Genomic DNA, 57,671 nt, shown 5'->3' with positions numbered 1-57,671 from the left:
TTTTTTTTAAGCTTCCGGTTTGTTACAACTGGGGGTGGTTCTGGTTGAGAAATTTCTCTCGACTCTACGATTTGTGGAATTTGGATATTTTCGACAATCGGTTCTGGTTGAGAAGGTTGTCTCGACTCTATGATTTGTGGAATTTCGAGATTTTCGACAATCGGTTCTGGTTGAGAAGGTTGTCTCGACTCTATGATTTGTGGAATTTCGAGATTTTCGACAATCGCTTCTGGTTGAGAAATGTCTCTAGATTCTACGATTTGTGGAATTTCGAGATTTTCAACAATCGGTTCGGGCTGAGAAGGTTGTCTAGATTCTACGATTTGTGGAATTTCGAGATTTTCGACAATCGGTTCGGGCTGAGAAGGTTGTCTAGATTCTACGATTTGTGGAATTTCGAGATTTTCGACAATCGGTTCTGGTTGAGAAATTTCTCTCGACTCTACTGTTTCAACAATCAGCAGATTTTCGACAATCGGTTCTGGTTGAGAAATTTCTCTCGACTCTACTGTTTCAACAATGAGTAGATTTTCGACAACCGGTTCTGGTTGAGGATACTCGATCGACTCTACTGTTTCAACAATCAGCAGATTTTCAACAATCGGTTCTGGTTGAAAAATTTCTCTAGATTCTACGATTTGTGGAATTTCGAGATTTTCGACAATCGGTTCTGGTTGAAAAATTTCTCTAGATTCTACGATTTGTGGAATTTCGAGATTTTCGACAATCGGTTCTGGTTGAGAAGGTTGTCTCGACTCTATGATTTGTGGAATTTCGAGATTTTCGACAATCGGTTCTGGCTGAGAAGGTTGTCTAGATTCTACGATTTGTGGAATTTCGAGATTTTCGACAATCGGTTCTGGTTGAAAATTTGCTCTAGATTCTTGTCTTTCTACAAGTTCCAGAAAATGTGCTACTGATTGCACTTCAGGTTCTAAATCGTTGATTATCTCTATTGTTTCAACAATCTGTTCTGGTTGAGAAAATGCGATCGACTCTGTTGTTTCGACAATTGGTTCTGGTTGAGAAAGTGCTATTGACTCGACAATCTGTTCTGGTTGAGAAAGTGCGATCGACTCGACAATTGCGACAATCGGTTCTGGTTGAGAAAGCTCGATCGACTCGACAACCGGTTCTGGTTGAGAAATTTCTCTAGACTCTACGATTTCGACAATTGCCAGATTTTCGACAATCGGTTCTGGTTGAGAAAGCTCGATCGACTCGACAACCGGTTCTGGTTGAGAAATTTCTCTAGACTCTACGATTTCGACAATTGCCAGATTTTCGACAATCGGTTCTGGTTGAGAAATTTCTCTAGACTCGACAACCGGTTCTGGTTCGGGATGTGCGATCGACTCTACGATTTCGACAATTGCCAGATTTTCGACCATCGGTTCTGGTTGAGAAAGCTCGATCGACTCGACCATCGGTTCTGGTTCGGGATGTGCGATCGACTCGACCATCGGTTCTGGTTCGGGATGTGCGATCGACTCGACCATCGGTTCTGGTTCGGGATGTGCGATCGACTCTTCTGTTTCTACAACTTCTAGATTTTCGCCAACTGGTGCTGGTGGAGAAGGTTCTATCGGGAGTCTCTCACTTTTGTGAAAAATATTTTTTACAAAAGTGAGCATCCTGCTTGCTAGTTTAGATATCTGTGGCGAGTCAGATGCTGGGGTTCCTGTGACACCCAAACTGAGATGATTCCCTTTTATCGACTCTGTTGTTTCGACAATGGATTCTGGTTCGGGATGTTCTCTAGACTCTGTTGTTTCGACAATCGGTTCTGGTTGAGAAAGCTCGATCGACTCTGTTGTTTCGACAATCGGTTCTGGTTGAGAAAGCTCGATCGACTCTACTGTTTCGACAATTGGCTGGGATTCAGGCTGAGGATGTGCGATCGACTCTACTGTTTCGACAATTGGCTGGGATTCAGGCTGAGGATGTGCGATCGACTCTACTGTTTCTACAGGTTCGGATGCTGAATGAGAATCATAGAGCGACTCTAGCCTATCTGAAACTGGCAGATTTTCCACAATCGGTTGCGATTCCGATTGATGAACATCGGCGATCGAGTCTTGAATTTCTGTCGCTTGCAGATTTCTATCGACCTCCGGTTCGCTGTGAACAAGAGTTTCTTCGGGTTTATTTTGGGCTGCTGTCAGCCTTAAAAACACATCTTCGAGAGTAGCCTGATTGCGGCGCATTTCGCAGAGTCCGAATCCAGAGGCGATAATAGCTGCGGCAATTTCTCGTCCGGGTTCTATGTCCGATTCGCACAAGGCCCGCAGGTGGTAACGACCTGCTACAAATTGCTGCTTGGGGATTAATTCGACCGATCGAACTCCCTGCACATTTTCCAAAGAAGGCAACAGCAGACTGTTCAACAAATCCGCCTCACCTTCAACTTCCACTTCGTAACCTTCTCCGGTGGCCAACTCTCCCATCAAATTTTCGGGAGTACCCGCAGCGACGATTTTACCGCGATTGATGATGGTGACGCGGTTGCAAGTCATGCTGACTTCCGGCAGAATGTGGGTGGAAAGGATGATTGTGTGCTCGCCGCCGAGGCTTTTGATGAGATTGCGGACTTCAATGATTTGGCGGGGGTCTAGGCCGACGGTTGGTTCGTCTAAGATAATCACTGGCGGGTCGTGGACGATCGCCTGGGCGATACCGACACGTTGCCGAAATCCTTTAGAAAGTTTGCGGATTAAAACTTTGCGCTTATCAACCAGGCCGCAGCGCTCGATCGCGGATGTGACTCGTTGCGCGCGATCGCCCGCCGGTACTTGCTTAATCCTGGCCACAAAAAACAGAAACCCTTCCACAGTCATTTCTGGATAAAGCGGCGGGTTTTCCGGCAGATAGCCGATGCGCTGTCTGACTTCCATAGAGTTTTCGTGTACGTCGAGGCCGGCGATGCGGGCAGTACCGCTGGAGGCGGGCAAATATCCCGACAAAATCCGCATGGTTGTGGTTTTTCCTGCGCCGTTGGGCCCCAAAAAACCGAGAATTTCTCCTGATTCGACCGAGAAGGACACGTCCGCGATCGCTGCGGTCGAACCGTAATCCTTGCTTAAGTGTTCTACTTCTATCATTTTTCCGAAGCCAGTCGATTTTAGATTTTAGATTTTAGATGTGACTCAACCGCTTGTGCGCTGTGCGTCTTAGCACGCGAACAGTGGGGGTCGATCGAATTTATGGCGCAAATTTTAATTTGATTTTGTCTTTTAGTGTAGTCCGGCCGTAACCAAATCTATCATAAGTGGCGATCGTACCAGAGAAACGCACGACCAGTTTAGGGCTGCCGTTGTCTCGCTTCGGCTAAGGCTGAGATTGCTTTTGCAAATTTATGGTTGCTGAAATTGAGTTAACAGCCAATTTCCTACTTGTGCTTGATCTTGAGTGCGACTCCGCCGCAAAGCCTCTTCCAACAAAGCAATAGTTAATCCCGGCAAAACTTCCGATCGCACAATCCGCCGACTGCCATTATCAGCAATAATAGCAAAGGCAATAATTTCGGATTTTTGCACGTCTAGTACCCAATATTCAGCGACTTTTAGCTCTTCGTAAAGCAACCGTTTTTCACCAATATCATCAGCCAAAGTAGAATCAGCAACTTCTATGACTAAATCTGGCGGTGGGGTAACGTCAAGACTTGCGATCGAAGTTCCCCTCGGTGCTAATTGCGCTCTTTCTCCGATATAGTATGATACGTCTGGCTGACACTCTCGCACTCCTGTTTTCCTGTAACTACAGTTATCCAATCCGTTAAGAGAGATACCTTTGATAGTACAAAATAGGTTGATTGCGAAAAGTGCGATCGCATTATCTCGTGAATGATCTGGCCCTACAGACATAGTTTCAATCCTCATTTGTCCGTTGCGGTAGTAGCATTTGGCTTTATTGTAAGCTGGGTCATCTGCCATTGCGATGAATTCTTCCCATGTTGCTACCACCCAGGTGTCTGTAGGTAATTTAGTTGTTGTACTCATTTTTCACCTTTTGATTAGACAGTTTGGGTGACTATTTGTGTTATTCAATGACGCTCTCATTTAATCGTAGCACATTCGATCGCCCGCTCAATTTCCCCTTTTCCAAATCTTAATTTCCCCCAACCAACCCGCACTCACAATAGTCTTAGCATCTGCACTAATTCCCACAGCCGTAACATAGCCCGAATGTCCGCTCAAATTACCTTTCAATTCGCCCGATCGCACATCCCACAATTTCACGCTCTTATCCCAACTCCCGCTAACCAGTATACTTCCATCCCGACTGATTGCCAGCGACCAAACCCCATCAGTATGCCCGCTTAAGCGCCGAATTAACTGCCCGTTTCCGACATTCCACAACCCAATTGTCCCGTTACTGTTTCCCGCAGCCAAAGTTTTCCCATCAGGAGTAAAAACTAGGGACAAAACAGATAAATTTTTGCCAGCAATCGTGCGAATTAGTTGACCTGTTGCTAAATTCCACAACCTAATTGAACCGTCTTTACCGCCGCTAGCTAAAATTTTGCTGTCCGGGCTAATCGCTACAGCATTCACCAGTCCAGAATGGCCGGTTAAAGTCCGCAGCAATTCCCCAGTTTTGGCATTCCAAATCTTCACAGTTTTATCCCAACTGCCACTCGCGACAAACAAGCCGTCGGGACTGATGGCAACGCTGGAAACAGCACCGGAATGCCCGCTCAAAGTGCGTACAACCGCGCCTGTTTCTAAATTCCAAATTTTTACTGTTTTGTCGTCGCTGCCGCTAGCTAACACTTTTCCGTCCGCACTAGCTGCGAGTGAATTTACGGCTTCTGTGTGTCCTTGCAGGGTAGTTTTTAATTGCCCGTCGGAAAAATTCCAAACTGAGATTGTGCCGTTGCTATTTCCTGTAGTAAAATAAGCTGAAGCTAGGGCAAGGGAACTCACAACTTCTGAAGATCCTTTGAGGCTATTTGTGGCGACAAAGGATCTCGCGCTTCCCGGCTTCCGAGGCGCATTATTAACAGGAGTTTTCGGGTTTCCGGCTGTGGGAGATTGGGGAACTACCGGCAGGGAAACAGCCGATCGCCATTTCATGAAAGTATTGATTTCTATCCCCGCCGCCACGATTTTATCCGAATTTTCTTCTAGCCTGACAATGCCGTTAATTGCCACAACTCGCCCCGCATCGTCGAGTACGGGCCCGCCGCTCATCCCCGCTCTCACTAAGTTATTGTATACCAAAGTATAACCGTTCCAGGGAGTCTGGCGGCCGGTAAGCTGACCTTCGGTGGCGATGAAAATCGGCTGTCTCAGGGAACCGCCGGATGCAGGCCAGCCGGCTACATAGGCTTTGTTTCCCTTGGTTGCTGCGGAATTGGCTAATTGAGCGAGGCGGTAGGTTTGAGGGCTGCTGAAGGGCACTACGGCTAAGTCCATCCCCGGCACTCGCCGCACGAGGCTGTAGTATACAGAGTGAGCTACACCGTCGGGTGTTACAACTTCGTAATCCCCTGCTTTATCGACAACGTGCCAGTTTGTGAGGATATAGTATGTGCTACCTTGTTTCTCTAAAATTACTCCTGAACCGCCTTTTGGCCCTTGGATGCGGACGGTAATTTGTTTGGCGACGGTTTTTACTGCGTCGGCGGTTAAGGCTAGGGCGATTTGAGGTGATGTGAGTGGAATTAGGGCGATCCTCTTCGAGGGCTCCGCTAACGAGCTTAGGGCGATCGTAGCACTCAAAATAGCCGGAATTGTTCTGCTGTAGTTCATGATTGTGTCAATTTAACATACCCACCTATCAACGGACGGATAACTTTTCCGGTTTGTGGCGCGTTGACGGTTGAGGATGGAAGAGTGTTTTGGGCGATCGAACTTTCAACATCCGCACCCGCCTCACAATATTTGACACAGCCCTCTCGCTAGCAGAAAAATTTAGAATCGGGAACCGCAAATAGACTCAACAATAGCAACTGGCTTATCTCTATTCTTTTCTCGGCAAATCAAAATTTGAGCCAAACGCTGCTCAGTATAATAGCCATTAGCTATCCAGCCGAGGGCTGCGCCCGCGATCGCGCCGACTGCTATACCGGTGATCGGGCTCAAAACAAGGTGCTTGCGGGCTATCGGTTTTTGTTGCATAAAAATTTATCCTCAGCAATTACTCTTAGAAGAAATAGCACAAATAAAAGTTATTTTCTTCCTCCTATTTACTTATTTCCTAAGTAGTAACCCATACTAAGTAGTGTGGGCATTGCGTACCTTATACCATTTTTTTAAAGATGTGGCATGGATGAAGTTTTAGCCCCCCCGAACTCGCGGGGGGGGTTGGGGGGGTAATATCTAGCACTACTTTATTAAATTGGTATTACCTATCACTATTCATAACTAAGTAAGGTATGTATTGCGTACCTTACTTAGTATGTACAGTATGCAATATCATGCCAAATCAAACAGCAAAAATTCCGCATCTTCCGCCGCTTCAATCACCAACTCAGCCTCATCGCTAACCGCCGCACCGTCACCTTTTCCTAAACTCAAACCGTTGAGCAAAACAGCGCCGCGAGCAACTTGCACCCAAGCATGGCGATTTGGCTGCAAAGTATGAGAAACCCGCGAATTTTTATCCAAAACCGCCGCATACAAATCGACATCTTGATGCACTTTCACCGCACCATCTCTCGCATCGCGCGCCGCCACAAGCCGCAGTTGTCCGCGCCTTTCGGCTAGGGGAAATTCCCGTTGTTCGTAACTCGGTTGCAAGTCATTTGTATCTGGTAACAGCCAAATTTGTAGCAAATGAACAGGCTCTGTTTGCGAGTGATTGAACTCGCTGTGCTGGATACCAGTACCTGCACTCATCCGCTGCACTTCACCGGGTTTGATTGCTGCACCGGTTCCCAAACTGTCTTTGTGTTCTAATGCTCCTTCCAGTACATAGGTGATAATTTCCATGTCCTTATGTCCGTGAGTTCCGAAACCTTTACCGGGGCTAACGACATCCTCGTTAATTACCCGCAACGAGCGAAAATTCATATAATTGCGATCGTAATAGCTGGCAAAAGAAAATGTGTGGTAACTGTCCAGCCAACCGTGATTTGCGTGTCCTCTTGCTTCACTTTTTCTGACGGTAATCATTTTCTGAATCCTCCTGCGATTTTAGATTTTAGATTTTAGATTTTAGATTGAAGAATTGGGAATGACTGAGGTCGCTCGTGGTTCCGAGTACGGGCCTGCATTTCCATTCTTTTACGAAACTGGTATCAGTGAACTTTATCAGTGTTTCTGAGATACTTCTACTTTAAACCTAGTCAAGCTATTATGGAAAGTACGCACTTAAAAGTGCGGTACTTACCAAAAAGATACTATGCAAGTCACAGAAGTAAAGGTCGATCGGGCAAATTGCCCTGTAGAACGCACTCTAGAGGTGATTGGCGGGCGCTGGAAAGTCTTGATTCTGCGGGAGTTGTTTCAAAGAGTCAAGCGCTTTAACGAGCTGCAGCGAGCTGTCAACGGCATTACTCAGAAGATGCTGACGCAGCAACTGCGGGAAATGGAATCAGACGGAATTGTGCACCGGGAAATTTACCTGCAAGTGCCGCCAAAAGTTGAATATTCGCTAACGCCTTTGGGCGAAAGTCTCAAACCGATTATTAATGCCATGCACGAATGGGGAATTCAGCATATTAGCGAAGATGGAAGATGAGCGGTTTCTTGATGTTTTTTTTCCGTCTTGCGACTGATTGCAAATTTTAAAACTAATTCAACAATACTAATATGAACAAAATAGAGCGTCTCGCTACCCTCAACCGCATCCGCAAACTCAGCCGCCTGATGGATACCGCCATTGGCATCCCCGGCACTAAATTTCGCATTGGTTTAGACCCCCTTATCGGTTTAGTTCCGGGTGCTGGGGATCTCGTAGATACCGCGTTTTCCGCATACCTAATTTATTTAGCCACTCAATTCAAAATCCCGCCCAAAACCCTCGGAAAAATGATTTACAATATCAGTTTAGAGGCCGTCGTGGGTTCAGTACCTTTAATCGGAGATATATTCGATGCTTTTTATAAATCCAACATGAGAAATTTGGCGCTTTTAGAAGCACATATCGAAGTAGAGGAACCGGAATTAGTTGCGGTTGCAGAACCTCTTCCTAAATCGATTAAATTGTAGGGGCGAGTTCACGAATCATCTCTAACTCTCACCAACAATATCAAAAATCTGCCTCCCACCAAACGATAAATTTCAACCTAAAATTTTTCCGTCAAACCGTAGTTCAAGATATTAGTTGTAGGGTGCGTCAGTAGAAGTCGAGAGGCTTGTTTTAAATTGCAGGAACTGACGCACTCCCTAGCTTTCAGATGCGTGATATCGTTTCCGGTTGCATCGGAATGATTTAACCACAGAGAACACAGAGAACACAGAGAGGTCAGAGAGAAATGAATAATTTCGATGCTAACGGAATTGATATGATATAGCCTTTCAAGCTCTCATATGAGGTACTATCCGGGATAGGGCATAGGCCGCCGTGGGCATGAGGCTCTCCTCACTTTTGTGAGAACCGCTATATCAAATCCTCTCTATTCACTGTTAACATCATAAAGAGTGCAACCGGAATTGGTATCAGTTCTTGAACTCTCAATTATCTCTTAAAAACTAACTCTAGCTGACAGACCCTACTAACTACTAATCTATTTGTACGGTTTGAGATTATTGGTTAATCCACCTCTTACCGAATTATAAAAATCTGTTAGAGCGGATTTACCGAAATATTTATTATTATAAAAAAACTCAATTCATCCGCTATTACCCAACTATACTTTATGCAGAATGGCGTTTAATAGCTTCCACTAAAGCAATAATATCTTCTTCTTTAGTATTAAAAGCTGTTACCAGTCTAACAGTACATTTATCCCAGCGATAAAACAGAAAACCCTCAGCTAAAACTGCTGTAATTACAGATTCTGGAATCTGCATAAAAATTTCGTTGGCTTCCACAGGATGGCAAAACTTGACTTTCTCAACTCCCGCCAAATCTGCGGCTAATTTAGCAGCCATTGTATTAGCATGAGCCGCATTTTTTAGCCACAGATTATCGGTAATGTATGCTTCTAACTGCGCGGACAAAAATCGCATTTTGGAGAACAGATGCCCGCTGCGCTTGCGGTAAAAAGGAAAAGTTTTTGCCAGTTTGTGATTGAAAAAGACTACTGCTTCGGCAGCCATTGCTCCGTTTTTGGTCGCTCCAAATGATAGGACATCCACGCCGGCGCGCCAAGTGATATCTGCAGGAGAACAGCCCAAACTGGCAACAGCGTTGGCAAAGCGAGCACCATCCATGTGCAGGTGCAAATTGTGGCTGCGAACAATCTCGGAAATGCGGGCAATTTCCGCTGGATGGTAGACTGTGCCGGCTTCTGTGGCTTGTGTGATACTGACGGCTGCGGGCTGTACGTGGTGGACGACACCTGCACCAGCGCGATCGACTATTTCACCTAAAGTCTCTGCCTCTATTTTAGCATGATTTCCTGTTAGTGTTACTAACTTTGCACCGCCCGTAAAAAACTCCGGCGCGCCACATTCATCCAGATTAATATGAGATTGGGCGTGACAGTAAACAGCGCCGTAGGTCGGAGTCATCACCGCCAGGGCTAGAGCATTAGCAGCGGAACCGGTTGCTACGGGAAAAACTGTCACGGATGTCTCGAACAAATCGGAAAATTTAACTTGCAAACGTTCTGTATATTCATCATCTCCGTAAGACATCACTGCACCGCAATTCGCCGCTGCAATCGCGGTCATAATTTCCTGCGAAACCCCAGTGGCATTGTCGCTACAAAAATTCATTTGAATAATTGGTAAACAGCATCTATAATATAACTCAACAGTCAAAATTTAAGTATCAAAGCAAGAGAACTATGGCAGAGTACCGCCAAATAGAATACCGCATCGGCAAAGACGGTAAAATTACCGAAACCGTCCTCAACGCCACTGGTGCAAGCTGTACTGAAACCACCGCCGGAATTGAAAAAGCTCTGGGAAAAGTAGAATCTCAAGAGTTGCTACCAGAATACTATCAAGGCGAAGAAAATTCTATCGCCGAACAAACGCAGACGTTAAAACAAGTTTAGAAAAATTAACTATGTTTTATTTCCTGGGCGTAACAATAGAGACAACAACAGTCCCGGCCTTTAGTATGGCGCTAGCTGTGGGGGGCATTTTTCTAATTTTAGTTTACCTTTATGCTGCATCGGAGGCGGGAGATGCGATCGAGTTTAAGTACGATACAATTCTGCGGGAACGCATGAATCAGCTAGAGATTCTCGATTGGCAAGACTTGGGCGAGAAAGCTGGCTTAAGTCGTTTCGGGGTGCGCTTAGTGCGACAGGGAGACGTGGGAAAACTCACGCTAGACCAACTGAGGCGGCTGGCAACAGTGCTGAATTTGAATTTCCCAGAATTCGATCGCACTCTTAGCGCACTGCCCGTATCGGCGACAATCACCACTAATCCCAACGAAATTGAAGAATTGAGACAGCAGTGTTTCCGGCTGCGAGAAGAATTGCAGCAGCAAAAAACTCAACTAACTGCCGATTTTCGCCGCGCCACCTTTGAACAGTTGCAAACTTTGTTAATTACCTATCCCGCCGCCCGCAAAATGGCAGAAGCCAAGCCGAATATGCGCGCAAAAAATCTCTCCGCTTTGTTTACGCCCTTAGAAAATCTCTTGTCGAGTTGGGATTTTGAAACCATTGGTTCAGCTTGGGAACAAGTGACTTACAATCCGCAGTTGCACCAGCCGGATGTCAAAGATATAACAGAAGGAGAATTAGTATATATTCGGTTTGTCGGCTATCGGAATGGAGAGCAAATTCTTACTCCTGCCAAAGTTAGCCGTACCCTGCCAGCGGCTATACAAACTTAAATTTAAAATCTAAAATTTACATGGTTGCAATCGCAATTGACTTCGGGACTAGCAACACGGTTGTTTGCATTCTCAACCCGGACACCCAAACACCGGAAACTTTGAGATTAGGCGAAATGTCCCGCATCTTCAAAACGAAGCATTCGAGCGGAGATATCCGAGAAATACCTGTAATTCCGACTTTGGTGTTTGTGAAAAATGCCGGAGAGTTGGTAGTGGGAGAAAAAGTGCGGTCTCAGCGTTTGGAAAAATCGCAACCAGAGCGTTTTTTCAAAGCTTTTAAACGCGATTTGGTCGCCGATTTTCAGCCGCCATCCCGCAATATCGACGGTGTAACCTACACGCCTGAATCAGTAGCAAAACAATTTGTAATAAGTATCTGGAAACAATTATTTGAGCAAAATATACATCCATATAAAATAATTTTTACAGTCCCAGTCGGAGCATTTGAGCGATATCTAGATTGGTTTCGCGACTTGGCAGAATTTCTCGGAGTTGCGGAAGTTCAGCTAATCGATGAATCTACAGCCGCCGCCCTGGGATATGCAGTTAAACGTCCCGGTTCTCTAGTTTTAGTAATCGATTTTGGCGGCGGAACTTTAGACTTAAGTTTGGTTCGGACTGCTGTAACATCCCCTTTACCAACCCTTAGCAATAAAGTAGAAAATCTCGCTCCCACCCTTAGCAAGGGGGGGCTGGGGGGGGTGCGGGCCGAAGTCGTAGCAAAATCAGATGCTTATGTTGGCGGCGAAGATATTGATATCTGGATTGTCGAAGATTATTTGCAGCAAATTGGTTCGTCGCGGGCCGAAGTTGGCGGGGTTGGTTGGCAAAATTTATTAGAAATAGCAGAAAAGTTAAAGATTCAACTTTCTCAAGTTAATGAAGCGAAGGAAAGTTGGTTTGATGATGAAAATTTTATATCTTACGACTTGGTGCTAAACCGAGAAAAGCTTGCAGAGATTTTGGAATTTCGGCAGTTGTTAGAACAGTTTCGAGAAGCTTTAGATGAAGTGCTGAGTATTGCCCAGGGAAAAGGTATCGGCAAAGCAGATATCGAACAGGTTTTGCTCGTAGGAGGAACTTCTCTAATTCCGGCTGTGTCTAACTTAGTTATTTCCTATTTTGGGCGACAAAAAGTTAAAATCGATCGACCTTTTGAAGCTGTGGCGCACGGTGCTTTAGCGCTCACACAGTTAGTGAGTGTTGACGATTATTTGCGCCACAGCTATGCCATTCGTCTCTGGGAACCTTATGCTAAAGTTTATAGTTATTGGTCGATTTTTAGCAAGGAAATGAAGTATCCTTGTCAAAGTTCTGAAGAGTTGACGCTGCAAGTGGCGATTGAAGGACAAAGGGAGATTCGGTTAGATATTGGGGAAGTTGCGGAGGTGTCGCAAGCGGAGGTTATTTTTAATGAAAAAGGGCAAATGACTAGCAGTTTGCTCAACAAACACACGGATTTTCGCTCTTTGGAAAGCCACCATCAGGAGGTTTGTGTGGCGCATTTGAATCCGCCTGGGGTGTTGGGAATTGATAGGGTTTCGGTGAGTTTTGAGGTGGATGAAAGGCGGGTTTTGTTGGCGACGGTGCGGGATTTGGTGACTGGTGAGGTGTTGGTGGCTAAAGGGGCGATCGCCAAACTGCAATAATGATACAATTTTTAGATAGGATTTGACGATTGAAATCGCTTCTTGTCAAACTTTCGTCCCCCGGCGCGGACTGAATAATATCGATTTAAATCAAATTTATTTCGCGATGAAAAAGCAACAAAATAAATTCAGCCACCTGACGGCAATCGAAAGAATTTACCTGTCATTTCCGGCAAAAGTTTTATTGGATCAAAACTTGCTGCAAGGGAAAGTCTTAGACTTTGGGTGCGGCTTCGGCAGCGATGTTAAATTGTTGCAGCAAAAAGGCTTTGATATTGCGGGTTATGACCCTTATTATTTCCCAGATTTTCCAAAACACAAATTCGATATTATCTTTTGCTTTTATGTTTTGAATGTTTTATTTCCCGAAGACCAAGCTAATGTGTTGATGGAAGTGTCGCATTTGTTGAAACCGGGAGGCAAAGCTTATTTCGCAGTGAGAAGGGATCTCAAAAAAGAAGGCTTTCGAGAACATTACGTGCACAAAAAACCTACCTATCAGTGTATTGTCAAACTTCCGTTTAAGTCAATTCACCTAGATGAGTCTTGCGAAATTTACGAATACGTCCATTACAACCATCAAAGAAACTCAACTAATCACTGCGTATTCTGCAATCCCTACAAAAACCTAACTTTACTAACTGAATCTGCAACAGCTTATGCGATGTTTGACGGTTATCCTGCCAGCCAAGGTCATGTTTTAATTATCCCCAAGCGCCATATTGCTAATTATTTTGACTTGCCTTTTCGAGAACAATCTGCTTGCTGGTTTATGGCAAATAAGGTGCAAGAGATGTTAATAAAAGAGTTTCAGCCTGACGGTTTTAATGTGGGTATAAATATTAATAAAGATGCGGGGCAAAGTCGCAGTCACGCTGCTATTCATGTGATTCCGCGCTACAGGGGCGATGCTGGGAAGAAAGGCGGGATTAGGTATGTAATTCCCAAGAGTGAAAAATAAAAGTTAGCCAATTGTGAAATGGATTTTTTTTACCGCAGAGGCGCAGAGAACACAGAGGAATAGAGAGGATAGCAATTCATAATTTTTGTAAGGATTGTTAAAATTGAGCAAAGGGCGAGCAAAATAGGGTTAAAATGTGTTTGCCAAGTCTCAAACTACAGATTAGCAGTAATTTGGTGTTCTGTTTATGTCTAAACGCAAAAAGCAAGAATGGCTCAAGGAAACTCTAGAGCTTAAAGAAAACCACAATTGGACGTCAAAGCCGGGAACTCGCATTTTTGTAGCAGGAAGAGGTGCTGTTCGGTTTGATGTCCCCGAAGATTGGCATTTTGAACCTGATACTAAGTCGTTCCGATTTACGGATAAGAAACCGCCGGATGATGATTGTCGTTTGGAGGTTTCATTTAATTTGTTACCTCCTGGCAATTGGGGAGAATTTCCTCTTGTGCCGCTATTACAGAAGATTGTTGAAGATGATACCAGAAATCCGATCGCTTTTGGGGAAATTATTCAATTGAAGCGGCAAACTGCCCGCATTGTGTGGACTGAATTTAAGTTTATCGACCCTCCCGAACAGCGGGAAGCTTATTCGCGAATCTGTATTGGATTGGGTTCTAATGTTCAGTGTTTGATTACTTTTGATTACTGGGTTGATGATGCGGAACGTTTGACTCCTGTCTGGGATACGGTGATGGATTCGTTAGTTTTAGGCTTGTTTATTAGTGACCCTCGAACGGGTTTCGCACGGCCTGATTAGGTTTTGGCAAATGGGAAGTGTCAGCACTAGGTATCATCTGGATCGCCGCCTCGCGATCGCTCTCTTTGTTCTGCTTTGAGGGGCGATCGCACTTCCGGTACATCAAGCTTTTAATTGGCAATCAAATTATTAGTCAAGTAAATCGGTTCTCCCGATCGCCCGTTAGCGAAGTCCGCCCCTACGGGGGCTACGCCAACGAAAAGGAGCGCCAATTCCCCGCAAAATGCTAACATAAATGCCCTACAATTATCCCACCATCCGGCATTAACCCACCTGCTAACCCCCATGCTTTGCGATTACCTAGTACAAATCCTCACCGCCCGCGTCTACGATGTTGCTCAAGAAACACCCCTAGAAATAGCCCCGAATTTATCAGAGCGGCTCAACAATAAACTGCTGCTGAAACGAGAGGATATGCAGTCTGTGTTTTCCTTCAAGCTGCGGGGCGCGTACAACAAAATGGCGCAACTGTCGCCGGATTTGCTAGCACAAGGTGTCATTGCAGCTTCCGCCGGCAACCACGCCCAAGGAGTCGCCCTCGCTGCCCGCCACTTGGGAACTCGCGCGATTATCGTGATGCCCGTAACAACGCCGCAGGTGAAGGTAAATGCGGTGATAGCCCGGGGTGGAGAGGTGGTTCTGCAGGGGGATACCTACGATGATGCTTACGCTTTTGCGCGCCAATTAGAGGCGGAAAAAAACTTAACTTTTATTCACCCTTTTGACGATCCGCACGTAATTGCGGGACAGGGTACGATCGGCATGGAAATTCTGCGGCAACATCAAAAACCCATTCACGCAATTTTTGTGGCTATTGGCGGCGGTGGATTGATTTCGGGAATTGGGGCATATATCAAGCGGTTGCGGCCGGAAATTAAGATTATTGGCGTTGAACCTGTGGATTCCGACGCGATGAATCAATCGCTAAAAGCTGGTAAACGGGTGCGTTTGTCGCAGGTGGGTTTATTTGCTGACGGTGTTGCTGTGCGGGAAGTTGGGGAGGAAACTTTTCGGCTTTGTCAGCAGTATGTGGATGAGATTATTTTGGTGGGTACGGATGATATTTGCGCGGCGATTAAGGATGTTTTTGAAGATACGCGATCGATCTTAGAACCTGCAGGCGCATTGGCGATCGCAGGTGCAAAAGCTTATGTGGAACGGGAACAAATTGCAGGAGAAACATTAATTGCTGTTGCTTGCGGCGCGAATATGAATTTCGATCGCCTGCGTTTTGTAGCAGAAAGGGCAGAATTTGGCGAACAGCGGGAAGCAATTTTTGCAGTGACAATTCCCGAACAGCCGGGAAGTCTCCGCAGGTTTTGCGAATGTTTGGGAAAGCGCAATTTGACTGAATTTAGTTATCGAATTGCTGATGAAAAAGCAGCACACATTTTTATTGGTGTGCAAATTCTAGACCGTGCTGATGCGGTTAAAATAGCTGCAACTTTTGAAGATTGCGGTTTTAAAACTTTGGATTTAACTGATGATGAATTAACAAAATTGCACTTGCGGCACATGGTTGGCGGCCGTTCTTTCCTGGCAAAACATGAACTGTTTTACCGCTTTGAATTTCCCGAACGTCCGGGTGCGTTGATGCAGTTTGTGGGTTCGATGAGTCCTAATTGGAATATCAGCGTTTTTCACTATCGGAATAATGGGGCTGATTACGGGCGAATTGTGGTGGGGATACAGGTGCCGCCGGATGAGATGCAGGAATGGCAGGCTTTTTTGGATACGCTGGGCTATCAGTATGGGGATGAGAGTCAGAATCCGGCTTATAAGTTGTTTTTGGCGTAGGTTTTTGGGGTGGTTTTGGAGGAAAGGGCGATCGCCCAAAACTATCGCATCTCCAATTACAATGGGTAAAGAAGTCTAGCAAGGAGAATGCCAGATTATGACTGTCCGGGAAGAACTAATTAGCGAGATTGAGCAAGCCTCAGATGATGTACTTGAGGTGCTATTGAGTTTTTTGCGTCAGAGGCGTTTGTCGAACTCGGAGGTTTTTTTGCCGATCGAGTCTGCTGAGATTTCGAGTGCTGGATTGACGGTACAAAAGCATTATCCTTTGCGCGGGATGCCACTGGTTATTGCTGATGATTTTGATGAGCCGATGTCGGATTTATGGGATGCGCTGGGTACATGATTTTACTTGATACGCATATTTGGCTTTGGCTGCTGCATGAACCCAGTCATTTGTCTGTGGCAGCAAAGCGTGCAATTGAGGCTGAGGAAATCAAAAGCGGTTTACTGGTTTCTGCGATTTCAGTTTGGGAAATTGCCGTGAAATCGAGTCTGGGGAAGCTGACTTTGCCGTTACCGATCGCACAGTGGTACGAACAAGCTAGAACTCATTCGAGTATAGTGATTGAGCCGTTGAATCCGCTGGATGCGATTGGCAGTACGCAGCTTCCAGGGGAGTTTCACAAAGATCCTGCCGATCGCATTTTAGTAGCGATGGCGCGGCGCTATGATATTCCTTTGGTTACGTGCGATGAGAAGATTCTGAGCTATCCTCACGTTGAAACGATTTGGTAGTTGCGGGCGATCGCACTTTTTTCTGGTAAGGGCGATCGATCTGTAGCTGCACACCACATCGCAAATAAATTATAGTGGACATTAACGCTTCGGCTCAATATCGAACTCAAGCCGAGAACGATAAAAGTGAACATCAAATTCTAAGAAGAAATTTGTCTGTCCCAGAATCAATGATACGCTGTCACTTTTTGCCCAAGCAAATACTAATCTTACCGGAGCAAACTCCCCTATTTCAGCCATGAAAAATACTGGCATCGCTGGTTGATTACCAATGTTACCAGCAAGTCGAATAATAGCTTTACTGTCATCCCAAACTAAGCCAAGCTGAGTTCCTATTTGGTAAGGCAATACATTCACGGTTGCACCGCTATCTACTAACCCAACAACTTCGACTCCCTGGTTATTGTGGTGCAGAATCAAGGGAATGCGGGGTAGGCTATCAAACTCATCTTGAGAGGGGTCATTGGTAGAGTATTGGAATCGCATAATACTCAGTTTTCGTTGTGGTTAGCCCGGTTCATTGCCTGCATTAAAGCTGCACCCGCACCAAAATTATCGTATGGGGTTGGCAGGTAGTAAATTTTGTAAGGTTCCAAAGGAAAAATATCCTCACTGATATCTTCTTCCGCCATTAGAATGCGGATTAACTCTCGTTTGTCGATCGCAGACAGTTGTCTGATGGTAGGGAGTAATTCTGTTAGTGTCATCGGTTGTTTTCCTACGATGCGTCTATGTTAACGCTAGCAGGTCAACGTAGTAATTGCAACTTCTAGGGGATTTTGACAAAGATCGCGCGATCGCATTTTGGTAGCGATCGCGCGGCGGTACAATCTTCCTGACGTTGAAACGATTTGGTAGTTGCGGGCGATCGCACTTTTTTCTGGTTTGGGCGATCGATCTTCGCACACCACAATCTATTCTGGTTTTATCCAACCTTTAACGATCGCCTTCCCGACGTCAGGGCGAACTCATCTAAATTTAATATTAACAAAATCTGGTATATTGGAGAATAATTATTGAACACCTACAAAACATTTAATCAGAGTTCGCCCTGTATGAAACTCAAACCTAAAATTCCCATGGCCGACCATTTTATGATTTATAATATCCAAGAATTTAGCGGACGAAACATCATCAATGAATTGATATAGCGGTTCTCACAAAAGTGAGGTATGCCCTATGCCCTATCCCGGATAGTAACTCATATGAGAGCTTGAAGAAAGGCTATATTATCAAGAACTCAATTTGTGCAGTAATTTGCCGTGCTAATACATGGGTGGATATCAAAAGTTACGGGCGAACCCAACACGAATGGTTAAAGAAAATTATAGAATTGCCGATAAGATGCCTTCCCCTTGGATGAGTTCGTAGTGCGGAATGCGAGTCTGCACTATGAACCTTTTTTGTTACGATAGTAGACCGGACATGATATTATCTGCGTTCGTCAGTGTTAATCTGCTTAAAATCTGCAGCTAACCCATCAATCAAATATTTATCCAACTCAAGCCTAATTTAGAACTTACGAAAAAAACGGTTGCTGGGAAACTTATTGCTCCTGCGAGAGATAGTTGATGAAAAAGCCGATTTTTTGCCCTCGCCAGGGTTTATAAGTGTAATTGACTAACTGATTTCTGGTGCACCCTGCGGAATTTTGATAGGTTAAATCGGTTAAATATCGTACAATGTTTGTGGATGAATTTCTTCCTGCACAAGCAGAATACAAATTATTGATATTTCAAAAATGTACCTAAAAAAACAGCGTCCTCCTGCTTTAATGGCAATTATCGTTTACAAAACTTTTGTCGCCGCTTTCTTGATATTAACTTCAATCGCTTTGCTTTTTGCCCTAAAAAACCATCAATTTTTGGAGAATTTCTCGGAATCTTATTTTTTAGAAACCAATTTGAAGATAGTTGAAATCTTTCTAGATAAGATTCTTCTTGTTAAATCTAAAACTTTACTTTTTAGTGGACTGGCTGCCGGAGTTTATGCAATTTTAACGGTGTTTGAAGTGGTGGGATTGTGGTACGAAAAAGATTGGGGAACAATCTTAGTATTAGTGCTGGTAGGAATCAGTATTCCGCCAGAAATATATGAGTTATTTCAGGGATTCACCGTACTTAAATTATCGGTATTTCTCGGAAATTTAGCCGTGCTGTGGTATCTGCTGCACCATTTGCCGCAGCATGGCAAAAAAGATTAAACTTGAATTGCACTCAATTTTAATGATTGAACGATCTGCGTCGATCAGTGTTGATCCGCTTAAAATCTGCGGTTAACAGTTCGATCGAATATTTATGCAACTCAAGTCTATTAAAGTTGACTTGATTGAGAAGACACTCCCTGGATGCGATCGATTCCAGTATCTGCAATAGTAGGCTGATGTCTTGCTCTGTGACATAAGTAGGTCGGCGGGATTAAACTGAACTATGTAATTGTATGTAAACAGCGTCTCCTAGTCCTGCTTTCTTGGTATTTTGATACTTGACGATCGTTTACATAGTTGCATTTTACAGCGCCGACCTATTTAAGCGATTGGTTTTAATGTCCTGACATTTCTTTCACCGCATCGGGGCTGTTGTGTATTGCCAATCGATCGATCAATGTGGCACTTGCTTCATTCAACCCAATCAGATCAACCTCTGCACCATTACGGCGGAATTTAATCACTACTCGATCGATCGCCACAACTGCCCCTTGATCCCATAGGTGAGCGTGCCTAAGATCGAGCGTGACGCGATCGACCACTTCTTGGAAATCAAACGCCTCTAAAAAATCATGTACCGACACAAAGAAAATTTGCCCAGCGACGTTATAGGTGCGATGGCGGCCATCAGCACTGAGCGTTTTATCCACAAACACCAACTTAGCAATCTTGCGAGAAAAGAACACCGTACTCATCACAATTCCCGCGATCACGCCAAGGGCTAAGTTATGAGTTAACACCGTGATCAAAACAGTCGTAATCATCACGGCGGTTTCACTCCGAGGCGTGCGGGAAATATTCTTAATTGATGCCCAGCTAAATGTCCCGATCGACACCATAATCATCACAGCAACCAAGACGGCCATCGGCATTTGCTTGACCCAAGTTCCCAAGACAAGAATGAAAAATAGCAGAAAAACACCCGCAACAAAGGTTGAGAGTCTTCCCCGTCCACCAGACTGAATATTAATCACCGATTGCCCAATCATGGCGCACCCTGCCATCCCGCCAAAGAACCCAGTGATGATATTGGCAATGCCTTGACCCTTAGCTTCCTGGTTTTTATCGCTTGGTGTGTCAGTGAGTTCATCCAGCAGTGAAGCCGTCAGCAGTGATTCCAACAAACCGACGATCGCCAGTGTCAAGGCGTAGGGAAAGATAATCTCCAAGGTTTCCAGATTTAATGGCACTTTTGGTAGCGCAAAAAAGGGCAAAGCACTGGGCAATTCCCCCATGTCGCCCACAGTGGGAACCTTGAGTTTAAGGGCGATCGCAGCAACAGTCATCACCACAATTGCCACCAATGACGAAGGCACCGCTTTCGTAAAGCGAGGCAGGATATAGATAATTGCCAGGGAGAGTGCTGTAATCACATATACCATCACAGGTACGTTAGTTAATTGCGGCAACTGCGCCATGAAAATCAAAATCGCTAGGGCATTGACAAATCCAACCATTACTGCACGGGGCACGTACTTCATCTGTCGCCCCAATTTCAGTACCCCAAACAGAATTTGCAACACTCCAGTCAAAAGAGTAGCTGCGAACAAATACTCCAAGCCGTGATCTTTCACCAACTGGATCATTAACAATGCCATTGAACCTGTGGCTGCTGAAATTAAGCCCGGTCGTCCACCGAAGATTGCCGTCGTCATGGCAATGATAAATGAGGCATACAGTCCTATTTTGGGATCGACACCAGCAATAATTGAAAAGGCGATCGCCTCTGGAATTAGTGCCAAAGCAACCACTGTTCCTGCCAAAATATCAGCTCTCACATTTGAGAACCATTCCCGTTTTAGGACTTGAATATTCAAAAGTTTCTCCTTGATTAGCGATCGACCGAAAAAGTAGATCCACGCTCACGGCCTGTGAACGTTACCTACTAGCAAATATTGGATTGTGTTGAAATACTTTCTGAAAAATGCCTATCAGATGCCACACGCCTCTACTGCGTGGGTTCACCACAGACACCATCAACCTACACCGCTCTTAAGGTGGACTAACTGCTAACTTAACGAGTTGCTGACAAACCATCGCTCTCACAATCCCTGCTTTATTCCATTAACCAAGATGAATTTAGGTGTTTCCCCGATTAGGCTGGAATCATGGGTCACATCATATCATCTCTGATGTCTTTGTTTCCAACTTTAGTGAGTTGATCCTTTTTTATTTTTTTAAGCTTAAAATCGCGATTCAGCAATTTTTATTACCATAATATTGACCACAATTAAAATAAAAACCTAAATATTTACAGAAATTTCCTAATTATAAAGATTTGTTAAAATAAAAAGGGGTGAGACCCCTCATCAACTATATTAATAAATAATAGATGCACCCTGATGGCTTTCCCGTTCCACAAGAGCGGGATTTTTATTGGCAAGCTGGGGTCTTGAGTTTCGCAATACCTACTACAGATATAGCCTTTCTGTGCTCTGGTATGAGGTACTATCCGGGATAGGCCGCCGTGGCCAAACCGGGCATAGGGCATACTTCACTTTTGTGAGAACCGCTATAGAATGACGTGGGGATGCAAAGATTTAAAGAGGTTGCAGAGTTCAAGCTACAACAACGGCGCAGATCGATCGCCCCCCTGCGACCTAAACTCTGCGAAATCCCCCAAAAGCGGTAGCATAGTTTGGGAAACGGCATCAACAAAAGATGAACTTAGCGCCAGCAACAGTCCTGCAACAAGGCAAATACAGAGTCAACGCGACTTTAGGCATAGGAGGGTTCGGCATCACTTACCGAGCTATCCATACCCATTTAAACCAAACCGTTGTACTCAAAACCCTCAACGAAAGTCTGCGCCAACACCCAGCATCAGCCCAATTTCAACAGCAGTTTATTGCCGAAGCCCGACGCCTGTCCAGATGTCAGCATTCCAACATCGTCAGAGCAATCGACTTTTTTGAAGAAGCCGGACAGTCTTTTATCGCGATGGACTACATTCCCGGCCAAACTCTCGCCCACATCGTCGAAGCCGGTCAACCGCTGCCAGAAGACCAGGCGCTGCATTATATTCGTCAAATAGCCTCAGCCGTAAGTACAGTTCACCACAGCGGATTGCTGCACCGAGACATCAAGCCCGAAAATTTGATCCGGCGAGCCGATTCTCACGTCGTAATGTTGATAGATTTCGGTATTGCTCGCGACTTTATCGCCGGCACTAAATACGCTCAGATTAACTTGCTATCCCCTGGGTACGCGCCGATCGAACAATACCTCTATGACGGTAAATGTACACCGGCCACAGACATTTACGCGATCGCCGCCACCTTTTACTACTTGCTCTGTGGCGTGCCGCCCGTAGCAGCCCCCCTGCGCGATCGAATTCCCCTAGCTTCTTTGCGGCAATTTGTGCCCAACCTCAGCCCCGCCATCGAGCGAGCAATCCTTCAGGGACTCGAAACCGACCCCCAAAAGCGCCCCCAGACAGTGGAAAATTGGCTTACCATGCTGCAAGACACAGAAAGAGTACCAGCAGAAAAAAAAGACAAGCAAAGCCTGAAATTGCCCGCGCCTCCCCCGCCTTCATTGACTTTGCTGGCGTTTGTCATAACGGCTGTCATTGCAGGCTGGATGGGTTTTGACCTAGCATGGCGCTACAACAGCACCAGTCTCAGCAGCAACCGATCCACAGCTCAATCCTTCCCATCTCTCGAAGATTTGCTCAAATCCCGCAATTCATCAGGGCCGATGTTCGCACAGCCCTCTGTCGAAAGCAGCCCTCTCTACCCCATCGAACTTAACAAGCGCCCCAAACCCACCTCAAACAGCAGCAACCTTTCCGAACCGATCGAGCCCGAAGCAGCTAGCACCCCACCTTCAGAGTTGCCTAGCCCCGAAACTCCCGCCCCAGAGCCCGAACCAGAGCCTTCAATATCCCCCACGCCGGAACCCGAAGCGCCGCCTTCGGAGCCCCCAATTCCCGAGGCTCAAACCCAAATCGAGCCAGCACCGCAACCAGCCGCCGCACCGATACCGGAAGTTGCGCCCCTACCGCCGGAACCTCCCAGCTACTCACCTCCGGCACCAGCCCCGCCTGCAGTGCCGAGTCCTGAAATTGTGTCGCCGCCATCAGTAGCGTCGCCAGCACCGCCAATACCCAGCCAAAGCGATCCGAATTCCGATAGTTCGATCGCTCCTTACTCGCCTCCCCCTGTTACAGAAACCCCTTTGCCTTTACCAGAACCTACGACAAATTAGTCTGAGACTTGAGCTGCATACGTCCTCGCTTTTAATACATAAACCGCAGATTCAAGGCAGATGCAACGCGGATAAACGCCGATAATTTTAGATTGTTTGTGAGTGCCACAGGTGTATTATTCTTGTTGGTTAAAGTTGCCAGCGACTACTGGCTTTGATGAATCAGTAAATATCGATCGATTGTTTCTTGAAAATAACGCCTTTGGAGGCAAAGCACCAAACCGCAAAACCTGCTTTCGGAATTTGCAAATCCCTACAACCTCGACTTGACTAGACTGCATATTTCCTAGGCTACCTGCGATCGAAATGCCTCTAGAAAAAAAATGTATAAACCTTTGATATTTTTTAGGAATTATGTTAAGATATAGGCACGGGCGCACAAATTATGTGATGTTTCCTGTTGCGGCTGCCACATCTACTCGGTTGAAAAAGTAGTTAGCAACAAGGGTTCGGAAAATCAAATCGATGGTAGAGGTCGCATCCCGCATGACTGGAGTGTCAGTCGATCGCCCGCTCGAAAAAATTGGTTTGTTTCCAGGCAGAGATATTGTCCTGCATCAATTTCCACAATCTTCCTTTGTCTGGAAGCACCATCGAGGATAAGCAAGTTATAATTTGTTGCGGAAGCGCACAGAGATTTTTTTATGAGTAAACCCCCAGTTCATGCTTTTTTTGTAGGCAGAGCAGTTGCTGAAGCACTATACGAGCAATTAGAAAGCGCGGCAACGAACGCTTTTTCTCAACTCGGCAAATTTGACGCGGAACAAAGAGAACGTCTGCGCCAGTTTACAGATCGAGTTGTGGAACGCGCTAATCGATCGGCCGAGGAAGCGATGCAAACCAGAACCGGTAATGCAACCACCAGCACTACCATTCAAGACATCCATCCTGCTGAGCTGCAAGCGACTATTGACGAGCTGCGCGCCGAAGTTGCTTTGGTGCGATCGCAATTGCAGCGCTACCGCAGCAGTTTGCCTTAAAAAAGGGCGATCGAACTACTATTGACCACCACGCGAGCGCAAGACAACGCGCTCCTGCGCTCCAACCTGCCATCAAAGCAACAACATAAAATAAGCAATTTGGGAACCCAAGTGTCTGCTCTCCTTAATGACTCTGTTGATCGCCAGCGCCCCCCCAAGCGCATGGGCGAGGCCGATGAGCCAAAAACTCCTAATAAATCCTACAAAAGTAAAGCTTATCGCTGGAATCGCGAAAAATACTCCCGGCAGCGACGCTTCTTTGACATTTGGGCCTTTGTCCTGCTCTGGCTGGCTTCGCTGTGGTTCGACAGCAAAAACTGGAGCTACTGGGGAGGCGTCACAGAAGAAAAAAAAGTTGCCAGACGGCGCTTTCAAGCAATCTGGGTTCGAGAAACACTATTGGATTTGGGCCCCACTTTCATTAAAGTAGGCCAATTATTTTCCACCCGCGCCGACCTCTTCCCCGCAGAGTTTGTCGAAGAACTCTCTAAACTGCAAGATAAAGTACCCGCTTTTAGCTACGAAAAGTTAGAGGCAATTGTCGAGCAAGATTTGGGCAAAACAGTTCAAGAACTCTACCGCAGCTTTGACCCCGTGCCCCTGGCCGCGGCCAGTTTGGGTCAGGTACACAAAGCTCAACTTCACTCGGGCCAGGAAGTTGTAGTCAAGGTGCAGCGGCCAGGACTGCGGAAGCTATTTGAAATAGATTTGCAAATTCTTAAGGGAATTGCTCGTTACTTTCAAAATCATCCTAAGTGGGGCCAAGGCCGAGATTGGATAGGGATTTATGAGGAGTGCTGTCGCATTCTCTGGCTGGAAATTGACTATCTCCATGAAGGCCGCAATGCTGATACTTTTCGCCGCAATTTTAGCACCTGCGACTGGGTGCTGGTGCCGCGGGTTTATTGGCGGTACGCCGCCCCCCGAGTGCTGACTTTGGAATACCTGCCGGGGATTAAAATCAGCCACTACGAAGCTCTAGAAGCTGCAGGTATCGATCGCAAATTAATCGCTCAGTTGGGCGCGAAAGCTTATTTGCGGCAGTTGCTCAATGATGGCTTTTTCCACGCTGACCCACACCCCGGCAATATCGCTGTTAGTGCTGACGGAGTTCTGATTTTCTACGATTTTGGCATGATGGGGCAAATTCAGTCGAATGTCCGCGAAGGACTCATGGAGACTCTCTACGGCATTGCTTCCAAGGATGGACAGCGGATTATGGATTCTCTGATCAATTTGGGCGCTTTGGTTCCTACGGGTGATATGAGTCCGGTGCGCCGCAGCATTCAGTATATGCTGGATAACTTCATGGACAAGCCTTTTGAAAATCAGTCCGTGAGCGCGATTACTGACGACCTTTACGATATTGCCTACAACCAACCTTTTCGGTTCCCAGCTACCTTTACTTTTGTAATGCGAGCTTTTTCTACCATCGAAGGGGTAGGCAGGGGTTTAGATCCAGAGTTCAACTTTATGGAGGTGGCACAACCTTTTGCCATGCAGCTTATGACTAATGGAAATGGTTCTGATGCAAGTAGCAGCATTTTTAACGAAATCGGCCGTCAGGCGGCTCAGGTGAGTTCGACTGCCTTGGGCTTGCCCCGCCGGATTGAGGAGACTATCGATAAACTCGAACAGGGAGATTTACGGATTCGCGTCCGTTCTGCCGAAACAGAGCGATTGCTCCGCCGCATGACCAGCGTTCAAATGAGCACGAATTATACTTTGATGATGAGTGCTTTTACTTTGTCGGCGACAATTTTGTTTGTCAGCAATCTAGTTTGGCCTGCTGTCGGTGTGGCTGTGCTTGCTGCTGGTACGGGGTTGGCTCTGCTGCGTTTGTTCAAGCGGATCGATCGCGCTGATAGGATGTCATAGCGCGCAATTTGAAATCGGAAATTTCTGGTTGGAGATTTCTCGCCAGCCAAAACTTAGCCTCGGATGTTCGGATGTTATGTTTTGGCTGAAATTTTTCTCAAATTTACCGGAAAATTTAAGACGCGATTAGCACCAGACGATCTACAATATGAGGTCAAGGAAGTGCATTTTTTTCAAAACGGGCGATCGCGAGCAGCAGCAATTTTAAGTTTCGTTCGCGATTTAAGTTTTGTCATCAAAAATTGCACCAGTTAAATCAAGATTTTAAGTTCGATGAGTCCATTGACTAATCTATGAAACGCTCTTTCGCAGGTAAGACAGACACAGGGCTAGTTCGTTCCGTAAATCAGGATTCGTACTACATAGATCCTGACGGGCGATTTTTCATAGTGGCAGACGGAATGGGAGGACACGCCGGAGGCCAAGAAGCCAGCCGGATAGCGACTGGGGCCATTCAATCTTATTTGCTCGAACATTGGGAAGGGCCCGAGGATTCTGTGCATTTGTTGGAAAAGGCTTTTTTAATCGCCAATCAAGCAATTTTGACGGATCAGCTAGAACATCCCGAACGTGGTGATATGGGGACTACGGCTGTGGTTCTGATCTTTAGGGATGAGGGCAGGCCTTGGTGCGCTAATATCGGGGACTCTCGCTTGTACCGGCTGCACGGGCCTCGCTTGGAGCAGATTACTGAAGACCAGACTTGGGTGGCTCAGGCTGTCAAAAGAAAGGCCTTGACTCCCGATCAGGCTCGCCACCATCCTTGGCGTCACGTTTTGTCCCAGTGTTTGGGCCGCGATGATTTGCAGGAGATAGATATTCTGCCGGTGGATGTAAAGCCCGGGGATCGCTTGCTGCTTTGCAGTGACGGCTTGACTGAAGAGCTTTCCGATCCTTTGATTGCTTCGCCTCTGAAGTCGATTCGCGCAGGCGATGGTGCTGCAACTGCTTTGATTGAAGCAGCTAAGGATAAAGGGGGACGCGATAATATTACTGTGGTGATTGTGACGATCGACCTCAAATAATATCTTCGGGCGATCGCGCCCTCGCCCACCCCACTATCTAAAAATCTCCAAATCTAAAAATCTCAGACTCCTGCACCCACCAGGGCGCAGAAACTAGGTTTGATGGACGACAATCCTTGACTACAATCCGCAATTCGGATAAAAAACCCGTTTCTTTGTCGGGAGTGCCTCCCAAACTATCTAAAAATCTAAAAATCTAAAATCTAAAATCTAAAATCTAAAATCGAATGGTTCGCGTTATAGGTTTGATCAGCGGCACGTCAGTTGATGGTATTGATGCTGCTTTGGTGGATGTGGTCGGTTCCCAAACAGACTTAAAAGTAAAGTTGGTGGCAGGTCAAACTTTCCCTTATCCTGCTAATTTGCGATCGCAAATTCTCTCGGTTTGCAGTGGTTCGGCTTTGTCAATGGCTGAACTCGCCCAATTAGATGATGCCATTGCTCGACAATTTGCCAGCGCGGCCTTGACAATTCAAGCGGGACATGATAAGGCAGAATTAATTGGCTCTCACGGTCAAACCGTCTACCACCGACCGCCAGAGACGGGAGAGAACAATCTTGCAGATGGGTTCATGGGCTACAGCTTGCAACTAGGGCGGGGCGCGTTAATTGCCGAATTGACAGGCATTACTACTGTGAGCAATTTTCGATCGGCAGACATTGCAGCAGGGGGTCAAGGAGCACCCTTAGTCCCCATTGTTGATGCGTGCCTGCTGGCAGAACCCAACCGGAGTCTCTGCATCCAAAATTTGGGGGGAATTGGCAATGTTGCCTATCTCCCAGCCAGGGAAAAGAGGGAAAACAACCACGAGTCGGAAGTTTCCGATCTGGGAGATGGTATCTTGGGTTGGGATACAGGGCCTGCAAATTCGCTGTTAGACTTGGCAGCGGTACACTTTTCTGGCGGCTCTTTGACGATCGACTCAGGTGGAGAGTGGGCGGCAACGGGCACTCCCTGTCAAGCTTTAGTCGAGGATTGGCTGCAGCAAGATTTTTTCGTCCAAGCACCGCCCAAATCTACAGGGCGAGAGTTATTTGGTGTAGACTATTTTAACTGTTGTTTGCTAGAGGCATCCGCTTACAATCTCAGTCCTGCTGATGTGCTAGCTACTTTGACAGAACTGACTGTGGCTTCGATCGTTCGCAGTTACCAAACTTTTTTGCCGGCAATGCCCGATCGAGTTTTACTGTGCGGGGGCGGTAGCCACAATCTCTACTTAAAACGCCGATTGCAATCTCAATTGCATCCAGTCCAAGTGTTGACTACTTCTGAGGCAGGCTTGAGTGTAGATTTTAAAGAGGCGATCGCTTTCGCGGTTTTAGCCGCATGGCGGGTTCGGGGCATTCCCGGCAATCTGCCTCAAGTGACTGGTGCTCGAGCACCGGTACTTTTAGGGGAAATTAACTCTTGTTGGCACGGTTGGGCGTGATAGCATATAGTCTGAGCGACAACGGCTGTGCGTTGTTGCACCCGTATTGTAGCCAGCAGGAAAAGCATAGGAACAGCACTGTGGCTCACACGTTTTTAATGGAATCTGGCCAATGGACGCTCGAAGGAAGTTGGATTGAGCGCAATGGCGTGCCAATTACGGTTAAAGGCAAAACTTTAGTGAGCTGGAACCGAACAGATTGGTTCAATATGGTGACGAAGCTCATTTTTCCTGGAGGCGATCGTGAAGAGATTATTTTGAATTACCGAGGACACCTCAACAGCGATGAACGGCAGTACACTTTTGTACTCCAACACAGCGAACTCGGCCGCGTCGAGGGCGAAGGTTGGATTGCTCCCCAGTCGATCGTCCAGCGTTACTGGGTACTGGGAGACGAACGCCAGCGGCGGACGGGCTTTGATACCCTTCACCGCGTTGATGACAATCGCTACTATCAATCTAGCGGTCTCATGTCTGGTCATTATTTGACCAGTACGATGGAGGCGACTCTGGAACGTCAGCCGGAATAACTCTCGATCGAAAAATTGGGTCTAAAACCCCGTCCTTTGAGGACGGCTTTTTGCTAGACTGTCTAAAAATTCGACATACGGCATTGCCACGAGTCGCCTGTGGAGATCGAGCGAGAGTCAAACTGCGGTTCGGTAGCATCACCCAAGGTCGTTTCAAACATCACCGCACAAGCAAAGGCGGTGAGTATATCAAAGAGTTAGCATTTACGAGTTCTAGTGTTTGATTTGAAAATTCAAAGTCTTGCTAGTCGGAAGTCGCGCTCAAATGTCCGACTAGCACCATTGTTCTCAAACCTCATCCGCTGCAACTACAGACAAATATATTTAATTGGTTAAATTTTTGAAGGGGTTAAAACATTAACGCTTGATTATTAACCATCAACTTTTCTAGTCCAAACGCAATCAATTATTTTTGCGCTATCGTGTAATGTCGCTCGACAGATTGCTCGGATCGACTCCTCAAATTGATGGGAATCAAAAAGTAAACAGTGAAATTTTCCCGATCGACCTTGAGTCTGTGCACATACTTTCTGCATAGGCCCGGTTTCTACGTTCTGCTCAAAGAGTGACGCCCCATCACCCCCAACTCCTTTCCATCTGAGGGAACAGAGTAAGAGACGGAGGTCGCCTACTGCGACTTTGCTACTCAACACCAGGGTTAGGTTCTAAACCCCAATGGTGTTTGAGAAAATGACGGTACATAGTTTCCCGCAACATCATTTGCTCGTAAAGCTTGACCAAAAACTCTTGAGCTTGTTCGCGACTCATGTCACTTACCTGGGTTTTGAAGGAACACAGGCTAAATTGTTGCTCCAAAGACAATTCTGCTGGCTGGCTCATGGTGAAAGACTCCTCTGTAAGTAAAGGTGACTTGAAAGTAAAAACCTGGATCGACCCAATTTGTAACTTTTTCAGCGATCGACCGTTGGTTTCAGGATGCCCTCCGGGCTCATCTCATTTTAGTATATATTACAAAAGGTAACAATTGTTTGACAAAATTACCCTCTATCCCAAGAAATAACTTAGCAATAGAGAACGCGAAATGCCTGCAAAAGTTCCTTCTGCAGGCATATATAACTCTATCTACTTACGAAGAGAAAAAAGGCTCAGTACGAACCAAAATAATTGAAGCCCTTTATACCAAATCGGGCGAAGCTTCTCTCCGGGAGAGTGTGGGAGAGGGGGAGATTGGGAGAGTGGGAGATTGGGAGAGGGGGAGATTGGGAGATGGGGAGAGGGGGAGATTGGGAGATTGGGAAAATTTCTATTTATAGCCTTTCTCAAACAGGCGAGGAGTTGAGATTTTAGATTTTAAATACTTTGGCTTGCTTCGGCTACGCTGGCTCACAAATCGCTCACTACAAGTTTTAGAGTTGAGATTGGGGGATTGAGGGATTGAGGGATTGAGGGATTGAGGGATTGAGGGATTGAGGGATCGATACCTCATCCAGAGTGAGAACCGCTATATCTCTTTTTTCTTCTTCGTTCTTTTTACCCGATCGCGAAGCCGTTATAGCCCTCTTCCTTCTTCTTTCTTCCTCTTGCTGATGACCAATGACTAATGACTAGCCTTCGACTTCGCTCTTCGGCTAAAATGACTAATGACTAATGACCAATGACTAATGACTAATAACCAATGACTAAAATAGACTAATGACTAATTCGAGGGCCCGACATTCTGCGGTGGAGTGGCGACTCCAGGCCTGGAATTGGGAGCAGTGGGTGCAGGCGAAACAGGAGGAATGCCCAGATTCGCGCCAGAGTTGCTAGGCTGCCCCGGAGCTGGCAGAGGGGATTGAAACTGATTGGGATTGAACTGCTGCTGCCCAGGAGCCACAGGAGACGGCAGCGGTTGACCGATATTGCCCGAAGGTGCTGCAGGAATGCCAGAATTGGGAAACGACGGATTTGGCTGCGGGGAAGCAGCCGAACTAGGAAGAGTAGCCAGGGCAACTCGATCGCCCCCTACCTCGCGTAATTTGTCTAAAACCTCTACCACTTTGGAGTATCTAGCATTTTGAGGGGCGTACAAAACCGTCAATCCCGTAGGATTTGTGGTGTGGAAACTCTTTAAAACTCGATCGAGCTGTTGGTAATTAACAGGCAATTGGTCGATATAAGTTTGCCCGAAATCGTCAATGCTGACAATCAGCATTTCTCGCATCTGCGTTTGTCCCGTCTTCGCCTTCGGCAAATCGACATTAATCGCTTGCTGGCGAGTCAGTTGCAAAGCCGCCAGCAAAAAAAACGTCAGAATGCAAAAGATCACATCAATTAAAGGCACCAGTTCAATCCGAGCCTCTTCAGCAGGAGTATCTAAGTTAATTTTCATTAGTTCTCCATCATTCTAATTATTAGAAAGTGTATCTTCACCACGATCGGAACCTTTCAATTTTGGCTCCCGCTTCCGCTCTCCCGATTCTTGAGAATTGAGAGAACGCCTGTTCAAACCATCGGAACCAAAGGAAGAATTGTTATGTTCTGTATCAGGCGATCGACCTTTAGCATTAGCCACCGGCCAGTATTGCCTGTAAAGCAATTCCAGTTCATTTCCGGCTCGGCGAAATATTTTTGCCTGGTTGAACAAAAAAGCTTGAAATATCCGATAAAACACCAAGGTAAAAATTGCTACTACCATCCCAGAAGCAGTAGTGATCAGCGCCTCGCCAATCCCCAAAGTGACGCCACTCGTGGCCGCCGTACCGATGTCGCCGAGACGGATGGAACTGAGCGAGTTAATCAAGCCCAAAACTGTTCCCAGCAAGCCCAGCAATGGAGCTATAGCGATCGTAGCTTCTAAGATTTTGTCACCGCGGCGCATCGAAGCCAACTCTTCATCGGCTGCAGCTTCGAGCGCGAGTCGAAATAAGTCTGGTTCAGGATTGTACAGGCGCAGGGGTGCAGATAGAAATCGCCCGATCGGCTGTCGGTTAGCTTGTCTGGCCATCTCGTTAGCCGCCCCCCAATCGCTGCGGGCCGCTTCAAGAATGCGGTTAACTATCAGCTTTTCTTTGCTCAGGAGGCTCGCCCAGAACCACAAGCGTTCGATAATTGTACTCAAAGATAGAATCGATAACACCAACAGGGGCCACATGGCGGGGCCGCCTTTTTGAAAAAGTTCTTGAATAGTCACAATCTTTTTGCTCCTGCAGTACCCGCTAATTTTTGCTTCTGTTCTAATTTTTTTAACAAATTCTCGGCCATTTAATTTTAGCTATTAATGTACTCAGGGACTTACCCTCTCGCGATTAAAGAAACCGAGTCTTGCTAGCGAGGTGTTGGGCCACAAAGAATTATCTTATCTCGTGTCCGGTCGATTGACCCATCTCGCAATTGGTTCGTAGTGCGGACTTTAGTCCGCTCCAAGTTGCGGATTAAAGTCCGCACTACGGACGATGTTGGTTATGGTAGTCGATCGCCCGCGATCTTGCTCTATCAAATCGGGTTGCTGGGTAAGTCTTGGTACTATTTGGGGCTTTTTTAACGGGCGATGAGAGAGCCGCTACCTCCTCAGAATTCCTCTAAATCTTCTTGACACATATCTTGCAGCGACTGGTGTTGCAGGCGGCGCGAAGAGCGGCGATATCTTTTAGTTAGCAGTTTCGGTTCGTACTGCTGCGTACCATCCGACTTGGTTTGCTGCTTCAAACTCGATTCGGCGCTGCTGGAGTTTTGCAAAGCTTGTTGGCGGACGATCGCCTCTTCCAGAAAACTTAAGTAATACTGGTAGCGTTCCCAAGATCCCCGCACCACACAGTTAGGCTCGTCTCGGTGCGAACAGTCGCTAAACTGGCAGCTACCCACAGCCAGCCTCTGACGCGCTTCTGGGAAATATTCAGCTAACTCGGACGGATCGCATTCTAGAGCCGGCTGATTAAAGCCCGGAGTATCCGCCAACAGTCCGCCACCGGGGAGTTCAAATAGTTCGACGTGGCGAGTCGTGTGGCGTCCGCGGCCGAGTTTGCCAGAAACAGCGTTCACTCGCAGGTTAAGGGCCGGAATTAGTTGGTTGATCAAGCTGGACTTGCCCACTCCAGAAGGGCCACAAATTATCGTTATTTTGTCTGAGGTGCGGCCCTCAAGCAAGTTCGGCAACGGATTTTGTACGGAATTTAACGCATCTAACGGAGCAGCAGAATTTACCTGTAGGGAGTTATCCTCAAAAGGCAACATACAACTATCTATATTGTCCGATAAAGGCTGAAAAACTATTTTTTTGACATAAATTGTATTTTGTAAATTAGCCACAGCTTCCTGAACTCCCAATCCGCTGCGAACACTAATAAACATGGGTTCGTAGCCCCAGCTTGAAAGCCGATCGCGCCACTGTTCCAACTCTTGGGGCGAAATTAAATCGCATTTGTTCAAACACAAATTCACCTCTAAACCTGTAGATTCTGCCTTGACTAAAAACCGAGTTAATGATGCGGGGTCTAAATTCGGTTCGGCGAGGGCAAAAACTAGGAGAATGCGATCGGCATTAGCTACAGGCGGGCGGTTGAGTTCTGTTTGGCGCGGGAAGACTTCAGAAATTGCACCCCGGCGGTCAGTCCAGTCGGGTTCGTCTACCACCACGCGATCGCCCACCATCACCTGTTGATTAATTTTTTTCAGTCGAGTGCGACGAGTACACAGCAGAATTGGAGCATCCGCCAGGGCTATATTTTCGTGAATCCCAGCGGCTGGATCTAACCTGACTCGGTAAAAGTTAGCCTGAACAGCCACTACAGTACCGACGATGGAGGAATTCAGAATCATCCTGCTTCCTGGTTTTCTGGGCGCTGCACCTTCATCGCAAAAAAGCCCGCATCTGGCTCATCCGCGACAAACTGCGTTTCTAGAATTTGGTAGCCTTCCATTTTCAGACTGTCGGGCACTTGTTCGATCGGCTCCCCAGCATCCAGCCACACCTCCAAAACAGCACCCGGAGCCATTTGCTCCAAGCGCAGTTTAGTGCGGACAAAGTTCAAAGGACACGGAGTCCCCCGCAGATCGATTTTGGCATCTGGGGATTTGGGATTTTCAATTTTCGAGGTTGAATTCATCATCTGTTTTTTCTTTTCAAATTTCCCATCTCACATCCTGAAACCCTTAGTTTTTCGTGAAGTAATTGCCGACTAATTATTTTACTTGTACAAAATGAACGCCCTTCGCTCACTTTTTTGAGAGATAATTAGAGCAATTTCCGACTAATTATTTTTCCTGGAAGTTTTGAGACCAATTGGTCTCAAAAATTGCCAACCAATTATTTTTCCTAGAAGTTTTGAGACCAATTGGTCTCATTTTTTTTGAGACTGCTCAAACAAAGCCAAGGAAATCATCAAACAAGAAAATTTGACACCCATTGGGTGTCAAATATTTGCTTATTTCTGAAACAAATTGCCTAGAAATCCTTCCAAGCCACCTTTACCAGTACGATCGCCCTTCAGCTTAGCAAGCTGCATCAACAACTCGCGCTCCTCAGCCGTCACCTTAGTCGGAATATCAATAGACACCGCAATCAAATGGTCGCCGCGACTGACAGGATTTCCCAACTTAGGCACTCCTTTTTTCTCCAGAGTCAAAACAGTACCAGGCTGAGTTCCCGTAGGAATCAACAATTCCGTCGGCCCATCTACAGTTTCCACTTCCAAGCGGCAGCCCAAAATTGCTTGCAAGTAACTAATCTTCACTTCCGAATTAACATTAATGCCTTCCCGCTTAAATAGCGGGTCTTCATTCACAGCCAAGAACACGTAAAGATCCCCCGGCGGCCCGCCCAGTTTTCCCGCATCCCCTTCATTGGAAACGCGCAAGCGAGTACCGTTGTCAACCCCAGGCGGAATAGTGATTTTCAGCTTTTTCATCACTTCTTTCTGGCCCCGACCGCCACAAGTTTCGCACTTGTCTTCAATCACTTGCCCGGTGCCGTTGCAACTGGGGCAAACTGAAACTTGAGTAAAGCTGCCGAAAGGAGTGCGAGTAGCGCGGCGGACTTGCCCGCTACCGGTACAAGTCGAACAGGTTTGAGGTCTGGTTCCCGGTTTTGCACCAGTCCCGGTGCAAGTTTCGCAGGTTTCTAGGTGTTTGATGCGGAGTTCTTTGTCCCCACCAAACACTGCTTCGCGGAAATCCAGCCGCAAATCCAGTCGCAAATCGTCGCCGCGCACCGGGCCGCTGCGCCTGCGACCTTGTTGTTGACCGCCCGCACCCGTGGAAAACCCTTGGAAGAAGCTTTCAAAGATGTCAGCAAAGCTGTCGCCGAAGTCTTGGAATCCAGGTGCGCCTGCACCGGTCACGCCTGCTTCGCCGAAACGGTCGAAACGGGCGCGGGTTTCCGGTTCCGAGAGTACCTCGTAAGCGCGGTTAATTTCTTTGAACCGCTCTTCGGCACCAGATTCTTTGTTGACATCTGGATGGAACTTGCGAGCTAGGCGGCGGTAAGCACGCTTAATTTCTTCTTTGTCTGCGCTGCGAGAAACGCCTAATATTTCATAGTAATCACCGGCCATAAAGCTGCTTGCCTGGAGGTAAATAACAAAAAGTGTACGAAAAAAAAACGGGCAACCTTTCCTGAAATTACCAATTAAAAGTTAAAAATCAAGAATTAACAATGAGAATTTTTAACTTTTAATTTTTAGCTTTTCATCTCTAAAGGAAAGGATTCATCTCATCAACTTCAGGTTCTGGAACCTGTGTTGTTGGTTCTGACTTTGGTTCCGGCTGTCGTTCCGGTTGTCGCTTTGACTTTGGTTCCGGCTGTCGTTCCGGTTGTCGCTTTGACTTTGGTTCCGGCTGTCGTTCCGGTTGTCGTTCCGGTTTGGGTTCCGGTGGCGGTGGAGCTTCCGGCGGAGCTTGGAGCGCCACCAGCAGATCCGGGGTCAGCGAAATGCTGTCGTCGGTAGCTGCAACCTCTGTTGGTTGTGAAATCGTCTCGCTTTCAACCTCTACTACTGACGGGGCTGCGCTGCGAGCTTGCTCGTAGACTGCGGTACCGAGCGAGTATAGCAGTTGCTTGAAAGCTTCGATTTGCTCGGCTAGTTGCTCGGTTGTGATGTCGGGGTTAGCCATCCCGGCCTTCAAAGTTGTTGCTGCTGTTTCGGCTGCGACTTTGAGGTCGTCGCCGAGCAATTGCGCGTTGGTTTTTAAAGTGACACCACAATTATAGACCAGCGTGTCGGCTTGATTTTTGAGTTCGGCGAGTTGAACGCGCTTGATGTCCTCCTCAGCGTAGAGTTCGGCTTCTTGGCGCATCCGCTCGACTTCGGTTTCGCTCAATCCTCCTGTATTGGAGATTTGGATGCTTTGTTCTTTTCCGGTTCCCTTGTCTTCTGCGGCCACTTTGAGAATGCCGTTGGCATCGATTTCAAAGGTAACTTCGATTTGAGGTACGCCGCGGGGGGCTGCGGGAATGCCTTTGAGCAGGAATTTGCCGAGACTTTTATTGTCTTTAACCAATGCGCGTTCGCCTTGGAGTACGTGAATTTCTACCGAAGTTTGCCCGTCCGCCGCTGTGCTGTACATTTGCGATCGACTGGTGGGAATAGTTGTATTGCGATCGATTACTTTGGTGAACACCCCGCCGAGGGTTTCGAGTCCCAGGGAGAGGGGTGTCACGTCTAGCAGCAGCAAATCTTTGACTTCGCCGCCCAACACTCCGGCTTGAATTGCCGCGCCTACAGCTACAGCTTCGTCGGGATTCACGGATCGATCGGGAGAAGCGCCACCAAAATACTTGCTAATTGCCTCTTGAACTGCCGGAATTCGGGTTGAGCCTCCGACTAAAATAATCCTGTCTATATCTTTGGGGGTCAGACTTGCGTCTTTGAGGGCTTGAGTCACCGGATCGATCGTCGCTTGTACCAAATGACCCACCAGTTTTTCAAACTGAGATTTAGAAAGATCCATTTCTAAATGTTTCGGCCCTTTTTCATCAGAGGAGATGAAGGGTAAATTAATGGAGGTGGATTGCGAGAGAGAGAGTTCGATTTTCGCTTTTTCCGCAGCTTCTCTGAGACGCTGCAAGGCCATTTTGTCTTTTGAGAGGTCGCTGCCTTCTTGAGTGCGGAAAGCTTCTACCAGCCACTGAACTATGCAGTCATCAAAGTCATCTCCGCCGAGATGGTTGTTACCTGCGGTGGCGTTGACTTCAAAAATTCCGTCTCCCAGTTGCAGGATCGAAACGTCGAAAGTACCGCCGCCGAGGTCAAATACCAAGATTTTTTGTTCGATATTTTGCTTGTCGAGTCCGTAGGAAAGGGCGGCCGCCGTCGGTTCGTTGACGATCCGCAGCACTTCTAAACCCGCGATCGTACCGGCGTCTTTAGTAGCTTGCCGCTGAGCGTCTGTGAAGTAAGCTGGCACTGTAATCACGGCTTTGGTAACAGGTTGTCCCAAATAAGCTTCAGCATCTTGCTTCAGCTTTTGAAGTACCATTGCCGAGATTTCTTGGGGGGTGTGAACCTTGTTCCGAATTTGGACGTTAACGGTGTCGTCTTTGCCTTTGATGCAGGTATAGGGAGTACGGGATCTTTCTTCTTCCGTGTCGTCCCACCTGCGTCCGATAAATCGTTTGATGCTGTACACAGTATTTACAGCATTTGTTACAGCTTGCCGTTTGGCTAGTTGACCGACCAGGCGATCGCCCCCTTTGCCAAATCCTACGATGCTCGGAGTTGTGCGGCCGCCCTCGGAATTGGCGATCACGACGGGTTTACCGCCCTCTAACACAGCTACGCAACTGTTAGTCGTGCCTAAGTCAATTCCAATAATTTTTACCATAGCGCCTCATAAAACTTTGTAGGATGTTTGCAAGCCTCCAACTACAAGTTGGGGGATGAAAAACGACTCAGCTTGTTTTAACAAGCACCACCCGACCGGATTTGTAGAAATTGACACTCCCCAGCCTAAAGGCGTGGGGATTCTTAATTCATCGACTGACCTTTAAGCACCATGTCCTTGCGGCAGTCCTTAAACCTTTCAACCGTACAATAGTACAAATTGATGAGTCTAATTCACAGTAACCCGCCTAGGGTCTATCTCCAAAAGCGTACTAGGATACAAGCAAGCGAGTTTGGGTATGCCCTACCCTACTTAACAAATCAAGAAATTGTTTGTTTTTACTGGTTTAAGGATGCGTTGATCCTTTAGCTGTATAGCGAGTTTTCGCCGCTCTGCGTCCCCCGGTTTATACCTAAAAGTGTGTCTTAACTGTTGCACGATGGTAAAGGAGTTTAACCTTGACGATTTTAGTATACTACCAATACCAGCAATTCCTGATTTTTAGGAATGGATTTAAGAAATTAAAGCCGCCCTAGAAGGACGGGGTTTTAAACCCAATTTCCTGATAAACTTGATGTCCTAGGGCCAGATATAAAGACCGATCGATTTTATATTTTAGATTGAAGAATTGACTCCACAGATTCATGTGAAATCTCGCACAAAAGTCTAAAATTTGGGAATCGATGCTACACATACCTGTTCCCAGAAAAAATTCAAATATCGGCCTTGGTTCCAAATTTTTATGAGGTCAGTCATTCCCTATCACAAATCACCAATCGAAAATGGTATGAGTCGGGGGGAAGGTACCCGTTTTTGGACGGGTTCAAACATTTTTCTGAATTTGTTGAAAAAGCGCCAATCCGCTTTTAGTCCAGAGTTAAGAAGTTAGTGAGACTGCCGCCTTCACGCCCCCGAATTCTCTTCGGGGGTTAGTGACTTCGAGGAATGCAGTAGGTTGTATCCCGATTAACTTTCCGAACTATCGGGATTTTCATCTGAGGCTACCACAGATATCCCAGGCGCTGCAACCTTCACTTTGGCGTGTCGCAAGACGCGATCGCCCAAAATGTAGCCGCGTTCTAGTTCTTGGATGATTGTTCCTTCCTCGTGTTCGTCACTTGGTTCGCTCAGTAGAGCTTCGTGGAAGTTGGGGTCAAACTGTTCGCCTTCGGGGCGCATCGGAGAAACCCCGATTTGCTTGAGACTATCTACCATATGCTTGTAAACGCTTTGGTAGCTTTTGTGAATGTTCATTTCACCGTCAGTTTGGGGCTTGATGTGCGATCGAGCGCGCTCGAAATTGTCGATTACCGGTAACAGGGTTTTAATCGTGCCACATCTTGCCTGTAAATCCAACTCTTCTTTTTCCTTTTGGGTGCGCCTGCGGAAGTTTTCAAAATCTGCTGCTAGGCGGAGACTTTGATTTTTTAGCTCTTCTACTTGAGCGGATGCGGCTTGCAGTTGAGTTTTCAAAGCCTCTTTTTCATCTTTCGCCTCGGCCAGTTCCCTCTTCCAAGACTCAGCCCCATCATTTACAGTCGGACTGTTGGTGGAACCGCCCGTGAGAGCATCCCCGGAGGCGTTTGGCTTGGAGTCAGCCTGAGCACTTTGATAAGCTCGAGCAAGTTCGAGTTCCCAATCGGCAGATTCCTTCGAGTTTGCTGGTGATGGCTGAGTTTCGCTTGCCATTGGCGAACCCTCTGGGGTTTCCCCAGTTGAGCCAGGATCTAGATCTTGCTGTTTTTCCTCTTCAATCATAATAGCTGCGCGACAGAACCCTATCAATTCTAGCAGATACACTTAACCCGGTAAATCGAGAGAACTAGAATTTACTCTGTATGGCACCCTGTAATTTATAGGATATTTCGCGCCTTTGTCGAAACATCCGTCCAAGCTTTCAATAGAAACTTGAAAGTGTTGTTTATATCTCTACCGATCGCAGGAGCCAGCAACAAACCTTTTGTTGGAGCCTTGTTTGCGATTAATGGGATCGCATTTAAATCTTTTTTTAGAGTATCAGGGTCCAGTCTAAATTTATACTATCCCTGGCGATTTCCATCGTAGCAGGCCTAGTTCAGCCTGTCTCAGTGCCTTTCAGACTATTAATTTTGCAATGTGTCTCTCTGCTGCGATGAAAGTTGGTACAGTGCGAAATTGTATGTTAAAATAAGATTAAAAAATTCCCTTAATATTAGCTTTCACTATTCCGTTTCATCGCTTCTTTAGGGAAAGCTATAGATTTAAGATTTGCTTAAAACTACAGTTAAATAAACTAAATTAATCTAATTGTTTGAGGCAAAAAAATTTGAAGCAAATTATTGGTCAATAAATAGGAAGCATTTCTCCATTGGTAAAGAGCCTTGTTAAAAAAGTGCTATTCCCGCGATCGAACTATAATATCGGGTTGGCGGATTATAATTCGAGTCTAATTATAAAATAAAATAATAGTTGTAAAATATTACTACTACGCTATAAATACTTACAATTCGAGGTTGCCGAAATAGTTTTGACAATTTAATCAACCACTATTTTGATATCAGAATAGTGGTCGATCCTCTTTAACGAATCGAATACATTGTTAGTTTTGATAAAATGATAACAATTCAAGACTTTAGGATAATTTCAATCTAATAAATCATTTTTTGCTCAAAATTTATGTTTTACAATTGAGCAATTTTGCGAAGCCGTTCTCTCTCATAAAAATGCTGGTACTGCTGGTTTGATTCATTTTTTGCTGTCAGGATTTAAGATATCAAAATTTGAAATATTTGGGAATAAAAATTATAAAATAATATCTTGATATCGGGGTTGGCAATCTGTAAATACGAGGAATATCTAATTAGTTGATTTCCAGGATTTGTGAATCATCAAGTTTGAGTGACAAAGGTGGGATATCAAGGTATAGCGTTTCTCTAAAAAGTGACGTACAGGTTGAGATTTTGGATACTTCGGCTTGCTTCGACTAGGCTGGCTCACAAATCACGAGCGTACCAGTTTTAGATTTGAGATACTTCGACTTGCTTCGGCTTCGCTGGCTCACAATACGCTGGCTCACAAATCGCGAGCGTACAAGTTTGAGATTTGAGATTTGAGATTGAGGGATCGAAACCTCATCGAAAGTGAGAACTGCTATATAATTAAAGTAATATTTGGCGACCCAAAACTAGAGCTGCTCAAAGTAGGCGCGATCGAAGTGCGATCGGGCGATCGCAGATAATTAATCAAAATATATCTCAAAAGATCGATCGACCCCTTAGTCAAAGCTATCATCATTAACAAGCACATAGCCGAGCTTGAACCTAGTACAGACGCACCGCGCCTGAGAGGGCCCGGTCATTTGACCAAACAATTTGCGAATATAAAACGATCGCACAAAAGCGACACACCCCAGGGCAAATCCCCAAGTGATGTGCCACGAGGCTATAACCAGAGTATCTCGCGGGTTCATCCGGTAACTAAACAAAGTCGGCACTCCACGAACAATATCTGATGGCAAGCATCGGCAACCCCCTCCAAACTCTCGTCAATTTGTAGACCAAAGTTAGAGCGGACTACGAGCTTACACTTGACATATACGGATTGAGCCATCAAATCACAATAGCTCATCCACAAGCAAAGCATACGGGGGTTAAAAGCCCGCGTTGGTTTTCCTCTCAGCACTCTTTGTGACTGAGTTTCCCACCTATTGAGTGTTTTTCTATGACTAACGCATCCCAGGGGCTTCGCTCCACATCGATAGTTGCTCTGAGCACTTTTACTCCGGCTCTCAACAAGATGATTCAGTCGGGTTACGTCAACAGCGACCAACTGAAGCAAGCTCAAATTGAAAGCCGGAACTCGGGTAAGCGGTTGACGGAGGTATTAGAAGCGCTTACCGGGCAGCCGTTGCCACCAGAATTGCTGCGGCTTTATAAAAAGCAGCAGATGTTTGAAAGGAAGATAGTCTACGGTGTTGAGGCATTTGACCCGGAGATGAGCGCCCTGTCTAACGAGCAACTCGGAGTTATGCTTGAGGGCTTGAAGATTTCGATCGACATTTGTCACCAAGGCCGATTTTTACCCGTAGCCAAAACGGAAACTGAGCCTCCGGCGGTTGTAGTGGCAATGGTCGATCCCGACAACCTCAACGCTCAAGAAGATTTGCGGCGGATTTTGAAGCCTCACGGCTTGAGTTTTCAGCGCTTGGTGATTACCCCAGACGACTATCAGGATATAACTTCCGCCTATCAAGACGACCAAGTTAAAGTAGCAGCCAAAATAGCAGAAGCCGAAAAGCAGAGAAAGCTCGAATTAGGGGAGGGAGATTTTGGCGAACTCTCGCTCGAAGAGGAGAGTGCGGATCAAGAAGACCTAGCTAACACCTTAGACGATGCTGAAGCGGCTCCGGTAATTAAGGCCGTGAATATCATTTTGGCTAAAGCTTTGTCGGAAAAGGTGTCTGACATCCACGTAGAACCTCAAGAAGAGTTCATGCGGATTCGGATGCGGAAAGACGGGGTGCTGCAAGAGTATTTCCGGTTTCCCAAGCAGGTAGTGCAAGCGATTACGGCTCGTTTCAAGATTATTGCCAACCTAGACATTGCCGAACGCCGACAAGCTCAAGACGGTCGCATCCGCCGGGTGTTCGAGGGACGCACGGTGGATTTCCGGGTGAACAGCTTGCCTTCGCGGTACGGCGAAAAAATTGTACTGCGGATTTTGGACAGTTCCAGCACTCAGTTGGGTTTGGGTTTGTTAATCTCCGACGAGGAAACTTTGGCTTTAGTCCGAGAGTCTGCTAGCCGTCCGTTCGGGCTAATTTTGGTGACGGGGCCGACAGGTTCGGGCAAGTCAACTACTCTGTACTCGATTCTGGCGGAACGGAACGATCCGGGGGTTAATATCAGTACGGCGGAAGACCCGATCGAATATGCTTTGCCCGGAATTACCCAATGTCAAGTAATTCGGGAAAAAGACTTGACTTTTTCCAACATTCTGCGGGCGTTTTTGCGGCAAGACCCTGACGTGATGCTAGTGGGGGAAACGCGGGACAAGGAAACGGCAAAAACTGCTCTGGAAGCTGCTTTGACGGGACACTTGGTGCTGACGACGCTGCACACCAACGACGCAGCCGGGGCAGTCGCGCGTTTGGCAGAAATGGGCGTAGAACCGTTCATGGTTTCGGCCGCTCTGTTGGGCGTGTTGGCTCAGCGTCTGATGCGGCGCGTTTGCGACAAATGCTGCATTCCTTACCAGCCTACTGCCGCAGAACTCGGTAAGTACGGTCTGTCGGCTTCTCAAGAAATTGATCTGACTGTTCACAAAGCCAACACTGTACCCGTCGAAGAAAGGAAGGAACTCGCAGAACGCGAGCAACTTTGTCGCAAGTGCGGCGGCCTAGGTTACAAAGGACGGGTAGGGGTTTACGAGTACCTGAAAAATACTGAGCGGCTTCAAACTCTGATCACTCAAGGAGCTCCCACAGAGCAAATTAAGGAAGCAGCAGTAGAAGAAGGGATGAAAACTTTGTTGGCTTACAGCTTGCAGTTGGTGCGAGAAGGCGCGACTACCTTTGAAGAAGTCGAGCGGGTGACATTTACTGACTCGGGTTTGGAGGCGGAAATGAAAGCTAAGCGCAAGCAGGGACTTACCTGCAAAACTTGTCGGGCCGAATTGAAGCCCGAGATGCTGGATTGTCCGTACTGCTTGACACCGCGCTTTTTGGATTGATTCAAGAGTCAGTAGTCAATAGTCAGTAGTCAGTAGTCATTAGTCAGTAGTCAGTAGTCATTAGTTAGTAGTCATTAGTTATTGGTAGTAACGGCCAACTTTCAACTGTCAACGGCCTTCCTATCAACTGCCCACTGCCCACTGTCAACTGTCAACTTCCTTCCTATCAACTGCCGACTGCTCACTGTCAACTGTTAACTGAGTTAAATTAGTCAATAACTATCAACTCGATCTAGGAGAGGTATCTATGGGTCTGATGATTGAAGACGTACTGGAGTCCCTGGTAGAGCAAGGGGGTTCGGACATACACATCCAAGCGGGTGCGCCGATATTCTTCCGAGTCAGCGGTAAACTAACTCCTCAAACGCAATACGGCGACATTCTGTCTGCTGAGGAAGTGCAAATCCTGATTTTCCAAATGCTCAACAATATGCAGCGCAAGCAGTTGGAAATGGAGTGGGAGCTCGACTGTGCTTACGGTGTGAGAGGATTGGCTCGGTTCCGGGTGAATGTCTACCGGGAGCGGGGTGCTTGGGCTGCTTGTATGCGGGCTCTGGCTTCCAAGATTCCTAACGCAGATGCTTTAGGTGTGCCGCAGGTTTTGCGGGACATGACGGAAAGACCGAGGGGTATGTTGTTGGTGACGGGACAAACCGGTTCCGGGAAAACTACTACGATGGCTGCTTTGTTGGATCTGATCAACCGGACGCGGGCAGAGCACATTCTCACAGTTGAAGATCCGATCGAATACGTGTTTCCGAATGTCAAAAGTTTGTTTCACCAGCGTCAAAAGGGCGAAGATACTAAGAGTTTTTCTAATGCGCTCAAAGCAGCCCTGCGGGAAGATCCTGACGTGATTCTGGTGGGAGAAATGCGGGATTTGGAAACGATCGGTCTGGCTATTTCGGCGGCAGAAACTGGTCACATGGTGATGGGAACGCTGCACACTAACTCTGCCGGTGCAACGGTCGATCGGATTTTGGACGTGTTTCCACCGATTCAACAGCCCCAGGTTCGCGCCCAGGTGTCTAACTCTTTAGTCGGAATTGCTAGCCAAAATTTGGTAGTGAAAATTGGGGGCGGCCGTTGTTGCGCTATGGAAATCATGGTGAATACTCCAGCTATGTCTAACTTGATCCGGGAGGGTAAAACTCCAATGATTTACTCCCAAATCCAAATGGGAGCGAAGTTGGGTATGAGGACGATGGAAATGGCCTTGGCTGAACTTTACAAAACCGGGAAAATCACTTGGGAATCGGCAATGGCGAAGGCTTCTAAGGCTGACGAACTCCAACGCTTGATTGGCCCAGCACCTGTTGGTGGCGCCAAGGTAGGAGCTCATTAATTCCGTCAGCAGTCAGTTGTCATTAGTTATTAGTCATTAGTCATTAGTCATTAGTCATTAGTCAGTTTGCTGTTGGCGGTTGTTATTAATTATGGGTAACAACTAACAACTAACAACTAACAACTAACAACTAACAAATAACAACTGACAACTGACAACTGACAACTAATTTTTAATAAATTTTCAGAGGTGAGCTGTGGCTACCAACGTTGTCCGCGAAAAACCGAAAGGTAGTTTTGATTTCAATGCGATTCAGGAGCAAATCGAGTATAACTTTACCAGTCTTACTGTTAAGGATATGGCTATTTTTGCTCGTCAGTTTGCGGCTATGTTTAATGCGGGGGTGGCGATTGTGAGATGCCTTTCCGTGCTGCACGAACAGTGTTCTAATGCCAAGTTAAAGCGAGCGCTCAGGAGCATGAATGCTGACGTGCAGGAGGGGATAAACTTGGCAGAGGCGATGGCTAAGTTTCCTGATGTTTTTGACCAACTGTTTATCAGTATGGTGGCGGCGGGAGAGGTCGGCGGTGTGCTGGATGAAACCCTAGACCGTCTGGCGCTGATGATGGAAAAAAATCACAAAACGGAGGCGGAAATTAATTCGGCGATGTCTTATCCAAAGACTGTGTTCTCTATCGCGATCGTGATTTTTTTCGCAATGACTATATTCTTGCTACCAACTTTCGCTAAAATCTTTAAGGATATTGGTGCAGATTTGCCGGCTTTTACGCTGTTTATGTTGGCAATTAGTGCATTTTGTACGGCTTGGCCTCCGATCCAACAGATAACAGTTATTGGGGTGATTATAGCGCTAAAATTTGCCTTCGATATGTACTATAAAACTCCAATGGGCCACCTGCAAATCGATCGGATTGCGATGAAGTTACCGATTTTTGGAGATTTGATCGAAAAATCTGCTGTGGCTCGGTTTTGCGTGATATTTGGGTCGCTGACGCGATCGGGCGTGCCGATTCTCAATTCGCTGGAAATTGTGCGAGATGTGGCGGGGAACCAGGCGATATCGAATGCGATCGAATATGCCAGACAGGAAATTCAAAGCGGCGGCATGATCAGTATTGCTTTGCAAGAACAGCAAGTTTTCCCGTCTTTGGCTATTCAAATGATGGCAATTGGTGAGGAAACTGGGGAACTTGACAAGATGCTGATGAAAGTTGGCGCTTTCTACGAAACGGAAGTTGAAGAAGCAGTAAAAGGACTTACCAGTATGCTAGAACCTCTGATGATTGTTGTCGTCGGTGGTATCGTAGGTTCGATTTTGCTGTCGATGTATTTGCCGATGTTCGCAGTGTTTCAGAAGCTGTAAAAAATAGTCAGCAGTCAGTTGGCAGTTGGCGGTTGTCAGTTGACTGTTAACTGTTGACTGTTGACTGTTGACTAATTACCTATTACTTAATTTAAAATGTCTGTTAAACAATCACATTACGAGGCCTTACTAGCAGAGTACAGCGAATCTTCTGCCGCGATCGCCCTGCTGAAAAAATATCGGGTTTACATGGAAATGATTCCGAGTATCCGTCGGGCTAACGAAAGTTTAATAAGCATTCCTTTGCCGATCGCGCGCTTGCGGGACGGGGTTTCCTATGCGGGAAGCGGGGGGACTAGCATATCGGCCGGACAGGCGGTTTGTTTGCCCTGCGACTTGGTGATTTTGATGTGCGATCCCGAGTGGAAAGTGAAAATTGGAGTAGAAATTTTGATTTTCATTCATCGTCCGGGCGAAGAGTTTTCTGAGTTGCTCGGCCGCTGGCGGCAGTCTCAGGTTTGGCTGGATAATGGTTACGAATGGGTGATGCCGCACCGTTACAGACACATTTTTAGTGATGAAGCTGAGGCGGTTCATCCGCTATTTGTGTTATTTGAGGAAACGCCCGATCGCATTCAGCGCGGTTTGATGGCAGCGGGTTTGCCGTTTGTAGTTGAAAGTTTTGATTTGGCTGTTGAGGAAGTAGAGGATGAAGAGTTTCTCGGTATCGGAGAATCGGGGACTCTGGGTAAAGAGAGTTATGAGTTGTAGGCTTGTGGTGCGATAGCCCATAGCAATCCTATTTTTTGAAGTAAACTATAGCGTTTTTCCTGGCTGTGAGGTACACCGGATCGCGGGAATGAGCCTCGCGGGTGCGGGAGGCTGGTGCGTACTTCACAATGCTTGAGAACCGCTATAGATTTTTTTTCAACAAACCGCCGATCGTACTCTTGGTAAAGAGAAATGAACCGCAGAGAACGCAGAGATCGCAGAGGGGAGAGAAAGAGCAGTTTAGAATTTTATTTATATGAGTATAATTTGCTATTAAACGGAAGTTATTGAGATGAGATTGTTAAAATCCTGGCGTTTAGTTTTATTAGGTTTATTTTTTGGGATGGCTGTAATTCTATCAAATTGCAGCACTACTTCAAGCACTGTTAGCAATAATTCTCCAACTGGGCCAACTCCCGCCGCAGTTCCACCGGGCGCTTTAGTCTACGGTGCGGGCGGGCCGCCTGTCAATCTGGAACCGGGAAATATTACTGACGGGAATTCGGTGATTGCGATCGACCAAATTTACAATCGCTTGACTGATTTTAAACCGGGAACTGTGGAACTCGAACCGAGTCTCGCTACGGAATGGTCGAGTTCTACGGATGGTAAAACTTGGACTTTTAAGTTGCGATCGGGAGTAAAGTTTCACGACGGCACGGATTTTGATGCGGAAGCTGTTAAGTTTAATGTCGATCGCTGGTGGGATGCCAAAAATCCTGACGGTTTTCGAGATTCGGGGAAAACTTATCAAATTTGGAAAGACTTTTTTGCAGGATTTAAGGGTGATAAAGATTCCTTGGTAAAAGATGTTACCGTTGTCGATAAGTCTACGATTAAGTTTGTTTTAAATCGACCTTTTGCTGCCTTTCCTGCGGCGATTGGGTCGGGTTATTTCGGGATCGCGAGTCCGGCGGCGGTGAAAAAAGCGGGGGCTAAATACGGCACTCCGGGGTCGCTGGCGGTGGGTACGGGGCCTTTTGTGTTTAAAGAATGGATTTCGGGCGATCGCATTGTCTTAGAGAAAAATCCGAATTATTGGAAAACTGGAACGCCGAAAGTCAATCAGTTGGTAATTCGGTTTGTTGACGATCCGGCCGCGAGACTGGCTCAATTGCGGGCCGGTCAACTTGATTTTACTGTGGATTTAACGCCGGATCAATTGAAAGAGGTACAGGCGGATGCTAATTTAGAAACTGTTTTGCGTCCTTCTTTTAATGTGGGTTATTTAGCGTTAAATCCGAGTTACGCACCTTTATCAAAACCGGAAGTCCGGCGGGCGATCGCCCACACAATCAACAAGGAAGCCATAGTCAAAGCTTTCTGGGGAGAACTCGGTAAATATGACTCGCAATTTGTTCCGCCTTCGCTGAATTGGGCGCAGTCTGACAAAGTTAAAGATTACGAATTTAACCCGCAGCAAGCTAAAGCAATGCTGGCGAAGGCCGGTTATCCGAACGGTTTTGATTTGGATTTGTGGTATATGCCGGTCAGCCGTCCCTATTTTCCCACGCCGAAGCCGATTGCTGAGGCTTTGGCGGCGGATTTGAGCGCGATCGGGATTCGGGTAAAGTTGCTGACAAAGGATTGGTCTGCTTATTTGGCCGATCGGCTAAAACCTCCAGGTTTTCAAGCTTTTATGATGGGTTGGACTGGAGATTATGGCGATCCAGACAATTTTTATTATCCTCACTTCGGGCCTGGTTCCACGGCGGATTTGGGGAATTGGAAAAATCCGCAAGTTCTGGAACTTTTGGATCGGGGAAGGGCGAGTGGGGATAAAGCAGTTAGGGCGAAAATTTATGCGGAAGTTAGCGAGATTTTGCATGGGGAAGCTGTACGTTTGCCGATCGTACATTCCCAGCCGCTTTTAGGGAAACGCAAGAATGTTCGAGGTTGGGTTCCGAGTCCTTTGGGATCGGAGTCTTTTGAGGATGTGAGCAAGTCTTGAAAAAGTAATTTTCATGCTGAATGTACTGCCCATAGCCCTACTATAGAAATTGCCGATCGAGTGTGATAAAATTATGGAAGTACAACAAGCGTGAAATTCGCAACTACCTGAGAGCAGATGGAACAGCTCCTTTTGAAGACTGGTATAATTCGCTCCGGGATACCACAGGCAAAAACAAGATTCGGTTAAGGCTTAAGCGAGTCATGACTGGTAATCTAGGAGATTGTAAGTCTGTCGGAGAAGGAGTTTTTGAACTCAAAATTGACTTTGGCCCTGGGTATCGGCTTTACTTTGGACAAGTCGGGCTGACAATTATAATTCTACTAATAGGCGGAGATAAAAGCACTCAAGAACGAGATATTAGCAAAGCTATTCAATATTGGAAAAATTATGAAAAACGTGAAAGCACCAACGAGTAGGAGTTACCAAGAATTTCTGATTGAATCCCTGAGAAATGCCCAAGAAGCAGCAGGTTATATCGAGGTGACACTGACAGAAGCAAGCGATGAACCTAAATTGCTTCAGATGGTACTCAAAGATATTGTAGATTCTCGGCTCAAGTTCCACAATTTATCAGAATCAGCTCAAATTCAATGGGAAAAGCTTGACAAGATGTTGACAGCAAGTGCAGGTGCGGAAATTTACTGTTTTGTAGAATTGCTCGAAGCGTTAGGATTTAAACTAGGAATTACTGTCGAAGAAAGTGAGTTGCGCGTTGACTCGGAATCAACGAATATTGAGGAATCAGAACTATCCCCGGAACCAGCTAATTTATAGCTGATTGTAGCAAAAAATGCTTAATTATATTGCTAAACGCTTACTGGGACTGCTGCCAGTCCTTTTCGGAATCACTCTCCTAGTATTTATGTTTTTGCATTTGATACCGGGAGACCCGGCGACTGTGCTTTTGGGAGAACGGGGAACTCCCGAACAGGTGGAAATGTTGAGAGCGAGATTAGGTTTGAATCAGCCTTTACCTTTGCAATATTTGGCTTTTTTATGGAGTTTGCTCCGCTTTGATTTGGGAAATAGCATTATTAGCGGTATTCCGATAATTGATGAAATTAGAAGTCGCTGGCCTGCTACTTTAGAACTTTCGGTGGCGGCGATGTTGGTGGCAGTTATTATTGGAATTCCGGCGGGGATTTTGGCTGCTGTTCGCAAAAATAGCTGGCTGGACAATCTTGCGGTGAGCGGTTCCTTAATAGGCGTATCTTTGCCAGTCTATTGGTTGGGATTGATGTTAATTTATTTGTTTGCAGTTTATCTGAAATGGCTGCCTCCTAGCGGGCGAATTAGTGTAGATTTGGGGTTGGGTTTTAAGTCGATTACTGGTGTTTATGTTTTGGATTCTTTGCTGAGGTGGAATTTGGCGGCTTTCCGGGATGCGATCGCCCATCTCATCCTTCCAGCCTTGACTTTAGGAACTATCCCCCTAGCAATTATCGCTCGCATCACCCGTGCTGCTATGCTGGAAGTGATGCAGCAAGATTACATCCGCACTGCGCGGGCGAAGGGATTGCCGGAATATTGGGTAATTTTGAAACACGCTTTGAAAAATGCGTTTTTGCCGATCGTCACAACTATTGGTTTGCAGTTTGGAACGCTTTTGGGCGGCGCAATTCTGACTGAAACGATTTTCTCGTGGCCGGGAATTGGTTCTTGGATTTACAGCGGAATTCTGACGCGGGATTACCCGATCGTCCAAGGAGGAGTAATTTTTGTATCTGTGACTTTTGTATCGATCAATCTGGCGGTTGATATTTCCTATGCTTTTTTCGACCCAAGAATTCGCTACCGTTAATTATAGCAAATAACAATCCTGAAACTATTGTTAAACCTCTATATTTTCCTTTTTTTCTCTGCGTCCTCTGCGCCTTTGCGGTTCATAAAAAAAATCTTACTCACAAATCAGAGACGATTAATAGATCCAATAGAAAACGCTTGTTTAACATCCGGCCGCAGCAAGTAGTAAATGCTAGCTGCTGCAAAACCCAAAGTTAAAAAATTGACTGCTGCACCTGCGCTGCCAAACAGTTTGGCAATTTGCGACAAAATGGCGATAACATGAATAATTAATGTTCCCGTCCAAGCCCAAGTTTTGAGTTGAAACAAACCCCAAGTTAAGACTAAGGAAATAATGCCGATAATTAAAGCGATCGCAGCAAAGATTGCAATGAAGCCGCCGATTACTGTGCCAACTTTTGCGCCGCCGACAGCCGCACCGAGACCGCCAAAAATGCCAGCAAATAGTAAGATGAACAAGCCGTCAAGGATACTGAATATCCCGCTAATTAGCTGCAAAATTGCCAGAATTGTAACGCTTTGAGGACGATTCATTTTTGGTTTTTTCCATTTTTAAGGGATTTGCAAAATATTTTAACCTGTTGCGGGCACGGGGCAGATGTATTGAGGATTTAAGCTTGGCGATCGAGAAACCGGGTTTATGAGAAGCGTCTTCATATTGTGCCGTCACGAGCTTAGCACTGCCCGATCGCCCTGCGATAGCGCGCGGTCGATCGCACCCCGAAGAAAGCCTTCCCATAGAGTGAGTTTGGCGCGAGGGAAGTTTGGGCCCACATCTTGAGACTGAAAAAGCTTAACATTATTTAATAAGCTGCAATAATTAGCTATAATTGTTGATAGGTGCTGGTTGGGGAACTTTTTTTAAATCACCCGATCGGATGAGTCTCAAAGACGATGCCAAGCATCCGCAAAAATTTTACCTTTAAGGTAATCCTGAGATTAAATTAGCTGGTAAGTCGGTATGATAGTTAGTCCTAAAGAGGAAGCTGCTCAGGTCAAGGTGGAAGATTCTCAGATTGCAGACACCAAGGCCGCAGAGACCACAATTGCAGATAATAAAACCGCCCAAAAGCAGTCTCCGAAGAAACCCGCGCGCAAGCCGAATCGGTGGGCGATAGGCTTGGTTGCAGCCGGGTTGCTAGCTGTACCGACTACCTTATACATAGCAAAAATTCGATCGCAGCCGAAAGTAGATGCGATCGCCACAATGACAGTGCCGGTGGAAGCGCAAAACCTCACGGTGCGGATCACGTCCAGCGGCACGGTGCAGCCCGTACAGCGCGTGAATCTCAGCCCCAAAGGCTCCGGGCGCATCGCAGAATTATTTGTCGAACAGGGCGATAAAGTCGAAGCAGGACAAATCGTGGCCCGCATGGAAAGCCGCGATGTAGAAGCTCAACTGGCTCAAGCTAAAGCCCGCGAAGCCAGCGTGCAAGCCAAACTTGCCAAAATTGAAGCCGGGAATCGATCGGAAGACATCGCCAGCGCCCGAGCGCGCTTAGATCAAGCCGAGGCGACTCTGGCTCAACTCCAAGCCGGCAGCCGCGTCGAAGAAGTAAACCAAGGGCGAGCTCGTTTAGCCCAAGCTCAAGCTAATTTGCAGCAACTGCGAGCAGGTAGCCGCATCGAAGAAGTAGGCCAAGGGCGAGCTCGTTTAGCCCAAGCTCAAGCTCGCTTAGCAGATGCTCAAACCGGCAGTTTAAAACAAGAAATCGCCCAAGCACAAACGCAAATTGAATCGAGTAAAGCCCAAGCCGAACTAACAGCTAAGCGGGTGGAACGCAACCGCCCGTTAGTGCAAGAAGGCGCTCTTGCTAAAGATAAACTCGATGAATTAATCAAAGAAGATCGCACTGCCCAAGCTAAATTAACAGAATCCCAAAAACGCCTCCAACAACTGCAAGAAAGTCGCAAGTCGCAAATCAAGCAACTGCAAGCTGCTGTCGATGTCGAGCAGCAAGCATTAAAACAGTTGCAAAACGGCACGCGATCGGAAGCAATTGCCAAAGGCGAAGCAGAAGTTGCCGAAGCAAAAAGCAAATTAACGCAACTAGAAAACGGCAACCGTCCAGAAGAAATCGCTAAAGCCGAAGCCGGAGTTGCTGAAGCAAAAAGCCAATTGGCCGCCCAAGAAAACGGTGCTCGCCCCGAAGAAATAGCTGCCGCTAAAGCTGATTTAGCCGAAGCTCAGGCTCAAGTCCGTTTTCAAGAAGTGCAGTTAGAAGATACAAAAGTTCGCGCTCCTTTTGCGGGAGTTATTACCCAAAGATACGCAATTGAAGGAGCTTTTGTAACTCCGGCAACTTCGGCATCGGAAGCTACTTCGGCTACTTCGACATCGATTGTCGCTTTGGCTAAAGATGTGGAAGTTTTGGCGAAAGTCCCGGAGGCAGATATCAGTCAAATTAAACCTGGTCAAATAGTTGAAATTGTAGCTGATGCTTATCCCGATAAAGTGTTTAAAGGTCGCGTTAAGTTAATTGCGCCGGAAGCTGTTAAGGAACGGGATGTGACGCTGTTTCAAGTGCGAGTTGCCATTGATTCTGGCAAGGATTTCTTGCAGTCGGGTATGAATGTTGATTTGAGATTTGTCGGTCAAAAGCTCAGCAATGCTTTGGTTGTCCCCACGGTGGCAATTGTGACCAATAAAGGTCAAACGGGTGTGCTAGTTCCCGATGAGAAGCAGCAGCCGAAGTTTAAGCCTGTGACTGTGGGATCGACTATTGGTAACAAGATTCAGATTTTGGAGGGTGCCAAGGCGGGCGATCGGGTGTTTACTGAACTTCCTCAAGGTAAAAAATTAGAGGATATTATCAAGAATCAAAAGTAGTCAGTTGATAGTTGGCAGTTGGCAGTTGTTAGTAGTCAACAGTCAACAGTCAACAGTCAACAGTCAACAGTTAACAGTTAACAGTCAACAGTCAACAGTCAACAGTCAACAGTTAACAGCCAATCTAAAACCTAAAATCCAAAATTTAAAATCGAATCATGGATATTATTGAAAGTGTCAAAATGGCTGTCACAACTTTGACGGCAAACAAACTCCGCAGCAGCTTGACGATGTTAGGAATTATCATCGGTAATGCCTCTGTAATTTCGATGATCGGTATCGGCGAAGGAGCTCAGACGTTTATTGCGGGACAGGTTAACTCTCTGGGGTCAAATTTGCTATTTATCATTCCCGGAAGTCCGGAAGCGCAAAGTCGTCCGGTGATTCCGCCTCAGACGTTGGTGTTGGAAGATGCAAATGCGATCGCCTCTCAAGTTCCTTCTGTCCAAGAAGTTGCACCGACTCTCAATGACAGTCAACTGGTTACTTTCCGCAATAAAAACGTTTCGTCTTCTATTGTCGGGACTACTCCCGAATTTCTGTCGGTAAGAAGCTTTGATGTTGCTAAAGGTCGTTTTTTAAATAAATTAGATTTAGAAAGACAAGAAAATGTAGTTACTTTAGGTTCAGAAGCTGCCGAACAATTGTTTGGCAATACACAGCCTATCGGTCAATATATTCGCATCAAAAATTCTACTTTTCAAGTGATTGGAGTGATGCAGTCCAAGGGTTCGACTTTTGGCGACAATCAAGATATGAACGTTTATTTGCCACTGACAACCATGGCAAACAGGATTGTCGGCCGCTCGTCTCCCTATGGGACAAAGGTAACATTTATTTCGGTTTCAGTCAAAGATGAGAGTTTGATGCGGGCGGCGCAGTTTCAAATAGAAAATCTGCTCAGATTGCGCCACAATATTACTAAAGAGGATGATTTTACTGTCCGAAATCAGAAGGATTTAATGAATACTTTGGGCAGTATAACTGGTGCTTTGACTCTGATGCTGGCTTTTGTGGCGGCAATTTCGCTGTTTGTGGGCGGCATCGGGATTATGAATATTATGCTGGTTTCTGTGACGGAACGCACTAAGGAAATTGGACTGAGAAAGGCGATCGGTGCTTCGGGACAGGATATCTTGATTCAGTTTATGATTGAGGCTGTGATTTTGTCGGCTGCTGGTGGCGCGATCGGCACTGGATTCGGTATCGGCGGTGTGCTTTTGGTGTCTGCTTTCACTCCTTTGCAAGCTAGCGTGTCTCCAGTGGCGATCGCCCTTGCAGTTGGTGTTTCTGGCAGTATCGGCTTATTTTTCGGCATCGTACCTGCAAAACAAGCTGCTAAGTTAGACCCGATTGTGGCATTGAGAAGTGCTTAAGCAGAAGGAAGAAGGAAGAAGGAAGAGGGAAGAAGGAAGAGGGAAGAACCCAGATAGTTTTACATTTAGTTCTGCACGCACACAGTTTATCTCTAAGATTCACAGTTTATGATAAAAAAACTGTTTTTTGCCAGTTGTTGAAGATCGGAAAGGACTGAAGTCCTCACTACAAACTTAATTCCAAAATTATGAATTTTATTGAAAGCGTCAAAATGGCCGGTCAAACATTGGTAGCAAACAAAACTCGCAGCAGTTTAACGATGATTGGGATGATTGTCGGAAATGCTTCGGTAATTGCGATGATTGGAATTGGAGAGGGAGCACAAAAATTTGTTGCAGGACAAGTTCAATCTTTGGGTACAAATGTATTGATCGTGAGGCCGGGAGTGCCCAATGCTAGGCGAAGTTCGATCGCCAGCGCGCCTCAAACATTGATAGTAGAGGATGGTAAGGCGATCGCCACTCAAGTCCCTTCGGTGCAAGGTGTTTCAGCAGAACTCAACAGTTCGGAGATTGTTCGCTACAGCAACAAAAATGTTTCGTCTCTAATTTTTGGCACAATTCCAGAATTTGTCACTGTCAGAAATTTTGAAATGGCTAAAGGGCGATTTTTGACGGAACTCGATGTTAAACAAAACAATCAAGTTGTAGTGTTAGGTTCAGAATTAGCCGAGAAACTGTTTGACAATGCTAACCCCCTGGGCGAACAAATACGAATCAAAAATGTCAGCCTGAAAGTGATTGGAGTATTCGCGCCCAAAGGCACATCTTTTGGTACGAATTATGATAACTCGGCTGTTGTGCCGATCGCCACAATGGCCAACCGCATTGTCGGGCGGAAATCTCCCTACGGTTTAGCTGTCACCTCGCTGTTTATTTCTATTCAAGATGAGTCGAAAATGGATGCGGCTCAATTTCAGGTAGAAAACTTGCTGAGACTGCGGCACAAGATTACCACAGAAGATGACTTTACTGTCAGAAATCAGAAAGATTTAATGGCGACAATGGGTGCGATTTCCGGGGCTCTGACACTGATGCTAACTGCTGTTGCTAGTATTTCTTTGTTGGTAGGCGGAATTGGGATTATGAACATTATGCTGGTTTCTGTGAGCGAGCGGACTCAAGAAATCGGGCTCAGAAAGGCGATCGGGGCTTCGCAACAAGATATCCTGTTTCAATTTATCGTCGAAGCTGTAATTTTATCGGCTGCCGGAGGGATAGTAGGTACTTGCGTAGGTGTCGGCGGTATCTTGCTTGTAGGTAATTTCACGCCCCTGCAAGCTGGCATTTCACCTGTGGCGATCGCCCTTGCTGTCAGCGTGTCCGGCACTGTAGGTCTGTTTTTCGGCGTTGTTCCGGCGCGTCAGGCATCAAAACTCGACCCGATCGCAGCATTGAGAAGTGCTTAACAAATAATCGCACACATATATTGTACTTAAGTAAATACCGGAATAATTGCTACTATTTTACACTTTTATTCTCACCATGTATATAACTTAAAACATTATTAAGCTCGCCAGTAAGATGGTAAATAATTAAAACAGCTCAGGTATATTTACGTACAAAAAACTCCGAAAATTTATAAAAATCAGTGAAACATTAAAGATTTCATAAAGTTGAAGTCAGGGTATTTACGTAGTAAGGGCAAATTATAATAAGATAAATCAGAAGTACACAGACGCTAGCATTTATCCGTACTGTGAGTATTTGCTATTATTTAACCAACAATCTTCTATAAATACCAATGGTTTCTCTTACCGGTACTGCGAAATTCGACTTCCTCGAAGGAACTTCAGAACCAGACAGAATTAACGCCTTGGATGGCAACGACATAATTTACGCCAACAGCGGAGACGACTATCTCGAAGGCGATGCAGGTAAAGACAAAATCTGCGGCGATCGAGGCAACGATACGATTTTAGGCGGTGCAGACGACGACATCCTCTGGGGAGGCAAAGGCAGCGACCTAATTTTGGGCGATTCCGGCAACGATATTATTTACGCGGGTGCAGGCAGCGATACCGTGACCGGTGGCTCCGGCGATGACATCTTTGTTATTGCTAAAGACGACGGCGGCCCAACTTTAGCAACAGCCGACTACATCACCGACTTCGGCAGCGGCAGCGACAAAATTCAATTGCTAGACGGCCTGACATTTGAAGACTTAGACATCAAGCAAGGCACGGACGCTAACAGCAACAGTACCGTAATTCAAGACAAACTCACGGGCGAGTATTTAGCAGTATTGCCGGGAGTCAACAGCAGCAGTGTCAACCGATCCAACTTCACAACTCAACTATCGGGAAACCCCGTCAGAGATTGGAACGCAATAATTCTAGAAGCAGTGCAGACAAATAATACCGATCCTCCGGCAGCCGCCCGCAACATGGCAATCATGCACGCAGCCATTTACGACTCGGTAAACTCGATTAGCAAAAAATACAGCCCTTACCGCGTCAGCATAGATGCACCAGCAGGCACATCACAAGAAGCTGCCACAGTAGCAGCAGCCCACCGCGTCTTAGTCAACCTTTACCCAGGAGAAGCCGGTAAATTCGACGCAGCATTGCAATCATCTTTAGCAAAAATTCCCGACGGCAAAGCCAAAACAGACGGTATCGCCCTCGGACAAGAAGTTGCCAACCAAATTATCAGTTGGCGCAGTACAGACGGCGCGGACAAAACAGTCACGTACCAGGGCAAAACAGACCCCGGCAGTTGGATACCGACTCCCGCAGCTTTCGCAACGCCGCTAGCGCCCCAGTGGCCGGATGTGACTCCCTTTGCC

52 protein-coding genes and 1 pseudogene are annotated in these 57,671 nt (G+C 46.4%); 33 read left to right on the top strand and 20 right to left on the bottom strand.

The features are described 5' to 3' along the window. Window positions 1-2,042: 2,042 nt before the first annotated feature. The 5 genes and pseudogenes from AACV78_RS17075 to AACV78_RS17055 form a co-directional block, all read right to left on the bottom strand. Window positions 2,043-3,101: pseudogene (locus AACV78_RS17075) on the bottom strand (ABC transporter ATP-binding protein); the annotation flags it as partial. A gap of 252 nt (window positions 3,102-3,353) precedes the next feature. Next, window positions 3,354-3,998, bottom strand: coding sequence for a Uma2 family endonuclease (locus AACV78_RS17070; protein ID WP_194012475.1), 645 nt, complete (start codon window positions 3,996-3,998; stop codon window positions 3,354-3,356). A gap of 87 nt (window positions 3,999-4,085) precedes the next feature. Beyond that, window positions 4,086-5,753: a WD40 domain-containing protein gene (locus tag AACV78_RS17065; protein WP_194012474.1), complete on the bottom strand. Its 1,668-nt coding sequence runs from the start codon at window positions 5,751-5,753 to the stop codon at window positions 4,086-4,088. Between the two features lie 162 nt (window positions 5,754-5,915). Further along, window positions 5,916-6,122, bottom strand: coding sequence for a hypothetical protein (locus AACV78_RS17060; RefSeq protein WP_194012473.1), 207 nt, complete (start codon window positions 6,120-6,122; stop codon window positions 5,916-5,918). 297 nt (window positions 6,123-6,419) lie between these two features. Beyond that, complete coding sequence (locus tag AACV78_RS17055; protein WP_194009385.1) at window positions 6,420-7,118, bottom strand: pirin family protein; 699 nt, start codon at window positions 7,116-7,118, stop codon at window positions 6,420-6,422. Window positions 7,119-7,347: 229 nt separating this feature from the next. Here AACV78_RS17055 and AACV78_RS17050 point away from each other — a divergent pair, with 229 nt between their 5' ends. Beyond that, on the top strand, window positions 7,348-7,686 hold the full coding sequence (locus AACV78_RS17050) for a winged helix-turn-helix transcriptional regulator (RefSeq protein WP_194009386.1): 339 nt from the start codon (window positions 7,348-7,350) through the stop codon (window positions 7,684-7,686). Window positions 7,687-7,757: 71 nt separating this feature from the next. Continuing rightward, window positions 7,758-8,156, top strand: coding sequence for a DUF4112 domain-containing protein (locus AACV78_RS17045; RefSeq protein WP_194009387.1), 399 nt, complete (start codon window positions 7,758-7,760; stop codon window positions 8,154-8,156). A gap of 648 nt (window positions 8,157-8,804) precedes the next feature. Here the strand turns inward: AACV78_RS17045 and AACV78_RS17040 are convergent. Continuing rightward, complete coding sequence (locus AACV78_RS17040) at window positions 8,805-9,830, bottom strand: threonine aldolase family protein (protein WP_194009388.1); 1,026 nt, start codon at window positions 9,828-9,830, stop codon at window positions 8,805-8,807. A 71-nt stretch (window positions 9,831-9,901) separates the two neighbouring features. Here AACV78_RS17040 and AACV78_RS17035 point away from each other — a divergent pair, with 71 nt between their 5' ends. The 9 genes from AACV78_RS17035 (at window position 9,902) to AACV78_RS16995 (ending at window position 16,813) form a co-directional block, all read left to right on the top strand. Then, on the top strand, window positions 9,902-10,114 hold the full coding sequence (locus AACV78_RS17035) for a DUF2997 domain-containing protein (protein ID WP_194009389.1): 213 nt from the start codon (window positions 9,902-9,904) through the stop codon (window positions 10,112-10,114). A gap of 11 nt (window positions 10,115-10,125) precedes the next feature. Continuing rightward, on the top strand, window positions 10,126-10,908 hold the full coding sequence (locus AACV78_RS17030; RefSeq protein WP_194009390.1) for an XRE family transcriptional regulator: 783 nt from the start codon (window positions 10,126-10,128) through the stop codon (window positions 10,906-10,908). Between the two features lie 20 nt (window positions 10,909-10,928). Beyond that, window positions 10,929-12,560, top strand: a complete 1,632-nt coding sequence (locus AACV78_RS17025; RefSeq protein ID WP_194009391.1) for an Hsp70 family protein — start codon at window positions 10,929-10,931, stop codon at window positions 12,558-12,560. 106 nt (window positions 12,561-12,666) lie between these two features. Next, window positions 12,667-13,521, top strand: coding sequence for an HIT family protein (locus AACV78_RS17020; RefSeq protein ID WP_194009392.1), 855 nt, complete (start codon window positions 12,667-12,669; stop codon window positions 13,519-13,521). 187 nt (window positions 13,522-13,708) lie between these two features. After that, window positions 13,709-14,278 carry a hypothetical protein gene (locus AACV78_RS17015; protein ID WP_194009393.1) on the top strand — a complete coding sequence of 190 codons (570 nt, stop codon included), beginning with the start codon at window positions 13,709-13,711 and terminating at the stop codon, window positions 14,276-14,278. A gap of 17 nt (window positions 14,279-14,295) precedes the next feature. Next, window positions 14,296-14,508, top strand: a complete 213-nt coding sequence (locus tag AACV78_RS17010; RefSeq protein WP_194009394.1) for a hypothetical protein — start codon at window positions 14,296-14,298, stop codon at window positions 14,506-14,508. 55 nt (window positions 14,509-14,563) lie between these two features. Further along, entirely contained in the window at window positions 14,564-16,075 is a 1,512-nt protein-coding gene (gene ilvA / locus AACV78_RS17005; protein ID WP_194009395.1) for a threonine ammonia-lyase, biosynthetic, read from the top strand. Window positions 16,076-16,172: 97 nt separating this feature from the next. Then, window positions 16,173-16,421: a hypothetical protein gene (locus AACV78_RS17000; RefSeq protein WP_228042304.1), complete on the top strand. Its 249-nt coding sequence runs from the start codon at window positions 16,173-16,175 to the stop codon at window positions 16,419-16,421. Then, window positions 16,418-16,813 carry a type II toxin-antitoxin system VapC family toxin gene (locus tag AACV78_RS16995; RefSeq protein WP_194009396.1) on the top strand — a complete coding sequence of 132 codons (396 nt, stop codon included), beginning with the start codon at window positions 16,418-16,420 and terminating at the stop codon, window positions 16,811-16,813. Before AACV78_RS17000 ends, AACV78_RS16995 begins: the two co-directional genes overlap by 4 nt. Window positions 16,814-16,894: 81 nt before the next feature. On the opposite strand, the gene AACV78_RS16990 is transcribed toward AACV78_RS16995, so the two are convergent. Genes AACV78_RS16990 through AACV78_RS16980 form a run of 3 tightly spaced genes read right to left on the bottom strand, consistent with a single transcriptional unit; the run spans window position 16,895 to window position 17,724 of the window. Then, window positions 16,895-17,299, bottom strand: coding sequence for a pepsin/retropepsin-like aspartic protease family protein (locus AACV78_RS16990; RefSeq protein WP_194009397.1), 405 nt, complete (start codon window positions 17,297-17,299; stop codon window positions 16,895-16,897). 5 nt (window positions 17,300-17,304) lie between these two features. After that, window positions 17,305-17,520: a hypothetical protein gene (locus AACV78_RS16985; RefSeq protein WP_194009398.1), complete on the bottom strand. Its 216-nt coding sequence runs from the start codon at window positions 17,518-17,520 to the stop codon at window positions 17,305-17,307. Window positions 17,521-17,553: 33 nt separating this feature from the next. Further along, window positions 17,554-17,724 (bottom strand): hypothetical protein, encoded by a 171-nt coding sequence (locus AACV78_RS16980; protein WP_194009399.1) that lies wholly within the window; start codon window positions 17,722-17,724, stop codon window positions 17,554-17,556. 830 nt (window positions 17,725-18,554) lie between these two features. Between AACV78_RS16980 and AACV78_RS16975 the strand changes: the two genes are divergently transcribed. Continuing rightward, window positions 18,555-19,016, top strand: a complete 462-nt coding sequence (locus AACV78_RS16975) for a DUF2127 domain-containing protein (protein ID WP_194009400.1) — start codon at window positions 18,555-18,557, stop codon at window positions 19,014-19,016. A 338-nt stretch (window positions 19,017-19,354) separates the two neighbouring features. Here the strand turns inward: AACV78_RS16975 and AACV78_RS16970 are convergent, their stop codons facing one another. Next, entirely contained in the window at window positions 19,355-20,836 is a 1,482-nt protein-coding gene (locus AACV78_RS16970; protein ID WP_194009401.1) for a SulP family inorganic anion transporter, read from the bottom strand. Window positions 20,837-21,680: 844 nt separating this feature from the next. On the opposite strand from AACV78_RS16970, the gene AACV78_RS16965 reads away from it, so the two are divergent. From AACV78_RS16965 to AACV78_RS16935, 7 genes are all read left to right on the top strand, one after another. Further along, window positions 21,681-23,228, top strand: coding sequence for a serine/threonine protein kinase (locus AACV78_RS16965; RefSeq protein WP_194009402.1), 1,548 nt, complete (start codon window positions 21,681-21,683; stop codon window positions 23,226-23,228). A 465-nt stretch (window positions 23,229-23,693) separates the two neighbouring features. Next, complete coding sequence (locus tag AACV78_RS16960) at window positions 23,694-23,831, top strand: hypothetical protein (protein ID WP_194009403.1); 138 nt, start codon at window positions 23,694-23,696, stop codon at window positions 23,829-23,831. 41 nt (window positions 23,832-23,872) lie between these two features. After that, a complete protein-coding gene (locus AACV78_RS16955) occupies window positions 23,873-24,208 on the top strand; it encodes a DUF6825 family protein (RefSeq protein ID WP_194009404.1) in 336 nt (111 codons plus the stop codon). Between the two features lie 111 nt (window positions 24,209-24,319). Continuing rightward, window positions 24,320-26,086 (top strand): ABC1 kinase family protein, encoded by a 1,767-nt coding sequence (locus AACV78_RS16950; RefSeq protein WP_445329588.1) that lies wholly within the window; start codon window positions 24,320-24,322, stop codon window positions 26,084-26,086. Window positions 26,087-26,379: 293 nt separating this feature from the next. Further along, entirely contained in the window at window positions 26,380-27,111 is a 732-nt protein-coding gene (locus tag AACV78_RS16945; protein ID WP_194009405.1) for a PP2C family protein-serine/threonine phosphatase, read from the top strand. Window positions 27,112-27,338: 227 nt separating this feature from the next. Then, complete coding sequence (locus AACV78_RS16940) at window positions 27,339-28,541, top strand: anhydro-N-acetylmuramic acid kinase (RefSeq protein ID WP_194009406.1); 1,203 nt, start codon at window positions 27,339-27,341, stop codon at window positions 28,539-28,541. Window positions 28,542-28,639: 98 nt separating this feature from the next. Beyond that, window positions 28,640-29,071: a hypothetical protein gene (locus AACV78_RS16935; RefSeq protein WP_228042303.1), complete on the top strand. Its 432-nt coding sequence runs from the start codon at window positions 28,640-28,642 to the stop codon at window positions 29,069-29,071. A gap of 642 nt (window positions 29,072-29,713) precedes the next feature. Here the strand turns inward: AACV78_RS16935 and AACV78_RS16930 are convergent. The 3 genes from AACV78_RS16930 to AACV78_RS16920 form a co-directional block, all read right to left on the bottom strand. Further along, window positions 29,714-29,911 carry an NblA/ycf18 family protein gene (locus tag AACV78_RS16930; RefSeq protein ID WP_006635253.1) on the bottom strand — a complete coding sequence of 66 codons (198 nt, stop codon included), beginning with the start codon at window positions 29,909-29,911 and terminating at the stop codon, window positions 29,714-29,716. 817 nt (window positions 29,912-30,728) lie between these two features. Beyond that, window positions 30,729-31,403, bottom strand: coding sequence for an ExbD/TolR family protein (locus AACV78_RS16925; RefSeq protein ID WP_194009408.1), 675 nt, complete (start codon window positions 31,401-31,403; stop codon window positions 30,729-30,731). A gap of 15 nt (window positions 31,404-31,418) precedes the next feature. After that, complete coding sequence (locus AACV78_RS16920) at window positions 31,419-32,204, bottom strand: MotA/TolQ/ExbB proton channel family protein (protein WP_194009409.1); 786 nt, start codon at window positions 32,202-32,204, stop codon at window positions 31,419-31,421. 210 nt (window positions 32,205-32,414) lie between these two features. Here AACV78_RS16920 and AACV78_RS16915 point away from each other — a divergent pair, with 210 nt between their 5' ends. Next, window positions 32,415-32,555, top strand: coding sequence for a hypothetical protein (locus AACV78_RS16915; protein WP_194009410.1), 141 nt, complete (start codon window positions 32,415-32,417; stop codon window positions 32,553-32,555). A 26-nt stretch (window positions 32,556-32,581) separates the two neighbouring features. Here the strand turns inward: AACV78_RS16915 and rsgA are convergent, their stop codons facing one another. From rsgA to grpE, 5 genes are all read right to left on the bottom strand, one after another. Beyond that, entirely contained in the window at window positions 32,582-33,829 is a 1,248-nt protein-coding gene (gene rsgA, locus AACV78_RS16910) for a ribosome small subunit-dependent GTPase A (protein ID WP_194009411.1), read from the bottom strand. Next, window positions 33,826-34,116, bottom strand: coding sequence for a sulfurtransferase TusA family protein (locus tag AACV78_RS16905; RefSeq protein ID WP_194009429.1), 291 nt, complete (start codon window positions 34,114-34,116; stop codon window positions 33,826-33,828). Before AACV78_RS16905 ends, rsgA begins: the two co-directional genes overlap by 4 nt. 318 nt (window positions 34,117-34,434) lie before the next feature. Continuing rightward, window positions 34,435-35,562, bottom strand: coding sequence for a molecular chaperone DnaJ (gene dnaJ, locus AACV78_RS16900; protein ID WP_194009412.1), 1,128 nt, complete (start codon window positions 35,560-35,562; stop codon window positions 34,435-34,437). A gap of 139 nt (window positions 35,563-35,701) precedes the next feature. Continuing rightward, complete coding sequence (gene dnaK, locus AACV78_RS16895; RefSeq protein ID WP_194009413.1) at window positions 35,702-37,831, bottom strand: molecular chaperone DnaK; 2,130 nt, start codon at window positions 37,829-37,831, stop codon at window positions 35,702-35,704. A 966-nt stretch (window positions 37,832-38,797) separates the two neighbouring features. After that, window positions 38,798-39,589 (bottom strand): nucleotide exchange factor GrpE, encoded by a 792-nt coding sequence (gene grpE, locus AACV78_RS16890; RefSeq protein ID WP_194009414.1) that lies wholly within the window; start codon window positions 39,587-39,589, stop codon window positions 38,798-38,800. A gap of 1,336 nt (window positions 39,590-40,925) precedes the next feature. Between grpE and AACV78_RS16885 the strand changes: the two genes are divergently transcribed. The 9 genes from AACV78_RS16885 to AACV78_RS16845 all read left to right on the top strand — a co-directional run bounded on the left by AACV78_RS16885 (window position 40,926) and on the right by AACV78_RS16845 (window position 50,675). Beyond that, window positions 40,926-41,048, top strand: a complete 123-nt coding sequence (locus AACV78_RS16885) for a hypothetical protein (RefSeq protein ID WP_255512936.1) — start codon at window positions 40,926-40,928, stop codon at window positions 41,046-41,048. 482 nt (window positions 41,049-41,530) lie between these two features. Next, complete coding sequence (locus AACV78_RS16880) at window positions 41,531-43,540, top strand: GspE/PulE family protein (RefSeq protein WP_194009415.1); 2,010 nt, start codon at window positions 41,531-41,533, stop codon at window positions 43,538-43,540. A 247-nt stretch (window positions 43,541-43,787) separates the two neighbouring features. Continuing rightward, window positions 43,788-44,885 carry a type IV pilus twitching motility protein PilT gene (locus AACV78_RS16875; protein ID WP_194009416.1) on the top strand — a complete coding sequence of 366 codons (1,098 nt, stop codon included), beginning with the start codon at window positions 43,788-43,790 and terminating at the stop codon, window positions 44,883-44,885. A gap of 196 nt (window positions 44,886-45,081) precedes the next feature. Then, window positions 45,082-46,209 (top strand): type II secretion system F family protein, encoded by a 1,128-nt coding sequence (locus tag AACV78_RS16870; protein WP_194009417.1) that lies wholly within the window; start codon window positions 45,082-45,084, stop codon window positions 46,207-46,209. A 96-nt stretch (window positions 46,210-46,305) separates the two neighbouring features. Then, entirely contained in the window at window positions 46,306-46,920 is a 615-nt protein-coding gene (locus tag AACV78_RS16865) for a hypothetical protein (RefSeq protein ID WP_194009418.1), read from the top strand. Between the two features lie 292 nt (window positions 46,921-47,212). After that, on the top strand, window positions 47,213-48,871 hold the full coding sequence (locus tag AACV78_RS16860; protein ID WP_194009419.1) for an ABC transporter substrate-binding protein: 1,659 nt from the start codon (window positions 47,213-47,215) through the stop codon (window positions 48,869-48,871). 62 nt (window positions 48,872-48,933) lie between these two features. Beyond that, the gene (locus AACV78_RS16855) at window positions 48,934-49,290 is read left to right on the top strand and encodes a type II toxin-antitoxin system RelE/ParE family toxin (RefSeq protein WP_339383692.1); all 357 of its coding nucleotides are present in this window, start codon (window positions 48,934-48,936) and stop codon (window positions 49,288-49,290) included. Beyond that, on the top strand, window positions 49,262-49,648 hold the full coding sequence (locus AACV78_RS16850; protein WP_194009420.1) for a helix-turn-helix domain-containing transcriptional regulator: 387 nt from the start codon (window positions 49,262-49,264) through the stop codon (window positions 49,646-49,648). The genes AACV78_RS16855 and AACV78_RS16850 overlap by 29 nt, the downstream gene beginning before the upstream one ends. A 16-nt stretch (window positions 49,649-49,664) precedes the next feature. Then, window positions 49,665-50,675 carry an ABC transporter permease gene (locus AACV78_RS16845; RefSeq protein WP_194009421.1) on the top strand — a complete coding sequence of 337 codons (1,011 nt, stop codon included), beginning with the start codon at window positions 49,665-49,667 and terminating at the stop codon, window positions 50,673-50,675. A gap of 107 nt (window positions 50,676-50,782) precedes the next feature. Here AACV78_RS16845 and AACV78_RS16840 read toward each other — a convergent pair whose 3' ends face one another. Together AACV78_RS16840 and AACV78_RS16835 are read right to left on the bottom strand one after the other, a co-directional pair. Continuing rightward, window positions 50,783-51,211, bottom strand: a complete 429-nt coding sequence (locus tag AACV78_RS16840) for a hypothetical protein (RefSeq protein ID WP_194009422.1) — start codon at window positions 51,209-51,211, stop codon at window positions 50,783-50,785. After that, a complete protein-coding gene (locus tag AACV78_RS16835; RefSeq protein WP_194009423.1) occupies window positions 51,162-51,416 on the bottom strand; it encodes a hypothetical protein in 255 nt (84 codons plus the stop codon). Before AACV78_RS16835 ends, AACV78_RS16840 begins: the two co-directional genes overlap by 50 nt. Before the next feature lie 222 nt (window positions 51,417-51,638). On the opposite strand from AACV78_RS16835, the gene AACV78_RS16830 reads away from it, so the two are divergent. The 4 genes from AACV78_RS16830 to AACV78_RS16815 form a co-directional block, all read left to right on the top strand. Beyond that, window positions 51,639-53,507, top strand: a complete 1,869-nt coding sequence (locus tag AACV78_RS16830) for an efflux RND transporter periplasmic adaptor subunit (RefSeq protein ID WP_194009424.1) — start codon at window positions 51,639-51,641, stop codon at window positions 53,505-53,507. A gap of 158 nt (window positions 53,508-53,665) precedes the next feature. Next, complete coding sequence (locus AACV78_RS16825; protein WP_194009426.1) at window positions 53,666-54,883, top strand: ABC transporter permease; 1,218 nt, start codon at window positions 53,666-53,668, stop codon at window positions 54,881-54,883. Between the two features lie 188 nt (window positions 54,884-55,071). Beyond that, window positions 55,072-56,292, top strand: a complete 1,221-nt coding sequence (locus tag AACV78_RS16820; protein ID WP_194009427.1) for an ABC transporter permease — start codon at window positions 55,072-55,074, stop codon at window positions 56,290-56,292. 335 nt (window positions 56,293-56,627) lie between these two features. Continuing rightward, a partial coding sequence (locus AACV78_RS16815; protein WP_445329587.1) for a M10 family metallopeptidase C-terminal domain-containing protein occupies window positions 56,628-57,671 on the top strand: 1,044 nt, incomplete at its 3' end.

This window comes from Tychonema sp. LEGE 07196, assembly GCF_963890365.1.
GTDB lineage: Bacteria > Cyanobacteriota > Cyanobacteriia > Cyanobacteriales > Microcoleaceae > Microcoleus.
This window is presented reverse-complemented; position numbering and strand designations above follow the sequence as displayed.

Bases quoted from the DNA above. Each gene is read 5' to 3' on its own strand.
- AACV78_RS16995 (WP_194009396.1), top strand. From the start codon at position 16,418: ATGATTTTACTTGATACGCATATTTGGCTTTGGCTGCTGCATGAACCC.
- AACV78_RS16835 (WP_194009423.1), bottom strand. From the start codon at position 51,416: ATGGGAAGGCTTTCTTCGGGGTGCGATCGACCGCGCGCTATCGCAGGG.
- dnaK (WP_194009413.1), bottom strand. From the start codon at position 37,831: ATGGTAAAAATTATTGGAATTGACTTAGGCACGACTAACAGTTGCGTA.
- AACV78_RS17035 (WP_194009389.1), top strand. From the start codon at position 9,902: ATGGCAGAGTACCGCCAAATAGAATACCGCATCGGCAAAGACGGTAAA.
- AACV78_RS16990 (WP_194009397.1), bottom strand. From the start codon at position 17,299: ATGCGATTCCAATACTCTACCAATGACCCCTCTCAAGATGAGTTTGAT.
- AACV78_RS17030 (WP_194009390.1), top strand. From the start codon at position 10,126: ATGTTTTATTTCCTGGGCGTAACAATAGAGACAACAACAGTCCCGGCC.
- AACV78_RS17000 (WP_228042304.1), top strand. From the start codon at position 16,173: ATGACTGTCCGGGAAGAACTAATTAGCGAGATTGAGCAAGCCTCAGAT.
- AACV78_RS17020 (WP_194009392.1), top strand. From the start codon at position 12,667: ATGAAAAAGCAACAAAATAAATTCAGCCACCTGACGGCAATCGAAAGA.
- AACV78_RS16955 (WP_194009404.1), top strand. From the start codon at position 23,873: ATGAGTAAACCCCCAGTTCATGCTTTTTTTGTAGGCAGAGCAGTTGCT.
- AACV78_RS16965 (WP_194009402.1), top strand. From the start codon at position 21,681: ATGAACTTAGCGCCAGCAACAGTCCTGCAACAAGGCAAATACAGAGTC.
- AACV78_RS16905 (WP_194009429.1), bottom strand. From the start codon at position 34,116: ATGAATTCAACCTCGAAAATTGAAAATCCCAAATCCCCAGATGCCAAA.
- AACV78_RS17025 (WP_194009391.1), top strand. From the start codon at position 10,929: ATGGTTGCAATCGCAATTGACTTCGGGACTAGCAACACGGTTGTTTGC.
- AACV78_RS16860 (WP_194009419.1), top strand. From the start codon at position 47,213: ATGAGATTGTTAAAATCCTGGCGTTTAGTTTTATTAGGTTTATTTTTT.
- AACV78_RS16945 (WP_194009405.1), top strand. From the start codon at position 26,380: ATGAAACGCTCTTTCGCAGGTAAGACAGACACAGGGCTAGTTCGTTCC.
- AACV78_RS16875 (WP_194009416.1), top strand. From the start codon at position 43,788: ATGGGTCTGATGATTGAAGACGTACTGGAGTCCCTGGTAGAGCAAGGG.
- AACV78_RS17065 (WP_194012474.1), bottom strand. From the start codon at position 5,753: ATGAACTACAGCAGAACAATTCCGGCTATTTTGAGTGCTACGATCGCC.
- rsgA (WP_194009411.1), bottom strand. From the start codon at position 33,829: ATGATTCTGAATTCCTCCATCGTCGGTACTGTAGTGGCTGTTCAGGCT.
- AACV78_RS16825 (WP_194009426.1), top strand. From the start codon at position 53,666: ATGGATATTATTGAAAGTGTCAAAATGGCTGTCACAACTTTGACGGCA.
- AACV78_RS16865 (WP_194009418.1), top strand. From the start codon at position 46,306: ATGTCTGTTAAACAATCACATTACGAGGCCTTACTAGCAGAGTACAGC.
- AACV78_RS16935 (WP_228042303.1), top strand. From the start codon at position 28,640: ATGGAATCTGGCCAATGGACGCTCGAAGGAAGTTGGATTGAGCGCAAT.
- AACV78_RS16850 (WP_194009420.1), top strand. From the start codon at position 49,262: ATGAAAAACGTGAAAGCACCAACGAGTAGGAGTTACCAAGAATTTCTG.
- AACV78_RS16985 (WP_194009398.1), bottom strand. From the start codon at position 17,520: ATGACACTAACAGAATTACTCCCTACCATCAGACAACTGTCTGCGATC.
- AACV78_RS17070 (WP_194012475.1), bottom strand. From the start codon at position 3,998: ATGAGTACAACAACTAAATTACCTACAGACACCTGGGTGGTAGCAACA.
- AACV78_RS16975 (WP_194009400.1), top strand. From the start codon at position 18,555: ATGTACCTAAAAAAACAGCGTCCTCCTGCTTTAATGGCAATTATCGTT.
- AACV78_RS16925 (WP_194009408.1), bottom strand. From the start codon at position 31,403: ATGAAAATTAACTTAGATACTCCTGCTGAAGAGGCTCGGATTGAACTG.
- AACV78_RS16930 (WP_006635253.1), bottom strand. From the start codon at position 29,911: ATGAGCCAGCCAGCAGAATTGTCTTTGGAGCAACAATTTAGCCTGTGT.
- grpE (WP_194009414.1), bottom strand. From the start codon at position 39,589: ATGATTGAAGAGGAAAAACAGCAAGATCTAGATCCTGGCTCAACTGGG.
- ilvA (WP_194009395.1), top strand. From the start codon at position 14,564: ATGCTTTGCGATTACCTAGTACAAATCCTCACCGCCCGCGTCTACGAT.
- AACV78_RS17015 (WP_194009393.1), top strand. From the start codon at position 13,709: ATGTCTAAACGCAAAAAGCAAGAATGGCTCAAGGAAACTCTAGAGCTT.
- AACV78_RS16960 (WP_194009403.1), top strand. From the start codon at position 23,694: ATGGTAGAGGTCGCATCCCGCATGACTGGAGTGTCAGTCGATCGCCCG.
- AACV78_RS17060 (WP_194012473.1), bottom strand. From the start codon at position 6,122: ATGCAACAAAAACCGATAGCCCGCAAGCACCTTGTTTTGAGCCCGATC.
- AACV78_RS16845 (WP_194009421.1), top strand. From the start codon at position 49,665: ATGCTTAATTATATTGCTAAACGCTTACTGGGACTGCTGCCAGTCCTT.
- AACV78_RS17050 (WP_194009386.1), top strand. From the start codon at position 7,348: ATGCAAGTCACAGAAGTAAAGGTCGATCGGGCAAATTGCCCTGTAGAA.
- AACV78_RS17055 (WP_194009385.1), bottom strand. From the start codon at position 7,118: ATGATTACCGTCAGAAAAAGTGAAGCAAGAGGACACGCAAATCACGGT.
- AACV78_RS16880 (WP_194009415.1), top strand. From the start codon at position 41,531: ATGACTAACGCATCCCAGGGGCTTCGCTCCACATCGATAGTTGCTCTG.
- AACV78_RS16820 (WP_194009427.1), top strand. From the start codon at position 55,072: ATGAATTTTATTGAAAGCGTCAAAATGGCCGGTCAAACATTGGTAGCA.
- AACV78_RS17045 (WP_194009387.1), top strand. From the start codon at position 7,758: ATGAACAAAATAGAGCGTCTCGCTACCCTCAACCGCATCCGCAAACTC.
- AACV78_RS16830 (WP_194009424.1), top strand. From the start codon at position 51,639: ATGATAGTTAGTCCTAAAGAGGAAGCTGCTCAGGTCAAGGTGGAAGAT.
- AACV78_RS17040 (WP_194009388.1), bottom strand. From the start codon at position 9,830: ATGAATTTTTGTAGCGACAATGCCACTGGGGTTTCGCAGGAAATTATG.
- AACV78_RS16840 (WP_194009422.1), bottom strand. From the start codon at position 51,211: ATGAATCGTCCTCAAAGCGTTACAATTCTGGCAATTTTGCAGCTAATT.
- AACV78_RS16940 (WP_194009406.1), top strand. From the start codon at position 27,339: ATGGTTCGCGTTATAGGTTTGATCAGCGGCACGTCAGTTGATGGTATT.
- dnaJ (WP_194009412.1), bottom strand. From the start codon at position 35,562: ATGGCCGGTGATTACTATGAAATATTAGGCGTTTCTCGCAGCGCAGAC.